The 57,671-nt window shown below is 41.9% G+C and carries 51 protein-coding genes and 1 pseudogene (1 of these 52 running past the window's edge); 46 read left to right on the top strand and 6 right to left on the bottom strand.

Annotated features, from left to right (window positions below; genetic code table 11):
• The 14 genes and pseudogenes from BHC51_RS12865 to lysC form a co-directional block, all read left to right on the top strand.
• A partial coding sequence (locus BHC51_RS12865) for a hypothetical protein (RefSeq protein ID WP_180296497.1) occupies positions 1 to 438 on the top strand: 438 nt, incomplete at its 5' end.
• Positions 439 to 441: 3 nt separating this feature from the next.
• Positions 442 to 1,425, top strand: a complete 984-nt coding sequence (locus BHC51_RS11505; RefSeq protein ID WP_100154086.1) for a hypothetical protein — start codon at positions 442 to 444, stop codon at positions 1,423 to 1,425.
• A 17-nt stretch (positions 1,426 to 1,442) separates the two neighbouring features.
• On the top strand, positions 1,443 to 2,018 hold the full coding sequence (locus BHC51_RS11510) for a hypothetical protein (protein ID WP_143558850.1): 576 nt from the start codon (positions 1,443 to 1,445) through the stop codon (positions 2,016 to 2,018).
• Between the two features lie 374 nt (positions 2,019 to 2,392).
• Positions 2,393 to 3,069: pseudogene (locus BHC51_RS13195) on the top strand (HipA family kinase).
• Positions 3,066 to 3,887: a DUF3037 domain-containing protein gene (locus BHC51_RS11525; protein WP_180296498.1), complete on the top strand. Its 822-nt coding sequence runs from the start codon at positions 3,066 to 3,068 to the stop codon at positions 3,885 to 3,887. The pseudogene BHC51_RS13195 and the gene BHC51_RS11525 overlap by 4 nt, the downstream one beginning before the upstream one ends.
• Positions 3,888 to 4,089: 202 nt before the next feature.
• Positions 4,090 to 4,566: a hypothetical protein gene (locus BHC51_RS11530; RefSeq protein ID WP_100100485.1), complete on the top strand. Its 477-nt coding sequence runs from the start codon at positions 4,090 to 4,092 to the stop codon at positions 4,564 to 4,566.
• Positions 4,563 to 4,898, top strand: coding sequence for a hypothetical protein (locus tag BHC51_RS11535; protein WP_143558849.1), 336 nt, complete (start codon positions 4,563 to 4,565; stop codon positions 4,896 to 4,898). Before BHC51_RS11530 ends, BHC51_RS11535 begins: the two co-directional genes overlap by 4 nt.
• Before the next feature lie 228 nt (positions 4,899 to 5,126).
• On the top strand, positions 5,127 to 5,378 hold the full coding sequence (locus BHC51_RS11540; RefSeq protein WP_100154090.1) for a type II toxin-antitoxin system RelB/DinJ family antitoxin: 252 nt from the start codon (positions 5,127 to 5,129) through the stop codon (positions 5,376 to 5,378).
• A gap of 394 nt (positions 5,379 to 5,772) precedes the next feature.
• Entirely contained in the window at positions 5,773 to 5,982 is a 210-nt protein-coding gene (locus BHC51_RS11545; RefSeq protein ID WP_100154091.1) for a hypothetical protein, read from the top strand.
• Positions 5,972 to 6,472, top strand: a complete 501-nt coding sequence (locus BHC51_RS11550) for a DUF2335 domain-containing protein (RefSeq protein ID WP_100154092.1) — start codon at positions 5,972 to 5,974, stop codon at positions 6,470 to 6,472. Before BHC51_RS11545 ends, BHC51_RS11550 begins: the two co-directional genes overlap by 11 nt.
• Positions 6,473 to 6,632: 160 nt before the next feature.
• Positions 6,633 to 6,758: a hypothetical protein gene (locus BHC51_RS13155; protein ID WP_257384816.1), complete on the top strand. Its 126-nt coding sequence runs from the start codon at positions 6,633 to 6,635 to the stop codon at positions 6,756 to 6,758.
• A 63-nt stretch (positions 6,759 to 6,821) separates the two neighbouring features.
• Entirely contained in the window at positions 6,822 to 7,253 is a 432-nt protein-coding gene (locus BHC51_RS11555; protein WP_100154093.1) for a M15 family metallopeptidase, read from the top strand.
• A 2-nt stretch (positions 7,254 to 7,255) separates the two neighbouring features.
• Positions 7,256 to 7,591 (top strand): hypothetical protein, encoded by a 336-nt coding sequence (locus BHC51_RS11560; protein ID WP_100154094.1) that lies wholly within the window; start codon positions 7,256 to 7,258, stop codon positions 7,589 to 7,591.
• On the top strand, positions 7,533 to 7,742 hold the full coding sequence (lysC, locus tag BHC51_RS13455) for an Rz1-like lysis system protein LysC (protein WP_100154095.1): 210 nt from the start codon (positions 7,533 to 7,535) through the stop codon (positions 7,740 to 7,742). Before BHC51_RS11560 ends, lysC begins: the two co-directional genes overlap by 59 nt.
• A gap of 570 nt (positions 7,743 to 8,312) precedes the next feature.
• On the opposite strand, the gene BHC51_RS11570 is transcribed toward lysC, so the two are convergent.
• The 3 genes from BHC51_RS11570 to BHC51_RS11580 form a co-directional block, all read right to left on the bottom strand.
• The gene (locus BHC51_RS11570; protein ID WP_100154096.1) at positions 8,313 to 9,293 is read right to left on the bottom strand and encodes a bile acid:sodium symporter family protein; all 981 of its coding nucleotides are present in this window, start codon (positions 9,291 to 9,293) and stop codon (positions 8,313 to 8,315) included.
• A gap of 1,527 nt (positions 9,294 to 10,820) precedes the next feature.
• A complete protein-coding gene (locus tag BHC51_RS11575; RefSeq protein ID WP_100100442.1) occupies positions 10,821 to 11,039 on the bottom strand; it encodes a hypothetical protein in 219 nt (72 codons plus the stop codon).
• 388 nt (positions 11,040 to 11,427) lie between these two features.
• Positions 11,428 to 13,023 (bottom strand): inorganic phosphate transporter, encoded by a 1,596-nt coding sequence (locus tag BHC51_RS11580; RefSeq protein ID WP_100154122.1) that lies wholly within the window; start codon positions 13,021 to 13,023, stop codon positions 11,428 to 11,430.
• Positions 13,024 to 13,137: 114 nt separating this feature from the next.
• On the opposite strand from BHC51_RS11580, the gene thiE reads away from it, so the two are divergent.
• Together thiE and hemH are read left to right on the top strand one after the other, a co-directional pair.
• Complete coding sequence (gene thiE, locus BHC51_RS11585; protein WP_100154097.1) at positions 13,138 to 13,764, top strand: thiamine phosphate synthase; 627 nt, start codon at positions 13,138 to 13,140, stop codon at positions 13,762 to 13,764.
• A gap of 189 nt (positions 13,765 to 13,953) precedes the next feature.
• Positions 13,954 to 14,961: a ferrochelatase gene (gene hemH / locus BHC51_RS11590; protein WP_100123958.1), complete on the top strand. Its 1,008-nt coding sequence runs from the start codon at positions 13,954 to 13,956 to the stop codon at positions 14,959 to 14,961.
• A 79-nt stretch (positions 14,962 to 15,040) separates the two neighbouring features.
• Here the strand turns inward: hemH and trhP are convergent, their stop codons facing one another.
• Entirely contained in the window at positions 15,041 to 16,408 is a 1,368-nt protein-coding gene (gene trhP / locus BHC51_RS11595) for a prephenate-dependent tRNA uridine(34) hydroxylase TrhP (RefSeq protein WP_100154098.1), read from the bottom strand.
• A 182-nt stretch (positions 16,409 to 16,590) separates the two neighbouring features.
• Here trhP and recO point away from each other — a divergent pair, with 182 nt between their 5' ends.
• From recO to BHC51_RS11725, 26 genes are all read left to right on the top strand, one after another.
• A complete protein-coding gene (recO, locus tag BHC51_RS11600) occupies positions 16,591 to 17,322 on the top strand; it encodes a DNA repair protein RecO (RefSeq protein ID WP_100135959.1) in 732 nt (243 codons plus the stop codon).
• Between the two features lie 592 nt (positions 17,323 to 17,914).
• A complete protein-coding gene (gene tssB, locus BHC51_RS11605) occupies positions 17,915 to 18,418 on the top strand; it encodes a type VI secretion system contractile sheath small subunit (RefSeq protein ID WP_100135960.1) in 504 nt (167 codons plus the stop codon).
• 21 nt (positions 18,419 to 18,439) lie between these two features.
• A complete protein-coding gene (gene tssC / locus BHC51_RS11610) occupies positions 18,440 to 19,972 on the top strand; it encodes a type VI secretion system contractile sheath large subunit (protein WP_100123961.1) in 1,533 nt (510 codons plus the stop codon).
• Positions 19,973 to 20,036: 64 nt separating this feature from the next.
• Positions 20,037 to 20,300 carry a PAAR domain-containing protein gene (locus tag BHC51_RS11615; protein ID WP_100123962.1) on the top strand — a complete coding sequence of 88 codons (264 nt, stop codon included), beginning with the start codon at positions 20,037 to 20,039 and terminating at the stop codon, positions 20,298 to 20,300.
• A gap of 26 nt (positions 20,301 to 20,326) precedes the next feature.
• Complete coding sequence (tssK, locus tag BHC51_RS11620) at positions 20,327 to 21,670, top strand: type VI secretion system baseplate subunit TssK (protein ID WP_180296499.1); 1,344 nt, start codon at positions 20,327 to 20,329, stop codon at positions 21,668 to 21,670.
• On the top strand, positions 21,660 to 22,301 hold the full coding sequence (locus BHC51_RS11625) for a DotU family type IV/VI secretion system protein (protein ID WP_180296500.1): 642 nt from the start codon (positions 21,660 to 21,662) through the stop codon (positions 22,299 to 22,301). The genes tssK and BHC51_RS11625 overlap by 11 nt, the downstream gene beginning before the upstream one ends.
• 8 nt (positions 22,302 to 22,309) lie before the next feature.
• On the top strand, positions 22,310 to 23,920 hold the full coding sequence (locus BHC51_RS11630) for an OmpA family protein (RefSeq protein WP_100135962.1): 1,611 nt from the start codon (positions 22,310 to 22,312) through the stop codon (positions 23,918 to 23,920).
• 34 nt (positions 23,921 to 23,954) lie between these two features.
• A complete protein-coding gene (locus tag BHC51_RS11635) occupies positions 23,955 to 24,440 on the top strand; it encodes an Hcp family type VI secretion system effector (RefSeq protein WP_100123966.1) in 486 nt (161 codons plus the stop codon).
• A gap of 60 nt (positions 24,441 to 24,500) precedes the next feature.
• On the top strand, positions 24,501 to 27,200 hold the full coding sequence (gene tssH / locus BHC51_RS11640) for a type VI secretion system ATPase TssH (RefSeq protein WP_100154101.1): 2,700 nt from the start codon (positions 24,501 to 24,503) through the stop codon (positions 27,198 to 27,200).
• A 956-nt stretch (positions 27,201 to 28,156) separates the two neighbouring features.
• On the top strand, positions 28,157 to 28,906 hold the full coding sequence (locus BHC51_RS11645; protein ID WP_100154102.1) for a DUF3304 domain-containing protein: 750 nt from the start codon (positions 28,157 to 28,159) through the stop codon (positions 28,904 to 28,906).
• An 18-nt stretch (positions 28,907 to 28,924) separates the two neighbouring features.
• Positions 28,925 to 29,446 carry a hypothetical protein gene (locus tag BHC51_RS11650; RefSeq protein WP_100154103.1) on the top strand — a complete coding sequence of 174 codons (522 nt, stop codon included), beginning with the start codon at positions 28,925 to 28,927 and terminating at the stop codon, positions 29,444 to 29,446.
• Between the two features lie 124 nt (positions 29,447 to 29,570).
• A complete protein-coding gene (locus BHC51_RS11655; protein ID WP_100154104.1) occupies positions 29,571 to 30,320 on the top strand; it encodes a DUF3304 domain-containing protein in 750 nt (249 codons plus the stop codon).
• A gap of 18 nt (positions 30,321 to 30,338) precedes the next feature.
• Complete coding sequence (locus BHC51_RS11660) at positions 30,339 to 30,851, top strand: hypothetical protein (RefSeq protein WP_100154105.1); 513 nt, start codon at positions 30,339 to 30,341, stop codon at positions 30,849 to 30,851.
• Between the two features lie 124 nt (positions 30,852 to 30,975).
• Positions 30,976 to 31,725 (top strand): DUF3304 domain-containing protein, encoded by a 750-nt coding sequence (locus tag BHC51_RS11665; RefSeq protein WP_100154106.1) that lies wholly within the window; start codon positions 30,976 to 30,978, stop codon positions 31,723 to 31,725.
• An 18-nt stretch (positions 31,726 to 31,743) separates the two neighbouring features.
• Positions 31,744 to 36,084, top strand: coding sequence for a T6SS phospholipase effector Tle1-like catalytic domain-containing protein (locus BHC51_RS11670; protein ID WP_218966413.1), 4,341 nt, complete (start codon positions 31,744 to 31,746; stop codon positions 36,082 to 36,084).
• A gap of 556 nt (positions 36,085 to 36,640) precedes the next feature.
• Positions 36,641 to 39,070: a type VI secretion system Vgr family protein gene (locus BHC51_RS11675; protein ID WP_100123973.1), complete on the top strand. Its 2,430-nt coding sequence runs from the start codon at positions 36,641 to 36,643 to the stop codon at positions 39,068 to 39,070.
• The gene (locus tag BHC51_RS11680; RefSeq protein ID WP_100154108.1) at positions 39,071 to 39,859 is read left to right on the top strand and encodes a DUF4123 domain-containing protein; all 789 of its coding nucleotides are present in this window, start codon (positions 39,071 to 39,073) and stop codon (positions 39,857 to 39,859) included.
• A 1-nt stretch (position 39,860) separates the two neighbouring features.
• Entirely contained in the window at positions 39,861 to 40,499 is a 639-nt protein-coding gene (locus tag BHC51_RS11685; RefSeq protein WP_100123975.1) for a tetratricopeptide repeat protein, read from the top strand.
• Entirely contained in the window at positions 40,486 to 41,607 is a 1,122-nt protein-coding gene (locus BHC51_RS11690) for a hypothetical protein (RefSeq protein ID WP_100154109.1), read from the top strand. Before BHC51_RS11685 ends, BHC51_RS11690 begins: the two co-directional genes overlap by 14 nt.
• Before the next feature lie 61 nt (positions 41,608 to 41,668).
• The gene (locus BHC51_RS11695; protein ID WP_180296501.1) at positions 41,669 to 44,869 is read left to right on the top strand and encodes an ImcF-related family protein; all 3,201 of its coding nucleotides are present in this window, start codon (positions 41,669 to 41,671) and stop codon (positions 44,867 to 44,869) included.
• Positions 44,859 to 46,439 carry a type VI secretion system protein TssA gene (tssA, locus tag BHC51_RS11700; protein ID WP_100136062.1) on the top strand — a complete coding sequence of 527 codons (1,581 nt, stop codon included), beginning with the start codon at positions 44,859 to 44,861 and terminating at the stop codon, positions 46,437 to 46,439. The genes BHC51_RS11695 and tssA overlap by 11 nt, the downstream gene beginning before the upstream one ends.
• Positions 46,440 to 46,448: 9 nt before the next feature.
• Complete coding sequence (gene tssF / locus BHC51_RS11705) at positions 46,449 to 48,206, top strand: type VI secretion system baseplate subunit TssF (protein ID WP_100154111.1); 1,758 nt, start codon at positions 46,449 to 46,451, stop codon at positions 48,204 to 48,206.
• Positions 48,206 to 49,168: a type VI secretion system baseplate subunit TssG gene (locus BHC51_RS11710; RefSeq protein ID WP_100136060.1), complete on the top strand. Its 963-nt coding sequence runs from the start codon at positions 48,206 to 48,208 to the stop codon at positions 49,166 to 49,168. Before tssF ends, BHC51_RS11710 begins: the two co-directional genes overlap by 1 nt.
• The gene (gene tssJ / locus BHC51_RS11715; RefSeq protein WP_100154112.1) at positions 49,169 to 49,888 is read left to right on the top strand and encodes a type VI secretion system lipoprotein TssJ; all 720 of its coding nucleotides are present in this window, start codon (positions 49,169 to 49,171) and stop codon (positions 49,886 to 49,888) included. It abuts the gene before it with no gap.
• Positions 49,889 to 50,025: 137 nt separating this feature from the next.
• Positions 50,026 to 50,415 carry a type VI secretion system baseplate subunit TssE gene (tssE, locus tag BHC51_RS11720; protein WP_180296502.1) on the top strand — a complete coding sequence of 130 codons (390 nt, stop codon included), beginning with the start codon at positions 50,026 to 50,028 and terminating at the stop codon, positions 50,413 to 50,415.
• A 542-nt stretch (positions 50,416 to 50,957) separates the two neighbouring features.
• Positions 50,958 to 52,160 carry an aminotransferase-like domain-containing protein gene (locus BHC51_RS11725; RefSeq protein ID WP_100136058.1) on the top strand — a complete coding sequence of 401 codons (1,203 nt, stop codon included), beginning with the start codon at positions 50,958 to 50,960 and terminating at the stop codon, positions 52,158 to 52,160.
• A gap of 298 nt (positions 52,161 to 52,458) precedes the next feature.
• Here BHC51_RS11725 and BHC51_RS11730 read toward each other — a convergent pair whose 3' ends face one another.
• Positions 52,459 to 52,797, bottom strand: a complete 339-nt coding sequence (locus BHC51_RS11730; protein WP_100154113.1) for a hypothetical protein — start codon at positions 52,795 to 52,797, stop codon at positions 52,459 to 52,461.
• An 86-nt stretch (positions 52,798 to 52,883) separates the two neighbouring features.
• Positions 52,884 to 53,249, bottom strand: coding sequence for a hypothetical protein (locus tag BHC51_RS11735; RefSeq protein ID WP_100154123.1), 366 nt, complete (start codon positions 53,247 to 53,249; stop codon positions 52,884 to 52,886).
• Positions 53,250 to 53,466: 217 nt separating this feature from the next.
• Here BHC51_RS11735 and BHC51_RS11740 point away from each other — a divergent pair, with 217 nt between their 5' ends.
• The 4 genes from BHC51_RS11740 to BHC51_RS11755 all read left to right on the top strand — a co-directional run.
• Complete coding sequence (locus BHC51_RS11740; protein ID WP_180296503.1) at positions 53,467 to 55,398, top strand: histidine kinase; 1,932 nt, start codon at positions 53,467 to 53,469, stop codon at positions 55,396 to 55,398.
• A 19-nt stretch (positions 55,399 to 55,417) separates the two neighbouring features.
• Positions 55,418 to 56,071: a response regulator gene (locus BHC51_RS11745; RefSeq protein ID WP_100154124.1), complete on the top strand. Its 654-nt coding sequence runs from the start codon at positions 55,418 to 55,420 to the stop codon at positions 56,069 to 56,071.
• Positions 56,072 to 56,259: 188 nt separating this feature from the next.
• Positions 56,260 to 57,486, top strand: a complete 1,227-nt coding sequence (locus tag BHC51_RS11750; protein WP_100100614.1) for an MFS transporter — start codon at positions 56,260 to 56,262, stop codon at positions 57,484 to 57,486.
• 12 nt (positions 57,487 to 57,498) lie between these two features.
• Positions 57,499 to 57,671, top strand: the start of a protein-coding gene (locus BHC51_RS11755; RefSeq protein ID WP_100100615.1) for a NarK family nitrate/nitrite MFS transporter. The gene runs 1,195 nt beyond the window's last position; the window shows 173 of its 1,368 coding nt (coding positions 1-173); it begins with the start codon at positions 57,499 to 57,501; its stop codon lies off the right edge, out of view.

A 57,671-nucleotide genomic window follows, 5' to 3' on the forward strand; every position in this document is an offset into this window, starting at 1 on the left:
AGCCGTGGCCAGCATTACATGCGGCTGACGCTGCAAAGTGCCGATGCGGCTGAATACGAACTGATAGATGTCTATAACCGGTATGGGGAAGACCTGATAATCTGCCGTGCTGGCATGGAAGAGACGCCGCCAGCCTCATGGCCGGCAGGGACGCGCATTTTATGCGCACCTACAGCGCAGAGCTTTCATAACAGCCAAATAACCTATATCAACGACAGATTCGAGATTGCTAACAGGAATACCCTGATTATAGACGCACGTAACGGTAAGACACAGATATTACTACCAATAGATGATGTGGACGGTGAAACAAAGGAATGGTACCCCGTCGTTTTCACACATATGCATGATGGCGATGAAATGTTACTGGAATTAAGAGGCATTGACAGCGCAGACCAATTGCCCGCTTTTATAAACGCAACGCTATTGAAAGGCTGAAAGATGGGTATGTTATTAAAAGTTTATAAGCATAACGGCTGGTGTTATGTCCGGTCACTGGGCAACATCTCACCCCATCCGGTTGCATCTTTTCCTTTTGGGCGTGCCCAGTACCAGAATAGTACAGCATGGCAAGACAAAATTACCGGCCGCTATGTCATGCCAACAAATACAGAAATGAGAGAGACATTTAACCCAATACATGGCAGCGATGAGGGCTTATTAGTGAATAGCTATAAAACAGCTACAAACAAGCCAGGCAGCCTCGCACGAACCAGTTCTCAAGAATCAATTCTGTATGGGAATGCGCTGACTATCCGCATCAAGCCGGGGCAATTTGCCGGCTTCCCATTGATTTTATGCGTGCTGTACGGTGAGAAAGGAGACAATGGTAACGATGAATTGCTGATTGTGGCCGTACAGGATTTACAGATTGTCACATACTATCGTAAGCGCAACACAGAAGAAAATGCCGTAACAAAAACCCAAACCGGCATCTACCTGAACGATAACGACCGCTGGAGCAGCATAGGGCTAAATTTTAGCAGCAGCAACGGCTTGGGACTGGCTGGTGTCTATCATAGATTTAGCTACCACGAACTAAATATTTTGCCATTGAACGAGCTTAATTATTTCTGGCTGTTTGATTTTAACACCGATACATGGGTTGATTATGAAGATGAAAACGGTAATGAAGACAGTATAAGCCCTTTCAATGGTGGCGTAGCACAGGCTGAAGTCTACAGTAACGCTTTAACATATCCTGAATTTTATGCCTTATTGGATAAGTATAACGATAACGACGATCAGGGGGTAATTTACATAGACAAGCCAAGCGGCGGAGTAATCACCAAAATTTATACCGAAACGAAAAAAGTGGAGGACAACGCTGGTGGAAATGGTTCAGGAGATAACGCTTCAGGGGGTAACGACAACAATGGTACCGATATTGGTGGCAACGGCACCCAAAACCCAACCAAGCCATGAAACAGCGGAGGTTAAAAATGGCATTCATGTTATATACAGATACAAAAATGCAAAATCCGGCCGACACCCGCCTTACATTTAATGGTGTGGGTAATCTGGATGTGGTTTTATATTTTGGTAGCAACCAAAGTGACGAAGTGCTGAGTCCAGAAACAGATGCACAAATCATACTTAAACCGGTTAACCTGATAAAAAAGTGGCAACCTAACAAATATTATGATTATGGCAACATAATTGAGCCAAGCACCCCCAACGGTTATATCTACCAATGTATTGGCTCAGGCAGAACTGATTCCAAAGAACCAAGATGGTGGGTAGACCTCGGAGGCACGGGTAAAATCGGCGGCGCGTGGTTTAAAGTCTTAGGCGAAGCATTCAGGCACACTGATATAAAGATATCACTAACGCAAGCTGGGCTAGACAGTGCCGTGGGTGGAGAGGGTATAGAGCTGGGCGCCCAGTTGCAAGGCGGCAGAGCCATACCTATTTATATGAGGGTGGGTAACAAGTCCTATAGCTTACGCAATGATTTTACAGATGCTTGTCGCGGACTTGCAACTAATAGCACGATTACCACAACAACAAATGTTTAAATTTGTATAAGTTATTGATTTATTTTGTAATATTAACTTTAAGTGACTCTGGAAGCTAAACATAAATTTTTGATTTACTCAGAGGCATAGGTTAGTTACAATACTCTTGTCTTGGATGAGTAGACAATTATATTAATAACACTGTTTTGGTTAATTCCACTTTCGAGTGGATTTTTTTATTATTTGTAAGCTGTTGATTTTATAAATTAGCTTAATTCTGAGCTATTTGAAAAGCGGTTTTTATGCTGAAATATCAGTAGCGTTGATATAAAATAAAAGTAGCAATTAAGAATCTCTTTAAGACAAACAGATATGGGAGATAGGATTTGTCTGCTAAGGTAATAAAGACCATCACAGATATTTCCGAGCAAGGAATGTCTGAACCATATCGGTGTATAGCTGAAGACGACACCGAGTATTACGCAAAAGGCTTACGATCAACTAGAACCAGTCAGATTAATGAATGGCTCTGTGCAAATATGGCTGCTGCGATTGGACTACCAATAGCGCAATTTAGTTTGTTGGATGTGCCAGAATATCTTTTTGAAGAATTATCAGATCAACAGAAAAAATAGGGTTAGGATATTGTTTTGGTTCACAAACTGTACATCATGTAACTCTTTTTGAAGAAGCAAATATTAAACACATTCCTATTAAAATTCAGCAACAGATTGTTGCTTTTGATTGGCTTATAAAAAATGGCGATCGAACACGTGGAAACCCAAATTTGCTCTATCTGCCGACCAGTAAAAAAATAGTGGTTATCGATCATAATTTAGCTTTTGATAAGGAGTTGACTGGTGGTGAATTTTTAGAAAATCATATATTTAGAGATGCTATGCTAAGCATAATTTCAGATTGTGTTTTACAATCTGAGCTAATTGATTGTTTAATCCCTGCATTGCATGCATATCAGAATGCGTGTAATAATCTTCCCCCTGAATGGCACTGGTTGAATAACGAGAGAGATTTGAAAACAGAATATAATTTTCAATTTTCCCTAGATACGTTGAATAGATTAAATGATGGACAATTATGGAGACTGACTTGAATAAGCTAGCAATGCGTTTTGCAGTCGTCCGCTTTATGCCTTATGTTCAGACTCGCGAATTTGCAAATGTCGGAATTATTTTAATTTGCCCTAGAACTGGTTTTTTTAATTATAAATTAGAAAATAAATATCAGCGATTAAGTAGATTTTTTAAATATTTTGATGCCAAAGTCTATAAACAAGCAATTCAATCTTTTTCTGATGAGTTAGAGAGAATAAAGAATACTTTGGAAAGTAGTTCTAATAAAAATCCAGAAATGCTCCGAGCGTTGTTTGATCATTTAGCCAGACCTAGAGATGCAATTATTTGCACAAGCGACATATGTGTTACAACAGGAATAAATGAGCTAAATGAGTTGGATCGTCTCTTTAGTTATTTTGCGGAACATAGTTTTGCTAAAGAGCAGCATGAAGAGCTATTAACAAAGCAAATTCAAAATATGATTAAAGATATACAGACAGCATTCCCTTTTGTTCAGACAAAAATTGGGGGTGCCGAGTACTGTGCGAATTTCCCAATGGTTCAGAAGCAGGAAGATAAGATAAGTAAAATTATCAAGCCCTTATATCTTGGGCAGAATAATTCTAGCGATATTATACAGAAATCTGATAAATGGATTTCTATCATTAATAGACTTAGAGCTTTTTCTTCTATTGAACAGGATACCAAAATAATGTTTCCTTTTGAAAGTGCGCAAAATCAGAGTGCAGCTCAAAAAAAAGCTTTGGATCTGATAATCAATGATACAAGAAATGCAGGAATTGAGTTGGTAAACAAGGATGATACTGCTGAAATAAAAAGGTTTGCCCTGAGCTAAAATTAAATATGTTTTTAACAAAAATTTTTAAGCAATTCTATTATTGAGTTGCTTTTTTGTTGATAAATCATGGGTGTCCTGTTCAAAAGCTAAATACTAAATATTAGATAAGTTATATGTTTCCAAAAGCCAGCCTAGTGCTGGCTTTTTTTATTAAACGACCAACCGCCTAGTGGCGGTATTTTTATGGAGTAAATTCACCATGCTTAAAGCATTTAAATGGTTGCACTGGGTAATTGACTTGCGCTTTTTACCAGACAAATTACAGATTTGGTTATTTGGCACTGGTACCAGAATAATTGAGGTACTAAGTGGCCTTGCTATGCTGGGGTTTGCCACAGTATTTGCACTACACGGCGAAGAAATGATTAAAGAGGATTTATATGAAAAATTCTTACATCTTCACCCTAAAATATTCGTGGCGATTTTGATATTTGTCGCGATTGGGCAGCTATTTGCTGCCTTTTTTCATTCCAGCCGTAGCAATATCATATCTGGGTGTTTCCTGCTCTGGTCGGCTTTAATCTGGGTTGTTGTATCCGGTACTTTTATTGCCGCATACCCGCCTTTATCCACAGGCATGACAACATACCCAATCATTGCCATTATCTGCGCCCTTGCCGGCAGGAATCTAATCAAACACACCAAGCGGGTAGAAGACAAAAAAGGCGGTGAATGATGAACGAGGCTTTCACATTAGCCAACTGCTTTGCCCTCGCTGGTGGCTTTCTGGGCGCGCTGGTGGTGTCTGATTACAAACGCTATGGGACAGTACTAACAATTACATTCATCGTTATAGGCATGGTTTTTGCGGCAGCATTAACGGAATATTTCTTCACACAAGAACACCCATGGCTATTTGCAGGTGCTGGTGTATTTGCCGGCATGGCTTCCACGTCTTTACTAGACGCATTCAAGGCCACCGCACCGAAGATGGCACAAAAGCTGATTAATGCCGTTTGTAACAGGGCAGAGAAGATGATTGGAGATACAGACGACCGGCAGAAATAGGGCGCCGGTTGCGTTCCATTTATCATTATGTAACCGTTTTAAGCCAGCCAATGCTGGCTTAATCTGAAACACAGAGCAAATTTTAAGATTAGATTTCTAGAATGGGATTGGAAACTACAACTGCAAAGCTTAGTTTCGCATTCATTACTATTGCAAAATTTATAAAATATCATTACAGTAGTAATTATATATAAATGAACAAACAATGATTTTTAAAAGGTATTGTATATGGCAAATTTACAAATTCGCATAGATGATAAGTTGAGAGACGAGGCGCAACAGATTGCTAATGATTTGGGTATGGATTTAACAACTGCTGTTAGAGTTTTTTTAAAACAAATGGTTAATGATAGAGGTTTTCCATTCCGACCTGACTTAGACCCGTTTTATAGCCCTAAAAATCAGGAAGCATTAAAAGTTTCTATTGCGCAACTCAATGCGGGCGAGGTGATTAGCAAAACACTGGATGAATTACAGTGATAAATAGACGCCCGCAGTAGCCTTCAGCCTAGCTCTAGGAGATTTCTCTCCTAGTCCGATTAAAAGCTGCAAATTTATTATTTGAATCTGTTACAGATTCAAGCCAACTAATAACTTATTTGTAGTAAGGTACTATTTTATTAGGTCTTTTAAATAAAAAACTTGATTTCTTAATATTATATGCCATAATTAAAAGTAACTATTAGTAAACATTTTAAACAAACCAACTTAAAAGGCACTCATGAAACGTATTTATCATGATGGGTGGGATGGTAATGATTAACATACCTGAATGGAAGTAACTGAATAATATTGCCGAGATAAGTAAACTTGGTGCTCATTATTTAAATTGAAAAAAATAATAAAATCCATGTAACTAAGTATGGAGACGGATATGAAGGTAATAAGTAAACCTTTTATTGTCGGAATGAGTTCCGCTTTTGATTTATTTCCTCAGAACACAATAAGTAAATTGCCTTTTCAAGCATCTATTGAAAATGGTCAGATTCTGGATGTTTTGGCTCTCCGAGGGGATATGAAAAGAATTGGTGGTGATTTTCAGCAGGCTATAAGAAAAATTAAAGACAAAGATAATGAACGATAATCAACCCCGTGATAGCGAAGAAACAAAGGCACCATGTCCTCAATCTCAAAATACTGAGAAAGAGATATATCAACCAGATGAGTTGGATATACTTGATAAACTGGAAGAAAATCCTCAACTTATAAGTAAGATAATTGCTAAATTTCATTCAGGACCACTTCCCAGTCCTGAAGATTTGACTATATATAATCAGCTTATACCTAATGGCGCGGATCGGATAATGCAGAGTGTCGAAAGGGAGCAGTCGGCAAGAATTGAATTAGACCGGCATAAGACAGAATGCGATATCAATTACATAAATAAATCTCTTCAACTGCAACAAAGAGGACAGTGGATTGCTTTCGTTACGGTTTTATTGTTTTTTATATTATCTTTCCTGCTTATATGGACTGGTTCGCCAGTACTAGGTGCATCAATAATGGGAGCCTCTCTAGTTGCTATTGTAACTATATTCATAACAGGGAAAGCCATTAAATCCAAATCTAAATAATTTGAATCTGTAACAGATTCAAGCCAGCCTCGTGCTGGCTTTTTAACACAAAAATTGCCCTCAAGGATTCGCACTCCTTGGGGGCATTCGTTATTCAAACGAGGCTTTAAACAACATAGCCAATGATAAACGATTTACGTTTAAGTATCTAGGAGTTTTTATGGAAGTAATTAATTTTACACCTAAAGAGTTGCGTAAAACAATGTGGACAGTAGCAATGATTCTACTGGTGCTTATTTTCGCATGGCGACTGCCTGAAATAATCAGCGCGATTAAATGGTGGTGATTTTTTAAAACAACGACGATGCAGCCATTACGGCTGCTTTTTTATGCATGAAAGGTTTTTAATATGTACAAACTAAGCCAGCGTTCTTTAAACAACCTGCAAGGGGTGGATACTAATCTTGTAAAGGTGGTTAAGCGAGCCATTGAAATTACTAAGCAGGATTTTATGGTAACTGAGGGCTTGCGCAGCCGTGAGCAGTGCTGCATTAATTATGGCAAGGGACGAACAGCGCAACAATGTTCTATAAAGGGGGTGCCGGCTAAATACGCCCAGCCAAGTTTAAGCAAAGTTACATGGCTAAATAACCCATTCGCCAGCAAACACACCACAGGCAAAGCCATAGATTTAGTGCCGTATCCGGTAGATTGGAATGATTTAAAGAAATTCCGAGTAATTGCCGAGGCTATGAAACATGCTGCCAATGAGCTTGGTGTAAAAATAAACTGGGGTGGAGATTGGGTAAAGACTAAAGATTACCCGCATTTTGAGGTGTAGCCATGAAAAACATCAATTATCTAGCCTTAGGCGCTTGGGCTTTGCTTGCCTTGATGGTGCTATTTGCTGTACTTAGCTATGGCAGCAAGCAGTACCAGAAAGGTTATAGCAAGGGCACGGAAGAAGTCCAACGGCAGTATCAAGAGGCTTTAGCCAAGCAGCAGGCGGCTATCAATAAAGCCAGCCAAGACTATGAGAAACAGAAAGCAGAAAATGAGGTAAAGCAAGATGAACGACAAGCACAAGTTACAAAGATTGTTAAAGTTCCTGTTTATACTAATGTGTGTCTGGACGCTTCAGGGGTGCGCATCATCAACGAAGCCATCAGCAGTCGCTAGCATTCCAGCCAACCTTACAGAGCCATGCCCTGCATTAAGCCCTTTAAACGGCGCTACAGGCGCAGATATTCTGCCGTGGGCAGTTGGGGTAGTAGGGAAGTATAACGACTGTGCAAGGCGGCATAACGCGCTGGTAAAAGCTATTCACTAACATTACAATCTAGCTTATTCAGTTGTGGGGGGAAATCACCACAACTGAAATGTATTTGCGTGCGCCAATTTTTGGACTTACGTGAAAAGAATGTGAATTCAGTTGTTGTGGAGATCGAAACAACTGCTGATAAAGAAAATCAAACATCTAAAATGCATTAAATGTGTGACAATTCCGTGACACGAAATTGATATAATATGCGACGCTATGAAGCGTTATGTGTTTTGTGAAATCCAAGGGTGAGCTAGAAAATACGGCAATTGTAGTAGTATGTCGCTATATGATGCGATATGTATAAGCAGCCAGAACTTCCTATTACTGGCACCAGTTTAAAAAATTGATTATCAAGATTTTTTTTGAAAATATATCTACTTCTTATAAAAATATTATTGTATTCCGTTGTCAGATCGCGTTAATAGCTTTCTGGATATATTCAATCAATTGATTGTTATACCGGCTGAAGAAGAAAATTTTAGCCGGTCATCATCATTGTTCCTATAACTTATCAAAAAAGAACCGGTTTCAGAGTTAACAAACAATTTTACAAGCCTGTATTAACTGCTCATTCAGTTACAATGCATTTTTATGTAAACGTGCATAGCGTTGTGCTAGTACAGCACATATCATAAGCTGCAATTGATGAAAAATCATCAGAGGTAACAGCATAATCCCTACAATGCTGGCAGGAAACAGAACATTGGCCATAGGGACACCATTGGCCAAACTTTTCTTCGAACCGCAAAAAACAATAGTGATTTCATCAGCGCGATTAAAACCTAGCAAGCGCGCAACCAGCATATTGATACTGATAACCAAAAAAAGGATCAGCAGGCTCAGGATAACAATCATAGCAATTGAACTCAGATTAACTTTATGCCATAAACCTTCAACTACAGCATCACTGAATGCAACATAAACCACCAGCAGAATTGAACTGCGATCAGTACGGTTTATCCATACTTTATGTTTATGAATCCAGTTTGCAATCAGTGGTCGTGCCAGATGGCCTGCCACAAAAGGCAGCATCAGTTGTAACAGAATAGATTCAATTGCGGCTGTCGTATCAACACTATTGCCACTGGTAGGCATCATCAGACCAACCAGTACTGGTGACAGAAAAACGCCAAGAATGCTTGAGGCTGAAGCACTGCATACAGCCGCAGCCACATTCCCGCCGGCTACAGAAGTAAAAGCAATTGCAGATTGTACCGTAGCTGGCAGTGCGCACAAATATAGAAAACCCAGATAAAGTTCAGGAGAAAGCCAGTGCGGTACCAGAATACGCAGGCCTAAGCCAATTAGCGGGAACAATATAAACGTACTGCAAAATACCACCAGATGTAGCCGCCAATGTTTAATGCCCTCAGTAATAGCCTGACGGGACAGTTTGGCGCCATGCATAAAGAACAACAACGCAATGGCAATGGTAGTCAGATAGCTGAAAATTGTTTTTGCACTACCCTGACAGGGCAGAATAGTAGCAGTGCCTACAACAGTTAGCATCGCCAGTAAAAATGGATCAATATAAAATTTTTTGAGCAGATTATTCATGGCAATAACCGTTTTGTACACATGTTGTCACAAAAGCGTTATTTTAGCGTAAAAAACCCTTTGAAAAACAGCAGACCAAAGAGTTAAAAAGGATTAATTTGGTCAAACAGAATGTCTATACTAAGCCATATAGCTGTCTTTAGAGAATAAATAAAATAAACCTGACTTTCAAAGGAAAGGAAAATGAATTAAGAAAAAGGAGTAAGACGTACCTTAAATATTGGCTTCAGATAGCAAATGTTTAAACTATATCAATAAGAAAAATCCCCAAATTAATGGGTAAAGGTATTGGATAGTGACACTATCAACTGTAAGTTGCTGGATAAATCAATCAAGCAAAAGTGGTATGTGGTATAAAAATAATTGTATTCCAGAAGAAAATAAACTAATTGCATTATGCAAATAACTTGATAAGCTACCGATGAAAAACGATAGCTTAAAACAAGCTGCACTACTAACATTAACAAAACCAGAAATCTGAAAACATTTCGGCATTTTTATGCTATAGAGATGTTATATTAGTGCTAAATGAGATCGGGGTATTATGTCTAATATCGTGGCAAAACAACCAGGCAGTAATCGATTGTAGATTGTGCCGATAAATAAGATGGTGGCTGTTTTTTAAATGTAACTATCAATTTTTGGGGTATGGGATTAAGCAAATTCATTTTCCATCACACAAACAGGCGTCAGATTACGCATTGTGAGATTACCCGGGTAATGAAATCACCATCGTTGACATATAAAGTATAGAGTAAAACATTATCTGATATCTAAGACAGCAAGCAAATAGCGTAGCAGCTAATCATTTACAACGTTAGTTTGATGTGGATACTAAATGGCAGATTATAGCAGCAGGCCTAACCGACATGTATGCTAACCATTGCTGGAATGCTTTATAATTGCTACTTAATTTATCTGATCAGAAAATTATCTGTAATCGTGTTGACCAGTATCAAATAGCCAGTGTAGTAATTCAGCATTAAATTTATTTAATTCTGATAGAGTCGGGGAATTTCATAATCAGTTATCAGATAAATGTTTCAGCACATTTAACATCTAATGCTCTTGAAATAAAAAATGCTTTTATAATAATAAGAAAGCAAAAGCAACATTCAAAACTGAATTTATCAAAGAGAGAAATTTATGTTAACTCAGGCATGGTAGCATGCGTTTGTTGTTTATGCTTATTGATACCATAAAGATGGTTACGTTCATCTTTAAGCCATTTGCCTCCAGTAGAATATAATAAATAACTGCCTTTCGATTTTGTTATTTGAAATAGTGATGCCATTCATATATGCTAAAGGATTAAAATTGCATATATTATGCAGCTTATAGATTTTATTTCATAAAATATACCAAAGTTATAATATTAATTATTTTTAATCAATAGAAATTTTTTCAAATTTATATCTGTTTTACCTTTTACTCGTTGTAGAAAGGGCAAAATTTTAAAGAAAACCAGCTAAAGCTGGCTGAAATACAATTGAATAAAGTACATAGGAGATAGTCGGATGCCTGTTATTAATCCCATTCTTTTGGTTTGAGTTCCGGATGTTCATGGAATAATGGAGCTAAAAAGTCAAACATTTCCGACATTATATGTCCAACAACTCTTCTATATGCATTAAATTCATCCTGAGGGCAGCAATCCCGTACCTTAAACAAAGATTCATTTAATTCATTGGTGATTTTAAACATCAAATCTTTAACTTCCTCAGCAATTTTTGGATCTTTTATCATATTGTGTTCCTTATGAATTAGTATTAATAAATAAGAAATTTATATTAAAATAAATTAATATAAAATAAAATATATTATAGAAATTTATTATATCTTTTTGAAGCGGTTAGCGTAACTTAAATTTATAGTTTATCTGCGTATGAGTCAAGTTTAATTTTGGATCGTTTTGTAAAAATAAAACGATTGCAAAATATTATCATCAGTGTATTTCACTCAACCAAACTAAATTTCTTCAGACTTATTTACTATAGAGCCAAAGCTATAATCAGGCCACAGGCATGAAGTATGAGAGATTTATTATCAGGAGAAGTGTATTCAATTACCACAGTAAAGCTTAAAAAAACCGGGCAAGGAAATGCTTGTCCGGTGTGTCGTATCAAATATGGATTCAGAACAAAGAATTGAGTCCGAGAAAAATCAGTACAGATAGTACAGCAGCAGATGGTAATGTGATTACCCAAGCTAGCCCTATCGGTTTCATCAGCTTCCAATTGGCATTATGATTAACTAAACCAATACCTAATACTGCACCAACCAGAATATGTGTACTCGATACCGGTAATCCCACCAGCGTAGCCAGCATTACAATTGCCGCTGAAGACAGCTCTGCCGTAAAACCGGAGGCAGGATGCATTTTGGCCAGATTAGTGCCTACTGTCTGAATAACTTCTTTGCCGATAAACCACAAGCCGACAATCAGAGCAACACCAAAAGTTATCATCACCGGCGCCGGAATAGGGGCATTGGCATCCATGCCAGTATCACCGGTACGGATAATATCCATAATGGCAGCGAAAGGTCCTACTGCATTGGAAATATCATTAGCACCATGGCTGAACGCGAAACCGGCAGCGGTAAACACCTGCATCCAGCTGAACATCAGAAAAGTAGACTTACTTAAATCCTTACGTTTAAGCGTTTTTGCGTAAATGAAAGTGGCCATCCAGATAAGCGCGCCTATCATAATGATTAGGAGAAAATTGGTAACCACAGATAAGCCGAGATGCAGATTGGTTAATCCTTTAAATAACAGCATAGCAGTAATCATCATACCGCCACAGGCTGAAATTAAAGGAACCCAGTTATGCAATGCTTTGAATGCATCGATACTGTTTTTACGGCTTTCAATATCGGCCAGTCCTCTATAATATTCCGATTCCAGCTCTTCAACACTGTAATCAGGATCGCTGTAGTTTTCGGCATCACGGGCGATTGCAGAAGAAATAGTGATTTTTTCTGTTTCGCTTAACTGTTCAAACCAGACTTTGTGTTTTTCCTTATAAGCCTTTTTTTCTTGCTTGATTTCTTTAAGGGCAATACTCATGCGGTCGTTGTAATCAAGTACGTGCTTTTTTATCTGGCTGAAGATGATAAAAGACAGTGCACCCCCTAAAACCGGAGAAATCACCCATGACAGGCCAATTTCACCCATTTTGTTCCATTGGATTAAATCTAAAGCACTACTGTTACCAGTTACCAGATAGCCCAGACACAGGCCACCACCAACTAGACCACCAATCAGAGAATGAGTAGTAGAGACTGGCAGGCCTTTTTTCGAGGCAATCAACAGCCAGATGGCCGCAGCCAGTAATGCAGCCAGCATGACATTGATACACTGTGATGGTGTCAAATGCATGGCACCAAGGTCTATAATACCGTGACGAATAGTTTTAGTAACTTCACCGCCGGCAATTACTGCACCGGATACCTCAAAAACTGCGGCTATACCCAGTGCTTGTGGTATCGTAAGCGTTCCTGCTCCCACACTGGTGCCAAAGGAATTGGCAACGTCATTGCCACCAATATTGAATGCCATAAAGGCACCAAATAGCGTGGCGATGATAAACAACAGCGGAGAGTGATGATTGGTATAACCCAGTCCCCAATAGATAAAATAGGCAATAGTGCCAGTTAACAGCGCTGCAAAGGTGTAATTAACCCGCATAATCAGGGGTGAGCGTACAGAGGATGTGTCTGAGGCCATAATGTATTTAAAAGTGGAAAATTCAGAACATACACATGCAAACGCTATAAAACGGATGCTGTGCCGCATGAAAAATTGTCATTATAAAGATTTTTATTTCAAAAGGAATAATATATGTTTTCAAATTCGTTTTTACCTGTAGCTGCTCCTCTGAAGTTTTATGCAGTAGTACCTTCTGCGGAATGGGTAGCGCGAATGGTAGATGCAGGAGCGAATACTGTACAGCTACGCAATAAAACCGCGATAGGTTCAGCATTGTACCGTGAAATTGAGCGGAGTGTAGCCTATGCAAAAGATTCACCTACACAATTATTTATTAATGATTTCTGGTGGGAAGCTGTAGACTGCGGTGCCTATGGAGTACATCTAGGGCAGGAAGATCTGGAAAGTGCTGATTTAGTAATGATTCAGAGTTCAGGTTTACGATTGGGGGTGAGCACACACTCTCCCGGGGAGTTAACAAAAGCGTTGGCCGTAAAACCAAGTTATGTCGCTTGCGGAGCAATTTTTCCCACTACAACTAAAACCATGCCTACACAACCGCAGGGATTGGACAAGCTCAGACAATACGTTGTTCAGGCTGGTAGTACGCCAACGGTTGCCATTGGCGGTATTGACTTAAGTAATGCTCGCGAAGTATTGGCTACTGGCGTAAGTTCGCTGGCAGTTGTACGAGCAATTACTGAAGCAGCCGAACCGGAAAAAATAGTCAAGGCTTTTCAAGCGCTTTGGCAGGAATAATGGCAGACTGCCTGCCAGTTATGACTATTAGGGTAGCAGAATTTACGGGGTAGACTATCTTGGCTGTGAGTACAGCACCCAGAGCAAGATAGATATAAAACAGTAATAAGCACTATAAAACAAAATATATCGGCTATACTCATAGCTGAATTTCCCTGTATTTTAGAAAATCTGCTGTTGCCAAATACTATGTCAAAATTATTTCTGTCCGAACCGGAGACATCAAAAACAGCTATAGGTGTTTTACTCCTGAATCTGGGTACGCCCGTAGCACCCACACCTCAGGCAGTACGTACCTATTTGCGTGAATTTTTATCCGACCAGCGCGTAGTTGAATTACCGCGTTTCCTATGGCAACTGATTCTGCGCGGGATTGTCTTGCCTGTTCGCGGGCGTAAAAGTGCTCATGCTTACAGCACTATCTGGCGGGATAGCGGCTCGCCGCTACTGACCGGCACCCAATCACTCACCACAGCGTTAGCAACAGCCATGCCTGAAGGTGTAATGACCTATTTTGCTATGACTTATGGCCAGCCTAGTGTGGTTAAAGTTTTGCAGGAAATGAAACAACAGGGCGTGCAGTATTTACTGGTAGTGCCGTTATACCCGCAATATGCAGGATCCAGTACTGGCGCTGCACTCGATCAGGTATGGCGGGTGTTGCTCAGGCAGCGTACCCAAATGGCTGTACGCAGCATTAACAGCTTTTATGCTGACAGCAATTATATAAAAACACTGGCCAATCATATTAGGACATACTGGCAGCAGCATGGGCGAGGGCAGTGTTTATTACTGAGTTTTCATGGGATACCACAGGCACAGCATCAGGCCGGCGATGATTATGTTGAGCATTGCACCACCACCACCCGTCTACTAGTGGCTGAGCTTGGACTGAAAGAAAGTGAATATCGACTGGCATTTCAAAGTCGTTTTGGTTATGCGCCATGGGTAGGGCCGAGTACTCAGGATTTACTTGTTCAGTTGCCTCAAGCCGGAATAAACAGCCTTGATGTAGTTTGCCCGGGTTTTGTTACCGATTGTCTGGAAACACTGGAAGAAATTAACATTCGGGGCAAAGCAGATTTTCTGGTACATGGCGGAAAACACTTTCAGTATATTCCATGCATGAATAGTGAATATGAATGGGTAGAAATATTAGCACCGCTAATCAAACAGCATTTACAGGGCTGGCTGTAATCTCATACTGATATCAATCTGCATCAAACAATAAAAACGCCATAGTGCAGTTAGACTATGGCGTTTTTAAATTTGCAGCTTAGGCAATTTCAGTCTGAGTTATAATTCGTGCAATCAAGGCATTGTCTTTACCCAGCATCTGTGGAATCTGCACTTCAATCCCGTTACCAGCAGCCACATTCACCGGATAGCCCTTACGCGTCATTTGTTCCAATCGGATAATCTGATTTCCACCAGGGTGAATGATTTCCAGTTGGTCACCAACACTAAACTTATTTTTTACCTCAATTGTTGCCCAGCCATCAGTATCGACAGCCGTTACCTTTCCAACGTACTGGCTTTGCTTCGATAAAGAATGACCAGACAGATAATTCTGGTATTCCTGAGTCTGATGACGTTCCAGAAAGCCAGTGGTATAGCCGCGATTGGCCAGACCTTCAAGCTCAGCTAGCAGCGCATAATCAAAAGGTTTACCAGCAACTGCATCATCAATGGCGCGCCGGTATACCTGCGCTGCGCGAGCAACATAGTATATGGATTTGGTTCGACCTTCCACTTTCAGAGAGTCAACGCCGATTTCCGCCAGTTTTGCCACCTGTTCCACCGCACGTAAATCTTTGGAATTCATGATATAAGTACCATGCTCATCTTCCATAATGGGCATCATGTCCCCCGGGCGGTTTGCTTCCTCAATCAAATACACCTTATTTGCTAACGGGTGTCGTTGCTGCTCATTCAGACCAAACAATGAGTCCTCGGCCAGACTTTGTGCCTGTTTAAAGTCAAAATCGCGCAGTAGCTGTGCATCACCGCTGTCGCTGTCCGTTGTATTATGTACCTTATAATCCCAGCGACAGGCGTTGGTGCATGTACCCTGATTAGGATCGCGATGGTTAAAATAACCGGAAAGCAGGCAGCGGCCGGAATAGGCAATGCATAAAGCACCGTGAACAAATACTTCCAGCTCAATATCTGGGCATTGCTGACGAATTTCAGCAATTTCATTAATACTCAGTTCACGCGAAAGAATAATGCGCTCAATACCTATACTTTGCCAGAACTGCACTCCCCATGCATTAGTAGTATTGGCCTGAACAGACAAGTGTACTGGTACCTCCGGCCATTTTTCGCGTACTTTCATAATCAGCCCGGGATCGGCCATAATCAGTGCATCTGGCTGCATGGCAATGATTGGTTCCATATCTGCCAGATAGGTTTTCAATTTTGCATTATGGGGCAGAATATTACTGGCCAGAAAGAATTTTTTGCCACGCGCATGTGCTTCAGTAATTCCCTGCTCCAGTATCGGCAGATGTGCAAATTCATTATTGCGTGCCCGCAGCGAATAACGTGGCGTACCAGCATAAACAGCGTCAGCGCCGTAGTCAAATGCGGCACGCATTCGTTCCAGTCCGCCAGCGGGCAATAATAATTCCGGTGCTTTCATGAGTGAGCAAACTTTCCTGATGGTTTTGAATACTTTCAGGCAGCCGGCTATATTAAAGCCGGCTGCCTGAAAATAAAGTGTCTTATTATTAACTAAATTATCCGCTTTTTCCCAAACAGGGTCAATTATTATGCCGTATCGGGCTATAATTGTATTAACGTACAGTTGCTGTAAAACTAGCCATGTCTAATAACCGCATAAATCATCAACCTGCTTTTTTGCTTGCATCACGCCCGTGGAGTGAAAGCAGCCTGCAAATAGAAATATTTTCCCGGGATTATGGCAGAGTGGTAATGCTGGCACGCAGTGCCCGGCGCAGGCAAAGTGAGCTACGCGGTGTACTCGTTCCGTTTGTGCCCTTACAGCTATCCTGGTATGGCAATAACGAACTAAAAACTTTACATCGTGCCGAATGGATAGGCGGGTGGCAGCAACCACAGAACCAAGCTTTATTCAGCGCATTGTATGTGAATGAATTGGTACTGAAACTTACAGCACGCGAAGACCCGTTACCCCGGATTCATGCAGCAATGCATACTGTCTTGCAAAGCATTGCCAGTGGTGAGCATTTATCAGCACTGCGTTATTTTGAATGGTCACTACTGCGGACTTTGGGCATCGCACCCGATATCAGCCGGGATAATCAGGGGCAGGCAATCATCAATCATGAACGTTACTGGTTACGTGCTGAACATGCGCCAGTGTTATTAATGCAGGCACAGCTATCTGCACAGGAAGACGGCATTATTGTCCATGGATACACACTTAATGCCTTAACCACACAGTCTTTGACAGAACAGCCTGAATGGCACACAGAAGCCATACGCCTTACGCGCTTACTGCTGGATTTCCGCTTGCCCGAAGACATACTCAGCCGACGAATATTGAAACAGTTGCAGCAATATACAGGATAAAAATATTTTAATCAGAAAGAAAAGAAAAATAGTGCACTAAAGATATTAAATGATAATACTTAATTGTTGTATTTTTGTTGTTGTCAGTAAGACCATAAAATAATATCTTTGATAATTGTCAAAGAAACCACCAGAATGACTTCACTATACAGAGCAAGTCATTTTATAAAATTGAATTTTAAATATCGTGTAAAATTATGAGAACAAACAGATATTAAATTCAGAGATAATAATTTTTAGAAGCTTTATTAACATTAACTATCAAAACGTAAACATAAAAAATTTCTTTGTTAATAAAACCCAATAAGAATAGTTCTCACTATATTTAATAATCAATCCTGTAACATTCTGAATAAACTTATTTACTCTTAACACAAAATAAGTGAAAATAGGTCAAAACAAGTAGACAGAGTCAAGTATCAATATTGATACTTAACATCAATTAAAATTTTGCATCTAAAATTAAATTATCATGAAAATTATAATACAAATTTTGTTGAAAATTTTCATATTATTATATATAACGCATCAAAAGGCTTAGAGGTAATGACTTTCGTCTGTTACCAACATTTAAATATGAAAAGGAGTAATCATGTCAGAAAGCTTCCAAAACGAAGTACCACCGGCTCGCGTCAATATTAAACTGGATTTACATACAGGGGGAGCGAAAAAGCAGGTTGAATTGCCATTGCGTTTACTGGTGGCTGGCGATTTCAGCTTCAACGAGAGTGATACCCCTTTGGCTGAACGCGAAAAAGTTTCAATCAACAAAAATAACTTTGATGCTGTTCTTGCTGAAATGAATCCAACCCTAAAATTGTCTGTACCTAATACTCTGGCAGATGATGGTTCCGAAATTCCAGTCAATTTGGATTTCAAATCAATGAAAGACTTCCATCCTGAACAGGTTGTGCAGCAAGTACCAGAGCTCAAATCATTACTGGCTATGCGTAACCTATTAAGAGATCTGAAATCCAATATTCTTGATAACGCAGTTTTACGCAAAGAACTGGAAAAAATTCTGCAAGACAAAAACCTTTCTGATGAGTTGCGCAAGGAGCTGGAAGCAATCTCACCTATCATATCCAAAGAATAAATACCGCAGAGGAATTTAAGAATGCAAAAAAATATGCAAGATAGTGGTTCCACTCAGGCTGCAAAAGCTGTTCAGCAATCAGTTTATGAATCATTATTTGACAAAATAAATCTGAATACTGTTTCTACAGCACCAACTTTTGATCATTACATCAACAATACAGCCTTATCTGAATCTGCAACAAACGAGCGCATTTCAGTAGCGATAAACGTATTTCTGAAAATGATTCAGGACAGCTCACAAACAATAGACAGGCTGGATAAATCATTATTAGATTTTCATATAGCAAAACTGGACAGATTAATCAGTAACCAGCTCGACAATATTCTGCATCATCCGGAGTTTCAGGCAATTGAAAGTACCTGGCGCGGTTTAAAATTTTTGGTAGACCGCACCGATTTTCGCCAGAACGTCAAAATTGATGTACTTGATGTTTCCAAAGAGGCGCTGATCCGCGATTTTGAAGATTCACCAGAAGTAATCCAAAGCGGTCTCTACAGCCATACTTACATCAATGAATACGATACTCCGGGCGGACAGCCATTTGCCTCAATCATTTCTGCTTATGAGTTTAACCGTTCACCTCAGGACATTGAGTTACTCAGAAATATTTCAAAAGTTTCTGCTGCTGCACACATGCCATTCATTGGTTCAGTTGGGCCAGAATTTTTTGGCAAGGAAACAATGGAAGAAGTTGCCTCAATTAAAGATATAGGTAACTACTTTGACCGTGCTGAATACATTAAATGGAATAGCTTCCGTAATACCGATGATGCCCGTTATATAGGTCTTACATTGCCTCGTTTTCTGGCACGCTTGCCTTATGGTAGTGATACCGTACCAGTGCGTAGCTTCAATTATAGCGAAGAGGTTAAAGGTCCGGATCACAACCGTTATTTATGGTCTAATGCCACCTTCGCATTTGCAGCCAACATGGTAAGAAGCTTTATTAAAAATGGCTGGTGTGTACAGATTCGTGGTCCACAGGCCGGTGGCTTGATTGAAAATCTGCCAATCCACCTGTATGACTTGGGTTCTGGTGCGCAAATGAAAATTCCAACAGAGGTATTAATACCAGAAACACGAGAATTTGAATTTGCCAATCTGGGCTTTGTACCACTTTCTTTCTATAAGAATCATGATTTTGCCTGCTTCTTCTCAGCAAATTCAACCCAGAAGCCAGCGTTATACGACACCAAAGAAGCAACAGCCAATAGTCGTATCAACTCACGTCTGCCTTATATTTTCCTGCTGTCTCGTTTGGCGCATTATCTAAAACTGATTCAGCGCGAAAACATTGGTATGACGAAAGATCGGCGTGTTCTGGAAGTAGAAATGAATAACTGGGTTCAGAATCTGGTTACAGAAATGACTGATCCAAGTGATGAGTTACAGGCTTCCCACCCGTTGCGTCAGGCAAAAGTCGTAGTGGAAGATATTGAGGATAATCCCGGTTTCTTCAAAATTAAACTGTTTGTCATTCCACATTTCCAAATTGAAGGTATGGACATTAACCTTTCACTGGTATCACAAATGCCAAAAGCAAAAAAGTAAACAGATAACTACAGAAAATCTACCGATAGATTTCTATCGGTAGATAGCAAATAAGGAGAACTGAATGTCACGTGCGATTATTTGTAAGGGAGATACCACCACACACGGTGGCGTAGTGCTTGAAGGTGATCCAGTAGTCAATATAGAAGGACGAGCAGTAGCCCGTAAAGGCGACAGAGTTAGCTGTCCGAAATGTACAGGTACTCATTTCATCATAGAAGGCGACCAGCAATTAACAGTACAGGGGCGTCCAATGGCTCTGGAAAATATGAAAACCAGTTGTGGTGCCCGATTGTTGTCCAAACAATCAATAGCTAAATGTGAATAATCTCAATAATTAAAACAGGTTGTAAATTGAAAATCATCAATCCGATCTGGTACGAAGGTACCTTACTGTTACCACAAATTTTCCAGCAACAGGAATTGTTACAACAGGCCAATGCATTTAGTATAATGCAATGTGCACGCATTATGCCTTGGGGCGTAATGCGTATAGATGTAGACAGCAATAGCCTGGCCTTAAAAAAACTGAAATTATCGGATTGTGCTGTTTCGTTTCAGGATGGTACATGGTTTGACTCCCGGCAGATGCAATTTTTGCCGCCCGCCCGTGACTTATCACAGATACCGGAGAATATACTCGAAACTACCGTATACCTGTCTTTGCCAGAACTCAATACAGTAGGCACTAATCTGCTTGAAAACAACAGTAATGCACCATTACGCTTTTCAAAACAGTTTACCGCCGTTACAGACCTGTATGGAAGTCAACAAACCGAAATAGCAGAAAAACGATTAAATTTTAGCCTTAAATTCTCACATGAAAACCGTCAGAATTTTTTAGCAATACCCATCCTGCGTCTGATAAAAAATCAGAATAATAACTGGCAGCTGGATACAGAATATGTACCGCCGGTATTCTTCATTGGCAGCAATATATTTCTAATGGAAATGCTGTCCAGACAGATTTCAATTTTACTTAATAAAAGCCAGCGTCTTAGCTCATTGCGCAAAGAGAGAAACCAGCAGTCGGCTGATTTTCTGGTGTCTGATATATCTTTATTCTGGCTGTTGAACATACTTAACCAGTCTGTGCCAGAAATGGCATTGTTGCAAACACACAGCAGCATTGCACCTGAACACTATTACATACTGCTGGCACGGCTGGTAGGCAGCTTACTGTCGTTTTCAGTTGAATCAAGTATTAAAGACATACCCCAGTATGACCCACTCAATCTAAGTGCAACATTCATTCAGCTAAATGAAATGCTGTTAGAGCTTCTGGATACCGTTATACCTACAGTTCTTGTACTGATTGATCTGGAAAAAGTAGGTAATACCCGCTGGATTGGACATCTTCAGGATACACGTCTGAATGAAGAGACTGATTATTACATTTCTGTGCGTGCCAGCGTCCCATTATATGAACTGCAAGAACGCTTTCCGAAGCTATGCAAAATCGGCTCACCTGATGATGTAGAGCGTATTTTACCATCGGCTTCCAATGGCATTCCATTGCGAATGATGCAGCGTCTGCCCAGTGCATTGCCCATGCGTTCCGAAGCAACCTATTTTGCATTGGATAAATCACATCCGGGCTTTAAAGCCATGATAGCAGCAAGATCGTGCTGTATTTATTCACCTAATTCATTTGATGGATTAAATATCGAATTATATGCGGTGCCTAATGAAGAATAACCAGATTCCAGATTACGTACGGGAAAATCTGCGTAATTACATTTTATTTGTAACACGGTTAAACATGGGACATGCCATACAGAATATGGATGAAGTGCAGCTTATCGCAATTCATTTGGTCTCAGAATTTGAACAGAAACTGAGCGAAAATCACGTGCCGGAACATGAGCGTAAACAAATATGTTATGGCTTGTATGCCTTAGTCGATGAGCTGGCATTGCGATTTTTAGATAGCAAAAACAAATTAATCTGGGAAAATAGCCCATTGCAGGTGTCACAGTTTGGAGAATACGATGCCGGTATACAATTATTTGAAGATATTCAGAACGAATTGCATAAAAATGACCCATCCTACTGGCTGTTAAGTGTATGGCAACTGATATTTGCACTTGGATTCAATGGCAAATACCTTTTTGAAGATACACATATACGCAATGAACTAATCACCAAAATCGATTCGCATCTGCCCGAAATAACCATACCCTCCATTCCGTCCAGCCGTAAGTTGCGTCCCATAACCTTTCGGTCTTTTTCCGCAGTTAGCTGGAGCATAGCACTACTGATATTCACCATAGTAGTATATCTGGTATTAAACAAATATCTCAGCAATCTGGTTACCAGTATTGGATAAGGGGCCAAATGAGTAAACGTATTTATTACACATTATTGCTAGTCTGGATTGTTTGCCTTTCACTTTATTTTATCTGGCAGATCTGGGATATATACTGGGTAATCAAAACTTGCCTGAGTATACTGATAGTACTGTCCTGTGGTTTTTTGTGGTACCAGAATCAATTTTGGTTGCGAAAGCAAAATGCAACAAATCTGCACAGCATTCCAAAATCACAGCGCATAGTACTGGTAGCAGGAGACGATTTATCAGACTGGATTGAATCTTCTGAGCGCTGGCGACTACTGCGTGACTCCATGTGGGTTCGAGTAGAGGATTGCGCCCAATTAATAGACATTTACCGGGCACTGGATGAACAGAATAAAATAGCAAACGGCATATTACTGATCATTAACCCAGACAGATATCCGCATGTAGCAGCACTGGAGCAGCGAATATCACAATGGCGGCAGGAAATAGAAACCGTTCAGGCTTTATACAAACGCCAGTTACCACTGACTCTCGGTATTCACACTAATCTGCTTGATAAAAATCTGGATTACTGGCCGCAAAATATCAATAACCAATTATGCAGACAGCGTAGTAGTGTACAAGAATACTTTGAGTGCCTGCAAAAACAACTGGATAGCTATGCAGCTTTAAATCCTCAGCAGCCTGAGCATATAAGCTATACAGTAGCCTCCACACTTTATCTAAATCAGCAATGGCTCATTCAGTATGTAATCAAAAACCTGTTGCCGGAAAAACCATACCGTAATTCCCTCTATCTGGTTGCATGCGTCTGGCTAAACAGTTTTAACAGTAATCAGAACGCAGATTGGCGCAAATTTGAAATCGAAGCAACAGGACTGGTTACCCCTAATCAAACCTTTACCGTAACCGGCCTGAAAAACTTTCCGATTATCGAAAACAATTTTGTCCATCAGCGCTATCTGAGCAAAGGCGCAAAATACCTGTGTTACGGAATTAACTGGTTTTTAATTTTCTGCCTGATCGGTACAGGATACTCATTTGTAGAAAACAAAAAATGGTTGCAGAAAGTTATTGCAGGACACCAGCAATACATAGCAATACCTCAACACATGGAAAAAGAACGACTGGATAGCATAAACAACCTCAAGCTTATCCAGCAAACATTACACGACTACATGACATACGGCGAACCCAGAAAAATGGGATTTGGCTTATATCATGCTACCCGGTTATTACCCATTATCAATAAAGACATAAATACATTCCAATTGGAAAAACAGAAAAAACAGATTATTCGACTTGATACCACAGCACTGTTTGATGTAGGTCAAAGCAAACTGAAAACAGATGCCAAACTGGTATTACAAGGAGTGCTGACCTGGGTACAGGCAAACCCGAATAAAAGAGTACTGATAGATGGTCATACCGATAACACCGGAAATGCCGCCAGCAATAAGACTTTATCATTCAGCAGAGCTGAAGCGGTGAGGGATTGGCTCGTTAACGCCTCAACCTTCCCAGAAGATCATTTTACCGTACAGGGATATGGGGATAGTAAACCCATAGCAAGCAACGACAACCCGCAAGGGCGTAGTAAAAATCGTCGTGTCGAAATTACCTTGGTCGATATGAACCATACCGACTGAAGTAATGTTTATTAACTCATACAAGGATATTCCTATGGCAATTCCAGCATATTTATGGATCAAGGATGACGGTGGTTCTGATATCAAAGGTTCTGTAACCGTACAGAGTCGTGAAGGTTCAGTGGAAGTATTGGCATTTGACCACGAAGTTTACATTCCTACTGATGGCAACACCGGCAAACTCACAGGTACACGAGTTCACAAGCCCATTTCTTTTGTCAAAGAATATGATGCTTCTTCACCATATCTGTACAAAGCAGTAACCAATGGCCAGAACCTCAAGACTCTGGAATTTAAATGGTATCGCATTGATGATGCAGGTCAGGAGAAAGAATATTTCAACACCCTGCTCGAAAATGTGAAAGTAGTAGCCGTGCGTCCGAAAATGCACAACATTAAAGAAATTAGCAAAGAACGCTATAACCACCTTGAGGAAGTGGAATTGCGTTATGAAAAAATCACCTGGTCTTACAAGGATGGCAATATTGTTCATTCAGATAGCTGGGTGGAAAACCGTTAATTTTAACTAACCCGGGGCGCACGGATACGTGCGCCTTTTTAAGTATCTGCTGGAGCCGCAATGAAAGATTCAATGCAATTATTAAGAAAACTTAATGAAAATTGTGCCAGAGCACTAAACGAAGCCGCTAACTTCTGCCTGAGCCGCGGCCATCAGGAAATATTGCCTGAACATTTTCTTGTCAAACTGCTTGAAACCGATAATAACGACCTGAATCTCCTATTGCGCCAGAATGAAATCAACATTAACCGACTGTGGGATGACCTCCTTCTTGGACTGGACAAATTACCATGGCAACGTATACCACAGAAACCAGAATTATCGCGTGCATTACTCAAATGGATTGAACAGGCATGGATGCTGGCCTCAATCGAACACGGACAGGAAGAAGTCCGTTCATTACATCTGCTTGAAGCTATCCAGAAAATTCCCAGCATCTTTACCCTTACCGACCTGTGGCAATTATTAATCTTCAGAGCCGGACAGCTAGCTGAGGCAGCACGCTGGCTCAACAAATATTCAACAGAAGCAAACACCCGGAACAACAACATCCCAACCTCAGAAGCAAATACTTCCGGTACAGCAGCAGAATCCGCAGACACAGATATTGCACAGACAGCACTTAAGAACAACACACAACAAGACAAACAATCCCCGGCCGAGCTGGAAGCACTATCACGTTTCACCATCGATCTTACCCAGAGAGCCAGAGACGGCCATATAGATGCCATTTTCGGCCGCGATGAAGAAATCAGCCAGATAGAAGATATTCTTAGCCGCCGGCGTAAAAATAATCCAATACTGGTGGGCGAGCCCGGAGTGGGCAAAACCGCACTGGTTGAGGGGCTGGCACTTAAAATTGCTCAGGATGAAGTAGGCAGCCATCTGAAAAATACCCACATACTGGCTTTAGATATGGGATTATTACAGGCTGGTTCCGGCCTCAAAGGCGAATTTGAACAGCGCCTGAAAACCGTCATCGAAGCCATTCAGCATGCACCAGAACCAACTATACTGTTTATTGACGAAGCGCATACCATTATCGGCGCCGGTAATCAGGCGGGTGGTTCCGACGCCGCCAACCTGCTTAAACCAGCACTTGCCCGCGGCCAGTTGCGTACCATAGCAGCAACCACCTGGTCAGAATACAAACAGTATTTCGAAACCGATGCCGCCCTGGAGCGCCGTTTTCAGCCAGTTAAAGTAGACGAACCAGACGATGAAAAAGCCTGCCAGATGCTACGGGGCATAGCCAGATTATATGCACAGCATCATCAGGTACACATCAAAGACAATGCCATCAAAGCCGCCGTTACCTTATCGCGCCGCTACCTGCCAGATCGTCAGCTTCCAGATAAAGCCATTGATTTACTTGATACAGCCGCAGCCAAAGTCAGACTTGGCCTGCAAACCCTGCCATTAAGCCTGATCAAACAAATCTCCCTGCACAGTGCACTTAAAGAAGAAATCGAATGCCTGCAACAGGATGGCCGGCTCGGCCACAGCATAGATAATGAACGGATGGCACAGTGCCAGCAACAGCTACAACAGCTAGACCAGAAAATAGAAGAAGAAAAACAAAAATTTGCTCAGGAGCAGCAGGCTGCACAGGCCGTACTGGATGCGCGTACCCAAAGCGAAGACCACAGCAGCTTACATCAGCATAACCAGTCTTTTCAGAAAGTACAGCAAAGCATCAGCCTGGACGTAGATCAGCAAGTAATTGCCAGCATTATCAGCGAATGGACAGGTATCCCTGCCGGCCGCATGCTGGATGATGAAATCGCACGCCTCATGACCTTGTCTGAACAGCTTAACAGCGAAATCATCGGACAGGAAGACAGCGTTAACAGCATAGTTAACCATATCCGCACCCAAAAGGCCGGGCTGGGCGAAGCCAGCAAACCACTTGGTGTATTCCTGCTAACCGGCACCTCCGGCGTAGGAAAAACCAAAACAGCCAAAGCATTAGCCAAATCACTGTTTGGTAGCGAAGACACCATGATTACCATCAACATGTCTGAATATCAGGAAGCACACACCGTAGCTCAGCTCAAAGGCGCACCGCCGGGATATGTAGGCTATGGCAAAGGCGGCGTCCTCACCGAAGCAGTGCGCAAACGCCCTTATTCAGTAGTTTTACTGGATGAAATTGAAAAAGCCCACCCAGATGTCCTCAACATCTTCTATCAAGTATTTGACCAAGGCATCATGCGTGATGGAGAAGGGCGCATCATCAACTTCAAAAATACCATCCTGCTTATGACATCCAATCTGGGCAGCGAAGCCCTGCAAAATGCACCTGATGCAGATTTACCAACTCGGCTGGAACTGGTTGATCAGCCAATCCGTGAAGTTCTTGCACCGGCTTTACTCGGACGCATGAACGTACTGGCTTTCCGCCCACTGGCCGCCACCGACATGCAAATTATTATCCGCCAGCAGCTCGACCGCATTGCTGCCAAAATTGCAGTCCAGTTTGCTGTTACCTGCCAATACAGCAAAGCTCTGGTTGCAGCACTGGCGCAGACAACAGCTTGCCATGATCTGGGCGTGCGCTATTTTGAACAAATGCTGCAACAACAGATTGTGCCCGAACTGGCCAAACAATTACTTATGGAAAAACAGCAGGGACAAAATAGCGCCTATATACACCTTGATTTAGGCGAACAGGGCGTAGTCATCACCCTGAGCGATAATCCACTAAACGAAGAAACAGCAGAAACAGCAGAAATAAGCAGCGAAAATCAATTAGCATAAACAGCCATTACCGGCAGTAACAATGGGCAGACAACAATCAACAACAGTCTGCCCATACCTATTTAACTATCAACATGCCAGAATAACCGCAAAAATAACTAAAATCTTTACAATAAAAAACAACAAGATTACATTTATATATCATTTCCTGACACACAGACATATCGTCTCAATAGTTCATAACCAACGGAATAAGTATAAGACATAAATAATAAAATAAAAAAACAGGTACCAGATATGCAACAGTTACACAATTATAAATATCTATATAAATCAAATATTTAATATATTACGCAATTAAAAGAGTTTTCAAATTTCTTAAAGTAAATTATTGTTACATTACGGTAATTATCTGTATAACCCAATCTCCGCAATACAGGTAAGTGCCTAGTATAATAATAAAAAATTATACCTTGACTTAACGTCAAATTTCTGGCCAGTGCACCTCTTCACGTGCTGCACTGGCTGTTTTTATGCCTGCATACGCGCGGATAAAACACAATCACCAACATGTGGCTTACCTAATTACATTTTATAGCTGATTTTATAAATTTTTGCCTATTTAATTGTATAACAATCAGTTAATTAAAAATATTATTGCTAATAAATATAAACACCCATTCCATTACATATTATCGTCACTAAAATTATGAAATAATAGAATAGCTTATCTAAAGTAAAGATATGTCAAATAAAGCCAGAATTCAGCGCAGATACTCACATTGGCTTAACCATTACATAATCGAAGAGGCAATTAATGCATCAACACAAACTGATTTTATGCCGCTTTGTGGCTGCCATAACAGCCACCTTATCTGTATTAACAAAACAGCATTCATACATAGCTTCAGCTCAATTAGCAGTAGCCGTAATTCAGGCTTACAGAGTAAATAAACATTGAATACATAAATTATTCAAATAAAAGATTACTAATTCTCAAAAGAAAGGCAGAAAAGATGCAGAAAAAATGGCTAGGGCTGGCGCTGCTGGCGGCTTTGCAGCTTACAAGCTGTGCAAACCGTTTTGAGCCTTTTGTAGGCATTACCTCAGGTAAAAACCGCATGTATGCCACGCCGGTAGAAGCAATTGAATATAACTATGAAAATATGGCTGGCGGCAGTATTGGCGGCGGCTGTATTCCAGATACGCCGGGCATAGATGATTATGATGTTGGCAAAATGCGCTATGGTGGTGGTTCTACCTGCGGTGCGGCTGCGTTGCAGGCAAAATGGACGCCGGGGATGACTATGCATATTTCCTGGAAAGTATTACCGTATCCGGGCTGGCGACCCAGAGTATTAAATTTACCAGGATTTGTTTTGGATCGTAAAGAATTAGCTATTATTGATCAATATGATGAGTATTACTCTACCGATATTCCGCTGCCACCACCGCCACCATCGGCGGGTGATGATTTTGGTAAGGTAGATAATATTACAGTACATTTTTTGCCATGTAACCAGATATTTATTACTTATGGCACCATCGAGGAAGGGCGTAATCCGGTGCACTGGAAACTGTTTGCTGAAAGCCAGAAACTCTGCACGCCACGCCCGAGTATAAAATCGATGGCAGATTATCGTAAAAACAAGGCGAAGCTGGATGCGATTAAGGCAGAGCGGGCGAAGATTCCGCAGGTAATCTTGCCGCGCTATATCAAGCAGTTAGAAGCCGAAGGTAAGCTGCCAGTGAGCAGCCAGAAATAATTATTAAAGGAGAGTACGATGGCAGGTAATAACCCCAATAACAATAAAATTTCGCTTCCTGATGTGTTAAATGGGCTGGGATTAGGTAAGGATGAAGCCAGCAATACGCCTAATCCGCCGCCGCTCGGTACCAGCAGCAAGCCCGCCAGCAGTGGCAGCAGTACGAATAGTGCCAGTGCCAGCGGCAATAAGAATGGCACCGGCAGCAATGCACTGGGTGGGGTGGTGAATAAAGCCGGTAAACAGATTAAAAAAATCGGCGATGGGATTAAGCAGCTGGGTAAAGAGCTTAAGCATGCTGGCGAGGGCATCAAAGAAACAGCGCAGGATACGCTCGGGGATATTTTGTCTGGTAAAAGTATCGAATTCAAATGGCCGGTAACGCATAAGCCGAAAATATTTCCCACTGAGGCGGGCGGGCGCCTGCCGGCCTCGATTGAGGCAATCCAGAAAAATCGTGGCGACTGCTTTTATAAGGCACGTAATGCTCCCAAGCCATGCCAGAAAATTCTGAAAATCAGCTTTTTCAGCCAGAAATAATTATTAATATTTATATAAATATTGTTGTATCACAATGTAAATTGATGACTATGGTAATAAGATAGCAGAATAGAATGCATTGAAAGTATTATTAAATTTGAAGCTAATAAGAAAGGCAGAAAAGATGCAGAAAAAATGGCTAGGGCTGGCGCTGCTGGCGGCTTTGCAGCTTACAAGCTGTGCAAACCGCTTTGAGCCTTTTGTAGGCATTACCTCAGGTAAAAACCGCATGTATGCCGCGCCGGTAGAAGCAATTGAATATAACTATGAAAATCTGAGTGGTGGCAGCATTGGCGGCGGCTGTATTCCGAAAACACCGGGCATAGATGATTATGATGTTGGCAAAATGCGCTATGGTGGTGGCTCTACCTGTGGTGCGGCCGCATTGCGGGCAAAATGGACGCCGGGGATGACTATGCATATTTCATGGAAGCTATTACCTTATCCTGGTTGGAGACCTAGAGCATTGAATATACCGGGCGTAAATGTAGATCAAAAAGAAGAGCGGATTATTGATAGTTATAATGAATATTATTCTGCCGATATTCCGCTGCCACCGCCGCCGCCATCGGCGGGTGATGATTTTGGTAAGGTAGCCAATATTACGGTGCATTTTTTGCCATGCAACCAGATATTTATTACTTATGGCACCATCGAGGAAGGACGTAATCCGGTGCACTGGAAACTGTTTGCTGAAAGCCAGAAACTGTGCACGCCGCGCCCGAGTATAAAATCGATGGCGGATTACCGTAAAAACAAAGCGAAGCTGGATGCGGTTAAGGCAGAACGGGCGAAGATTCCGCAGGTAATTCTGCCGCGCTATATCAAGCAACTGGAGGCAGAAGGTAAATTGCCGCTAAGCAGCCAGAAATAATTATTAAAGGAGAATATGATGGCAAGTAATAACCCCAATAACAATAAAATTTCGCTTCCTGATGTGCTAAATGGGCTGGGATTAGGTAAGGATGAAGCCAGCAATACGCCCGATCCGTCGCAGCCCGGTGCCAGCAGCAAGCCCGCCAGCAGTGGCAGCAGCACCAATAGCACCAGCAGCAAGAGTGGCGCCGGCAGCAATGCACTGGGTGGGGTGGTGAGTAAAGCCGGTAAACAGATTAAAAAAATCGGCGATGGGATTAAGCAGCTGGGTAAAGACCTTAAGCATGCTGGCGAGGGCATCAAAGAAACGGCGCAGGATACGCTCGGGGATATCTTGCCCGGTAAAAGTATCGAATTCAAATGGCCGGTAACCCATAAGCCGAAAATATTTCCCACTGAGGCGGGCGGGCGCCTGCCGGCCTCAATTGAGGCAATCCAGAAAAATCGTGGCGACTGCTTTTATAAGGTGCGCAATGCCCCCAAGCCGTGCCAGAAAATTCTGAAAATCAGCTTTTTCAGCCAGAAATAATAATTAATATTTATATAAATATTGTTGTATCACAATGTAAATTGATGACTGTGGTAATAAGATAGCAGAATAGAATGCATTGAAAATATTATTAAATTTGAAACCAATAAGAAAGGCAGAAAAGATGCAGAAAAAATGGATATGGCTGGCGCTGCTGGCGGCTTTGCAGCTTACAAGCTGTGCAAACCGCTTTGAGCCTTTTGTAGGCATTACCTCAGGTAAAAACCGCATGTATGCCGCGCCGGTAAAAGCGTACGAATATAACTATGAAAATATGGCTGGTGGCAGTATTGGCGGCGGCTGTATTCCGAATACGCCGGGAGTGGATGACTATGATGTAGGTAAATTAAGCTATGGTGGTGGTTCTACCTGTGGTGCGGCTGCATTGCGGGCAAAATGGACGCCGGGAATGACTATGCATATTTCCTGGAAACTGTTACCGTATCCGGGCTGGCGCCCCAGAGGATTAGATTTACCAGGCATGAATCTTGATCATAAGGAATTGGCTATTATTGATCAATATGATGAATATTATTCTGCCGATATTCCGCTGCCGCCACCACCACCATCGGTGGGTGATGATTTTGGTAAGGTAGCCAATATTACGGTGCATTTTTTGCCATGTAACCAGATATTTATTACTTATGGCACGATAGAGGAAGGGCAGCAGCGCGAGTACTGGAAACAGTTTGCCGAAAGTAAGAAACTCTGCACGCCGCGCCCGAGTATAAAATCGATGGCGGATTACCGTAAAAACAAGGCGAAGCTGGATGCGGTTAAGGCAGAGCGGGCGAAGATTCCGCAGGTAATTCTGCCGCGCTATATCAAGCAGTTAGAAGCCGAAGGTAAGCTGCCAGTAAGCAGCCAGAAATAATTATTACAGGAGAATATGATGGCAAGTAATAACCCCAATAACAATAAAATTTCGATTCCTGATGTGCTAAATGGGCTGGGATTAGGTAAGGATGAAGCCAGCAATACGCCCGATCCGTCGCAGCCCGGTGCCAGCAGCAAGCCCGCTAGTAGTGGCAGCAGCACCAATAGCACCAGCAGCAAGAGTGGCACCGGCAGCAATGCACTGGGTGGGGTGATGAATAAAGCCGGTAAACAGATTAAAAAAATCGGTGATGGGATTAAGCAGCTGGGTAAAGACCTTAAGCATGCTGGCGAGGGCATCAAAGAAACGGCGCAGGATACGCTCGGGGATATTTTGCCCGGTAAAAGTATTGAATTCAAATGGCCGGTAACGCATAAGCCGAAAATATTTCCCACTGAGGCGGGCGGGCGCCTGCCGGCCTCAATTGAGGCAATCCAGAAAAATCGTGGCGACTGCTTTTATAAGGCACGTAATGCCCCCAAGCCATGCCAGAAAATTCTGAAAATCAGCTTTTTCTTTGATGGCACCAATAATCATGAAAAAGCGGATAAAGTGGTTACCGGCGCGGAACCACCAAGCGAGCAGGAGCTGAAAGCGCATACTGCGGCGGCGCCGCAGGCCAAGCTGATTGGCGCCTATACCTATCCGCGCACCAGCAATGTGGCGCGCCTGTATCATGCCTGTATGGGCGCAGAGGGTAAGCCGGGAGAAAATAACTTTGACTCGGTTATGATCGAAAATGGCTGGTTCAGGCATTATATTCAGGGCGTGGGCACACGCTTCGAAGAAATCGGCGATCTGGATCCCGGCTTTGCCGGCGAAGCCTTTGCCCGCTATGGCCAAGCCAGAATCAACTGGGCGCTGACACGCCTGTGTGACACGCTGGGACAATGCAAAGTTTACAATGACAAGCCGCTGGAGCTTACCACAGCGCAGAAAATGATTAAAAGCATGGATTCGGCTATCGGGCGCAAAGCTCAGCTCGACCAGTTTATCGATGCACTGGTGCCGGCGCCGGGCAATAAGCCGCTGCCGCAGGCGATTAAGCTGTATGTAATCGGCTTTTCCCGCGGCGCGGCGGAAGGGCGCACCTTTATCAACTGGCTGCTGGATTATCTGCTGGAGCGGCCGGAAAATGCCAAGGCCAAGGAGCAGCTGGAACAATTGCTCAAACAGCGGCAGGAGCAGCGCGCCAGACTGCGCAAATACTATCGTAAATATCCGGATAAAGAAAAAGAAGCCATTAAAGCAGCGCAAGAACAAGAGGAGGAGGCCAATGGCGGCACAACCAAACCACCTCAGACCAATAATAATCCGCAGTCACAACTTAAACAGCCACAGGCTAACCCGCAGCCACAGGGCGGTGCGAATAACAGCGCGCAGAGCAATGCCGGCAAGCCGGAGTTTATTTATCTGAAGCTGCGTGGCATTCCCATCAGCATTGAAATGGCCGGCCTGTTTGATACGGTGGCCAATGTGGGTATGTCGCCACTGGTGTCGATGATTAGCGGCCATTTTGGCTGGGCGCATGGCACCATGTCGCTGGAGCGCGCCGCTGCCGCACGCTTTGTTAAAAGCTGCTACCACTTTGTGGCCGGACATGAGCAGCGCAAAAGCTTTTCTGTAGAAAGCATCTGTATTGATGGCGGCTATCCGCATGGCGGTGGCGGTGAATTTCGCGAATACACCTATCCCGGGGTACATGCCGATATCGGCGGCGGCTATCCGCCGGGAGAGCAGTTTAAAAGCAATCTGGGGATGGGGCATGTGGTGGCGCAGATTGCCTTGCATGATATGTATGCACGCTGCTGGGAGCATGGTATGCCGATGCAGATTTGGGCCGATCATCCGGCATTAGCCAAACAGATGCAGCAAAAGCGCAAATTCAAATTAAAAAATTATGAAATTATGGATAAAGATGTATCAAAAGAATTTGAAACGCGGCCGGAGATGGTGGCGCGCTTTAATGCATGGCGCGATGTGTCGATTACCGATAATTTGGATAAAAATTTGCGCCAGCAGGTACATCATATTACCGCTTGGCGCATTTTGCGCTGGGTAAAGGACGGGGTGGATGGCTATGCCACGTTTCTGGGGCTGCAAATCACCCCAAATAAGGGGACGGCGGGCGAGAAGGAAAATCCGGCTCAGGTGAGTGCGCGCGAGCGCATCATCCGTCAGGGGCGCAGTAATGCCAATGAGATGGCGCAGGCTCAAGCCGGCGGAGGCTTGCCGGCACCGGCGCCGGCAGACATTACTAAGGATGATGAGGTGTGGCAGCAGGCGGGGCTGGGGGATATTCCGGCAGATAAACGCGGCGACTTTATGAATGGCATGATCAATAAAAATTATGATCCGCGCAATGATGGCTGGGATATGCTGGAGAGTGCCAAGGATTTCAAGGCTGATTATTTGCATCAGTTTAAGTTTGAGTCTTTTTTGTCGCTGGGGTTTTTAATGAAAACTTTTGCCGGCAGTATCTATATGCTCAATAATGTAGATGAGGCAGAAGAGTTTAAGGATATTCACGAAAACGGCGATATACTTTATTTTGGTGATGCGGATAAGAAGGCACCACCCACGCCGCTACCACCCAATCAGGATGATGGTTTTAATGATGATCCGGTGAACACGGGTACCCAGCCTGCGAATAAACCCAAGGCAGGTGCTACGCCACCGATAGCACCGAATAATAAGAATAGTTCAATCTTCAGTGATTTATTTGGTGACCTGAATTTAAGTGAGGTGGTTACGGGTATTGCGGTTGATGTGCTCAAACACAAGGCGCAGCACGCCAAGGCTTTGCAGGATGCGGCCAGTGCACTGGGGGGTAAGCAGGCCAAAGGGGCGCAATTAAAGGATATGCTGGCGCTGGGCTCAGATATCTGGAAGCGGCTCAGGGCTAAAAATACCAGTGATATGAAGGTGCTGATGGACAGAATCAGGAATAATCCGGAAGCCTATACGCCGAAATATCCTGAGGTGACGCAGTTGTTTGATGAGCAGATACACGATTCGCGCGCTAAATATATGCATACGCTGCTCGGCGACCGTGAGCCGTTTACCAGTTATTTTGCCCACCGGTTGATATTTAGTGGTTCTTTCTCGAATAAGCCGCTTACGCCGATGATGTTGCAGGATAATCTGGTGGGTCTTACCGGGATTGCGCGCAGTGCCTATATGTCGGTGCGGTATGGTAATCCAGCCTATATTCTGCTGGGGCTGAATAATCCGGAGCTGTTTGTTACTGATACTGATCGTAAGGCTATGGAAGGGCTTAAAGGCGGTTTTGATGCTATTGTGATTGATCCGGATACGGGCAAGGTGTTGATGGATGGTAAAAATCTCAAAAATCTTGCTGAGCTGTTAAAAAATTCGCAGAAAGCCATGCAGCAGCTACAGGATTCGCTGAATAAGGTGCAGCCGTGGGAAGGCAGTGAGTTTACAGACAAGATATTGCAGGAAATTGCCAAAAATGGGGATGAAACGATTAAGAATCTGGAGCAGATCCGGGAAATGTTGCTTCAGCAGAAGCAGCAGCTGGCTAAATTAGCGCAGGCGGCTACTGCCGGTGCCAGCACCAGCTCTCAGGCAGCCAGTATGGCTGCTGCTGATGAAGCCAGTGCGTCTGTGGCTGAAGCTGGCGGCGCTGAAACGGCAATGGCAATGGAGCGGCAGTTGGATGCCATATTGAAAAATGTTGAGGTGAGGATTCAGCAGCTACAGGCTGCGCTGGATCCGGCCACGCAGATTGGTGATGGTAGTGTGGCGGCACGGGCGCAAAATCTGCTGGCACAGCTGGATATTAAGCCGGCTGGTGGTCAGAATTGGCTTAATGCTGCTGATGGTGCAGCTGGGCAGCCAAGCCTGCCTGTGAATGCGCTGGCTTCTGGTGGCAATGGGGCTGTGGCGGAGATATCGGGCATTCAGGCGCATATACTGCCTGTTCGGCAGCAGCTGGCGGATATTAATCCTCAGTCAATGGCTGATTATTTGCGTGCGCAGATCAGTGATTATCAGCAGAATCTGCAACAGCAAACGGCATCTGCAATGTCTATGCTGCAAGAAGGTGTTGATGATCCGCAGACGCTGGCGCAGGTATTTTATCGCAATGCGCAGGGTGATATTGCGGATCAGGCGGTAAGTAACATCAGCAGAACTACGCTTGATAGGCTGGGTATGCAGGAGCTGGAGCTGAATGAATTCTTGCCGGAAAATATTGCCAACCGCAGCCAGCCTGAGATTGCGCAGTTGCTGCAGCAGCTGCGCAGTGGGCAGATTCCGGCTGAATTCCAGTCTTTGCCGCAACACCGCCTGCAATTGATGGTTCGTGTGCTGGAAAGCTGGCTGGTTTAAGTTCTGAGGCTGGCAGGGGGATGCTTTTGCCGGCCGGATGAATTAATTCAGCTATAACTACGCTGTATTTTGTTTTCCGCTTGCTTGGAGCAATTGGAGAGGCTGTGATGTGTTGCAGAATTGGTTTAAAAATTTATAAAAATGTAAAAATAATGATTTAATGTTAAGATTAATCATGTTTTAATTAAATTAATTAATCTGATGTATACTGAATTTTGATATTATTTACAAGATGACATATTTTGGAAAAATAATTTCAAAATCTGATTTTCACTTGCAAAGATGCTGCTGGTGCAGGCATGGGTAATGCTACAGGGTTGATGCAAGGCTTTAATAAAGCTGTTTGATGGTTGTACTGGCATACAAATTTGGCTGGCTGTGATGTACAAAGCCTGCCGGCTTTTGTTGCAGGCATAGGGATAAATTTGCTGTGATGTTTTCCGGATATGCTTTCGCTATCTTCTGTGCTGAAATGTTTTCTCTGTGCCGGCAGGGGATATTTTGGATTGTGTAGTAGTACCGAGTATGTAGATGATTTGGTAAAAAGGGCAATTATATGCAACAGCGTTATTATCTGAAACTGAATGCCAATCTGGCTGTTTTTGACCAGTTTTCAGTGCGCAGATTCAATCTGGAAGAGAAGCTGGATAATTATTATGTGTTGCAGCTTGAGGCAACGCATATTGCTTCAGATTTACCCTTGGAAGATTTTATTCACCAGCGTGTTACTTTTGAGATGGCGCCGGATATCAATTGGGCTGAGTCGATGGCGGTATCACGGCATGAGCTGGATGATTCTGAAAACCGGCGCTGGCATGGTGTGATTCAATGTGTGGAGCAGGTGGCGTCCAGTGCTGATGAAACCTGCTACCGCTTTACTATTGTACCGCGGCTGGCTTTGCTTAACCGTATTACGACAACGCGGTTATTCCAGAATGAAACGGCTCTGAGTATAGTTGAGAAGATTCTGCGTCATCATGGCTTTGCCAGTGAAGATTTTCGGTTGAAATCTACCCGCAGTCTGCCCCGGTATGAACACCGTATGCAATATCGTGAAACTGATTATGCATTTATCAAACGGGTATTGGCACGTGAGGGATTGTGGTTTACTTTCACTCAGACGGCGGCTAATGAAGTGTTTACGGTGGCTGATGATGTTAGCCAGTATATGCAGCTCAGGCAGCAGGCTTTACCTTTCAAGCCTGATGCGGGGCTGGAAAGTGGGCAGGAAGGGCTGGAAAGCAAGCTGGAGGCTCAGCTTGCTTTCGATATTGCGGTCACTGCTCAGGGTATTAAAGACAATCTGAAGCAGCATTTAATGCAGGGGCTTACAGCTAAATACTCTGTAGCTGAGTTTCATGTGCGCTATAAGGCTCAGTATGAAAGTGTGCAGGTTAAGGATTACAACTATCGGGATGCCAATAATAGCCTGGTAGGTAAGGCGGGCTTTAGCGAACAGCAGCCGGCAGCATTCGGCCAGCCTTATATTTATGGCTTTTTTCATCATAAGGATGCAGAACAGGCGCAGGAATATGCACGGATTCTGCATGAGCATTCTATATCACGTCATATTCTGGCAACTGGTAAAAGTAATGTCCATAGTTTTGCGCCGGGTCTGACGATGGGCTTTGCTACCGATGCCAGGGTTGGTGCTGTTCGTCAGTGGTTGCTGGTGAGTGTGTGTCATGCTGGCGCACGTGACGGGGATTATTTCAATACGTTTACTGCTATACCCGCAGACAGTCAGTGGCGCCCGGAACCTATTAAGCACCCGATTATAGATGGCACGATACCGGGAACCATCTGTGATGCCGGGCAAGGGCCTTATGCTTGGGTAGATGAGATGGGGCGCTATATTGTTAAGTTTAATCTGGATATGGACAGCTGGCAGCCCGGTGGTGAAAGCCGGCCGATCCGTCTGGCTAAACCTTATGCCGGTGGGCAATATGGGCAGCATTTTCCGCTTCATGTAGGTACTGAAGTACAACTGGCTTTTCAGAATGGTGATCCGGATCGGCCGTATATTGTCGGTGTTCTGCATAGCAGTACTGCGCCAGACCATATTCCGAATACATGGCGTACGCGTAATGTTATCCGTACTTGGGCAAACAATAAAATCCGCATGGAAGACCTGAGCGGTCAGGAACACATCAAGATGGCTACTGAATACCATAAAACCCAGCTTAATCTGGGGCATCTGGTAGACAGTGGCCGTGATAAACGCGGTGAGGGATTCGAGCTGCGCACTGATGGCTGGGGGGCATTACGTTCTGCCCGGGCGCTTTATCTGACAACTGAAGACCAGACGGCTGCCAATGGCATGCAGCTGGATCGTAAGGTAGCAGTTGATGAAATTGAAGGTGCATTAAATCAGGCTAATCATCTGGCTGATGTGACGGCTAAACACACTAATCTCAAGCCGAATCTGGATACGTTGTCTGAGCTGGGAGAGCATTGTTCTGATTTGCAAAGACCGGTTATTTTAACCAGTGCTGTGGCTGGCTTGGCTCAGGTATCACCTAAATCGCTTCTTAATAGTGTTGGTCAGGATATTCATCAGCAGGCTGGTAAGGATATATTTACCGGTGCTGGCGAAAGTATCACTCAGACTGCTGTAAAGTCGGTACAGGTATTGGCGCAGACTGAGGATTTGAATCTGATCGCCGGCAAAAAAACGGCACGTCTGGCTTCGCATGGGGATGCTGTTGAAATTACCGCTGCGAAAAAAATATCTGTGCAGTCGGTGGGGGATGAGATTCTGATTAATGCGAAAAGCGGAATCAAGCTGGCCAGCGGAGGCGCTTATATTGAAATCAAGGGTGGAAAAATCAGCCTGTATAGTCCCGGGCCGATTGAATATAAAGGTAATCACCAGTTTCAGGGGCCGCAGGGCGGTAATTTCCCTTTACCGGAATTGCCTGCTTCTGTTTGTCTGGAATGTATGCGTAAGGCACGCGCACAGGGTGTTGGCATTGTAGAGAGATAAATGATGATGACTTTTCGTGATGTGTACGCGCAATTTATCAGCTTTGCTCATGAAACAGATGAGAAAATACTTTATCTGATTATCGATTTATGTAGCTGTGATTATCCGTTGCTTGCGGCTATTGAAAACTGGCAGCCCGAATTGCAGTATTGTCTGCTGTTTGAGCAGACTCCGGAGGAGCACATTAAGGAGGAAGGGCCTCTGTTGCTGGCGCTTGATATCAGGAATGAAAATCATCTGGAAATTTTAGAAAAAATATGTGAAATCACTCATATGGATAACCGCTTGCTGGCGTTTAACAGTAAATATCCGTTTGGAACGCTGGAAGTGCATTTACGCTGTGCCATGCAGGTTAAATGGGATAAAAAGGAGGGATTACTGCGGTTTTATGCTCCTGATATGTTTGATCCGGTGAATATGGTGTTGAGCGATGCGCAGAAAAACTGGCTGCATCAGTATATGCAGTGTTGGTTTTATGTGGATGATACGGGTGAATGGGTGTTTTATCAGGCTGACTACCCGCAATGTGAGCAAAATGAATTTGATGTAAATGGTTTTGTTTTTACTGAAAAACAATATGATACTTTATTGTTATGGGCTGATGTCTATAACTATCGGCGTAATTATGGTATCGCTCTGGATGCAAATGAATATGGCGGTGAACGGATGCTGATTAATCAGCTATATGTTCTGGCCGTTGAAGCTGACGCGAAGCTGATTTTAAATCAGGAGCAACGCATGCAGTTTTTTGGCAATAATTTGCAGAAAATTAGACAGGAAGGGCTGTAAGATGTTACGACGTATATTGGTAACGTTCTGTTTGTGTCTGGGTTTGGTGCAGCTGGCATGGTCTGGTACATATGATGATGCTGCGGCAGCCGCCCAGAATAAACAGTATGATAAAGCCTTGGTTTTGTTTCAGAAAGCCATTGATGAAAATGATGATGCGCGTGCTTATAACAGTTTGGGCACGTTGTATGAAATGGGTTTGGGCGTTAAGCAGAATTATGCCGCTGCGGTTAAATATTATACGCTGGCAGCTCAAAAGGGTAATGTAAAGGCAAATGGCAATCTGGCTGTTCTGTATGAGCGCGGTTTAGGTGTAAAGCAGGATTGGGGCAAGGCTCTGGGCTATTATTTTACCGGCCTGAACAACGGGGATGGCAAATCTATGAATAATTTGGGTGTGATGGCACTTAATGGTGAGATTTTGCCTCAGAATATATCGGTGGCATGGGCATTGTTTGCCAGTGCTGTAAACCGGCATGACAGGGAAGCTCCGCACAATCTGGCAGTTGTAGAAACCAGAATGACTAAGGCAGAAATTGAGCAAGGGAAAGTGGTATATAAGGCTTTGCATCAGGTAAATGCTAAAAAACCACCTATGGATATTATGTTGGATTATTTAGGCTGGCATGATAACGAATAGCACTCAACGCCAAACTGCTTGGCCTGCGCCGCAGCCGGTTCGCTGGCTTGCGTGGCTTGCTTTATATGCGTTGGCAATTTCTATTAATAAAAGATATGCTGATTCTATTATTGCCCAGCTAGGGCTGGAAATTACGGTACATTGGCAAAAGTGGCTGGTATCGATACTGCCTGCTGTTGCGGTGGTAACTTTGCTGTTACTTTTGCGCTGTATCTGGTATCAGATATGGTTTATTTATCAGCGTAATAATCAGTTTGTCTATAATGAAAAGGTACTGAATAATCAAAAGTACTGGTCGGAATTTATGGTGCTGGAGGAGGTTATACTGCGCTGCGGGCAGTTAAATCAGGCTGCTGATTTTTACCATTATCTCAGCCTGAATCCTGAAGAGAGGAAGAAATCTGTTTTTGAGTCTATGAGTATGGAACTACCCATTCAAAACAGTTCTTTTGTTTATTCTGATCGTTTACATGTTGTTTTATCTCAGTTGGTTCAGACTTTATCTTCTAGAGATTTTTTTTCGGATCAGTATACCCGGTATCTGTGGTTATGGACGGCAGATAGGGAAAGCTGGCTGGTATTCAGGGAGCTGGTTATCGCTGAGGGCGGTTATTGCCCGGTAATCCCGGACTATTATGTGAAATTTGACGATTTAAACTGGGTTATTGATCGGTTTCAGGAAAAGTTGTATCAGAAAATTCTCGTACTGGGATTTGAGTGTCAGCCAGAATTTGAGTTGTATCTGGTTATGCTTTTTGCCGGTAAGGGCAAGCTGGCAAAGGTTCAGCGGGCTTTTGATGTTCGTACATGGCACTTAGATCAGGATTATTTTTTTTCGGCTATCACTGATAAGGTGTCTGGTTTTCAGATTAAAAGCCGTGCTCAGGAAATCAAGCAGCCTGAAATTACGCAATTAACTGAGACTCTGATAAAAAGGGATTATGAAATCGAAACTTATACGCAGGATATCCCGGAATTCTTTCAAAAGCTACAGTACACAGGCGAATGGATGAAATTATTGCTTGCTGTTTATCAGACACATAAACATTCCTATGTAGTACTGGATCAGCATAATGCAAAAATAATACCTGTTTCTCAGATTAAGTAAATTCAATTATAGGCCGGTTTTTATGTTAAGGTGGAACCAGTTACGACAATTCAGTTCTCGTGTGAACAGTCAATTGTCCAGGCTAGCGCAGGCGAATCAGAAAATCACTCAGCGACCCAGAATTCTGAAATTATGGCTATTGTGCAGTTGTCTTTGGCTGATACTGGTATGCGGTTTAACTGCTTTTTTATACTGGTATTTTGATAAAAACTGGCTGTTAAATCATAAATTCCATTTGATATTGCTGGCATTGGCTGGTTTGTTTCTGTGCATTATATTGCCATTATTCTGGCGTATTTTTGTGGTTATCGATGGGCAGGAAAGAACGATACGTTTTGTTGAACGTTCAACATATACGCGCGAAAGCCCTGCTCAGCAGAATTTAATTGCTTTTCAGAATTACTTAAAGCAGAAATATCATCTGCCTGTTTTCAATCGTTGTTATATTCTGGCGGTGCATGGTGTGCCAGATGCGTTGAGTGATGTGGGTGAGCAGTTGCAGCGCACTGGTTGGGTACAGGTAGACAATGTTTATTTGGTTTTGATGAATGCTATTGATGAAATTGAGTCTGTACCTGCATTCCGCGGTAAATACAATTGTCCGTTTGATGGCTTGATCATATTACGCGATCTGAAAAGTAATAAAACTTCGGTTACTCATGATAGTACCGATGTGTGGCTGGAAAAATTTTATCGGCTTTTAAATTGGAAAATTCCATTTCTTCATGTTCTTCAAAGTGATATTGAGTTAAATAAATTTCCACTCAATCAGGTTTTCGCTTGGTCATCTCCATCGGAAGATACTATCTCTGATTTAAAAGTTAAAGCTGTGAATTTATTTCTTCATGCTTTTCTGAAAAGCAGGGACAGGCAATTCTTGCCTCTGATTGATACTATTGCTTCGACTAAAATAAATCTTGCTGAGGTTTATTCTGAACAGCAGTTGCTATGGTTTAAGGGTATTGCTGTACAAGCTAAACAAAGTAATTGGTGGGAAACATGGTCGATGGCTGCTGAACATTTATATCAGCGTCCTGCCAAATTATTTGTTCAGTCTGGCGCCTTGAAGCTGGCTAAAGCTGGTTTGGTATTCAGTATGGTTGCATTTGTTGCGATTGTGTATGCCTTTGCCAGTAATTATCGCGAGGCGCAGACTTTCCGCAGTCAGATTACTAATCTGCATAAGTTTTCTGGTGCCGGGAGTCCGGTTAATTCTATTTTGGCTCTACAGAATCATATTGCACTGGTGAATAATGTTCCTAAACCATTTTATCGCCGCCTGGGCTTCAATCATGATGATTTACTACTGGATAAGGCATTTGCTGCTTATGGTACGGCTGCGAAAAAATGGCTGATCAGGCCTGCTGATCAGCAGATTATTTTGGTATTGGAGTCTTTAGAACACTTGCAGACTTCATCTCATGCAATGATTACGCATGAAGTTATAGATGAGGGCGGGGCACAATCAAGTAATGCTGTTGCTCTTGATGAGGGTTTTGATGCGCTTAAGGCATATTTAATGCTTCGGCGTCCCAAACGGATGGATAATATTTTTCTCAGTGATTATTTATCCCGTTTGTATCGGACGCAAGGCTTACAGAATGCAGATGCGGCGCAAAATATATTCAGGTTTTATACCCGTAATATGGGTAAACATAATAGCTGGTTTCTGAATGAGGATTCTGTACTGGTGGCTCAGAGTCGTGCGGTATTGAATAATATTGTCAGCCAGCAGCAGGAAGATGTGGTTATTTATCAGCATTTACTTGATAGGGCGTTAAAGAATTATGCTGATATTGATTTGGTACAATTGGCCGGTAAGGAAAGCACTCAATTTTGGACAAACAAACAAAAATTACATGGTGCTTTTACTGCTCGTGCCTGGAAGGAATGGTTTAAACCGGAAATTGATAAGTTTAATCCTGAACACTTTAAAAATGGTTCTTGGGTGCTTAATGAATCAGAGGAAAGTAACGAAAATACGGATATCCGTAAACAAATAATGACTTTGTACAAGCGGGATTATTTCAATGCCTGGACAGGCTTTCTATCTGGTATTCAATGGGTTCCTGTTACTGGTCTTAACAGGCAGATGGATCGTCTGAAGAAATATTCAGACAAAAAAAATTCGGTACTGGTGAAGTTATTAACTGCAATTCAGTTTAATGCCAGTATTGGCTATCCTGAAGACCGCACCGACGATGGTAAGGGGGTATTACAGGATTTTGAGCCAATCGTTGGTTTAATTAAAACAGTAGAGGATAAGAATAAGCAAACCAGCCGTAAACTGGATCAGTATCAGGAAAATCTGCTGGCTATGTATCTGGAGGTGCAGAAAGTTCAGGGCGCGAATAATCAGGCTTCTGCTTCGCAGCTTTCTTTTAATACTATATTAAATGGGGATAATAGTTCCAGTCTGGCTAAGGCTGAAGAATCAATTAATTTACAGGTAGCTAATCTGGGGGAAGAGTGGCAGGATATCGGACATACTCTGCTTGACTATCCTTTTGCTGATGCTAAAAAAGCTATTCTGGTGCCTGCTTTAAACAATATCAATGCTCTATGGCAGCAGATGGTTGTATCGCAATGGAATTATCGTTTTGCTAATCGCTATCCTTTGAATCCATCTGGCAATCTGGATGTGTCTTTGTCTGAGTTACAGAAGTTTATTGACCCACAAAAGGGTGTGGTTGCTCAGTTTAATCAGCAATATTTAAATAAAGTTCTTAATCTTGTGGGCAATCAGTGGATTGTTAATCCTGCTGTTGTGGATCAGGTGCAGATTGATGATCAGTTTGTAAGTGGCTTAAATGAATTAAACCAGTTGTTAGAATTTGTGGCTGACGGTACAAATACTGCTTCTTTTGAGGTAATGCTTTTACCAACTCCCGAGGTTAAGCAGATTACGCTTTCGCTCAATAAGCAGAATGTTCAGTTTTATAATGAAAAATCTTTCTGGCACAAGGTGAACTGGTCTGTTAGTGATAATATTGATAAGAAAGCTTCAGTACAGTGGGTTGATACTGAAAACAAAACAGGACAGCTTGAAGTTGTAGGTGATTTGAGTATCTTACGTTTACTTGAAAAAGCTCAGGCGCGTAAAAATGATGATGGCACTTATCAGCTTAAATGGACAATTAAAAACAGGGCAGTAGAAATGAATCTGAAAAATTTGCAGACTAATGATCTGATTACGTTGCTGAAATTAAAAGGTGCTCATTTGCCGCAACAGGTATTTAAGGAAGATCAGAATGCAGATTAGTGCAGCATTAAAAGTTCTTCAGAAGCGGAAAATCTATGAAGATGTAAAGCCTTTATGGGACGATATTGAATATCTTTTGGCTCCGGTGGATGGCCAGCCTGAAGATGTGACTCATCATGATTCTTTTCTGGATATTCGTCAGGAGCTGGAAAAGGTCAGTGATATTCAGTTAGGCAAAATTGAGGATGCAGCCAGTTATCTGTGCCAGAATGTGGGTAAAGATATTCGTGTGGTGGTGTATTTAACCTATGTATTGTTTCGTCGTGAGGCATTTCAGGGGTTAATCAAGGGGTTGTTATTACTATACGGTGTGCAGGCTGTATATCCATCTGCTTTTCAGCCTCAGCGTATTTCGGTGATTAAAACTATGCTCCGCTGGCTGGGTAGCGCCAAAATGGAAGATGCATTTTTATTGTGCGAAAACAAGCTGCTACCTAATGAATATCAAGCCATTACGATATTGTGCGAATTAATTCAGGAAAATTTAGGCGCACAGTTTAAGGAATCAATTGATGAGCTAAGTGGTTTGCTGGGTTTGTTACCGGTTCCTGCTGGAGAAAGTAAAACTCCGGCGGCAAATCAAGCCACTGCAACCATTACTGATAATAATTCTGGTCAGGGTGTCAATGTTGATAATGATGAGGTAATTTTACGTTCTTCTCAGGATTTGATGCAAACAATGAAATCGGTAGGGCAGTTTATTGCTGATAAGGAGCAGAAGGCATATGCCTCGTATCGGCTATTGCGTCAGTTTCGCTGGGATTTGCTGGAGCAGTTACCTTTACATCAGGATGGTGTAACTAAAATTGCTCCCCCTCGGCAGGAGTTAGTTAACCGTTTGCAGACGTTATATCAGCGTAAAAACTGGGTTGAGTTACTGGAACAATGTCATGCTGGTTTTATGGAGGCATCCAATCATTTCTATCTTGATTTGCAATTTCTGAGCTGGACTGCAATGCAACATTTGGCTCCTGAAGCAAATGTTTGGGCTGATATGCTGTGTAGTGATCTGGCGTTTCTGCTGACCCGGGTAGCTGGGTTGGAATCATTGGCATTTAATGATAATCGTCCCTTTGCTTCAGGCGAGGTATTAGACTGGATTGCTGTTCATGCCCGTTTTCAGCAACAGAGTGTGGAGGAAATACAGCTATCTTCCGATAATGAGCTTATTTCAACGAATGATATTGAAGCACAGGCTTTTGTTATTCTGGCAGAACAGGGCTTTGATAAAACTATGGAATGGCTGGCTACGGTACAGTTTGAGGATGGTTTTGAACAGCTGTATTACAAGCAGTTTCTACTTGCCCGCTTGGCGATGAAAGGAGGCAAAACTGATTTTGCTTTATCTTTGCTGGAAAAACTTAATCTTCCATTTTCGCAACAACCATTGTTTGAATGGAATAAAAAGCTCACTTTTCAGATTAAACACGAGCTGTTAAAGCTTTTACAGCAAAAACACATAACTATTAAAGGCAGTAATAAAGAATTGATAGCAGGGCAAATCGAAGAATTGAAAAAAGAGCTGGTGTTGCTCAATCCGTTTTTGGCGCATCAATTATTGTATAAATAGGTAGTAGATATGGATAAAAAAGACAATATTCTGCGTTATTATGAAGCGGAAATGCGCTATCTGAAAGAAGCCGGGCAGGATTTTGCAGAGGCTCATCCTGATGCTGCGCAGTATTTGAAAATGCAGGATTCTCTTGAACGGGATCCGATGGTAGAACGCTTATTTGAGGGGTTTGCTTTTTTAACAGCAAAGCTGTATCAGAAAATCGATGACGATATGCCGGAATTGACAGAAAGTGCTCTGGCGTTGTTATGGCCGCATCATCTTCAACCTGTTGCTTCGATGTCGATAGTACAATTGATGCTGAATAAACAGATTTATACCAATGATCAGCATATTCCGGCCGGATTGAAATTGCAGACTGCGGTTGATTCAAACACTGGCATTTCTTGTGAATACCGGACAACACAGGCAGTTGATATTTATCCTGTTGATGTAGGTGATTTTCGTCTGGTTTATAATGATTTAGGGCAATCTATTATTCAATTGCGTTTGCAATTACGTCAAAGTGATGCCGGTCAGAATATTTGTCTGCCAGATCAGTTTTCGCTTAAGTTTCATCTTGTTGGTGAAATAGAAACCAGATTGAGTATTTATCATTATTTAATAAATCATCTGGCGCAGATCACTACGGATGAAAATTATATCTCTGTAAACGATAAGTTAACATTGCAGCGTGCACATTTTGATTCTGATTCAATAACTTGGTTGCAGCAGAGACAAGCTGGTGAACACGATTTATTGATGGAATATTTTCTGTTTAAAGAAAAGTTTCTGTTTTTTGAATTAAAGGGACTGAGCGGGAAAGATTTTGATAATGATAAACATGAGCTATTGGTAAATTGTCATTTGCAACGTCATTTTCCATTAGAATTGGTTTTTAACCGCGAATATTTAAAGTTATTTTGTGTGCCTGTTATCAATCTGTTTGATTTGGAGGCTGAGCCGGTAGTGCGTTCTCATTTGCATACTGAATATAGATTGTCTCCTATGTTTTCGGCTTCAGAGCAGGTTAATGTATGCGCTGTAACTGAAGTAGAATCATTTAGTAAGATTAATGGCAATAGAAAGCGTTATTTGCCTTTTAATGAATTCAGGCATGGCAAACGTGAGTTAAGTATTCTTGAGCAGGATAATCCTTATTATTATATCCGTACGCGGCAAGGTATCGGAAATAAATACGATAGTTTTATTAGCTTTAGTGGTGAAATGCAGGTAGATGAAGAGGAAATCTTTTCTATCAGTATTTTAGGAGCTAATGGTAATTTACCTCGCCAGATCACTAAATATAATAAAAAGTTAAGCCTGCATTCTCCTGTTTTGGGAGTAAAAGACGCTCAAATGGTAATGGTACCGACAGCTTTGCATTACCCACCTGATTATAAGAATCAGCAATGGCAGTTGTTATTTGAGATGAGTAATAATTATCTGGCTACGCTTGATACTGGGACGCTGAAAAATAGTTTGCGCTTACTTAACTGGTCTACAGCCGCTGCAAATGAAAAAAATATAGCTGCCATCACTTCGGTTCAGAGTGAAATTAAACATATTATGCATCAGGGTATGATGATTAGGTGTCTGGTAATTAATATTGAACTGGATAGTACAGGATTTATTAATGAAGCAGATGCAGCCTTATTTGGCTATGTATTAAATCGTTACTTGATTGCATATGCTCAGCTCAATTTAGCCATTAAAGTAAATGTAATATTACAGCCGGAGGCTATTACTTTAAGTTGGCCAATAAATGTGGATGAAAAAATTTAATGAATGCCGGTTTGTTTAATCGCTTGCTGCTGGCTCCAGAAGCATATAATTTTTTTCAGTTTTGCTATTTGCTGGAATCGCATCAGGTTAATTTACGTGTACCTGATTTGCAGAGTACCAGTGATTTGACTTTGCAGTTTTGCGCTTGGCCATATCTTGGTTTTCCAGCCAGTGAGCTTAAGCAGGCTCTACCTGAATCAGTTTATGACTATAAGTTACCAGTAGTATTTACTACTTTTATGGGATTAATTGGTACAGATGGGGTAATGCCTAATTGGCTTATTGCTGAATGTGCTGAAAAAAAAGATGGCATGGAAAATTTGACGGCTTTTCTTGATATGTTCCATCATCGTCTGATAGCTATGTTCTATCAGGTATGGAAACGTTTTCATTATGAATTCCAGTATCGCCCGAATGCTTCTGATCGTCTTTCACAGGCATTGCTGACTTTGATTCATGGTCGCCGTTCTCTTGATATTGATCCGCGCTATTATCTGGGCGTCCTTAAAAATTTAAATAAGAAAAATAAAAATACTTTTGGTTTAAAAGAAATTGTACATTATGTTATTCCTGCTGCCAGTGAAGTAGTTATAGAAGAGTTTGTTCCTGTTAAATATCCGGTTCCTCAGCTATCAATGGGTACAGGTATTGCATTTGAAAATGCAGTTCTGGGCAGATTTCTGTATGATGCCAATAGCCGTATAAGAATATTTGTAAAGTTAAATAATTATTCAATATTGAATTTATTGTATGAAAATCAACCAGTGCGGATGATTTTACAAACTCTGGTCAAGAAATATGTTGGTTGTAGTCTGGATGTTGAACTGGTAGTCAGAATCAGTGCAGAATTGTTACCGTTGGCAAAATTAAATGGTACTACACCGCAGCAGCTAAGTGCTGGCGTCACTGTAGGTCAGCCGGAAGCTGGTATGCAGTTTTCGATTTTTCTGGGGGTGTTGTAGATGAATTTTCGTTTGTTGTTTGTGCTAATTTTGTTAACGGGATTATCCGGTTGTGGGTTATTACAACAAGGATATGAGGATGTGCGTAAAGCAGGTAAAGAAGCGGTTGAGTTGAAACATTATCATTATAATTTTCGGGTGGTTTCAGCGTCTCTTTTAAATCAGACTGATAAATCGCAGCAAAATACTTTTAGAATGTTTATATATCAATTACGCAGTGATGATCTGTTTAATCAGGCCAGCTATTATGATTTACTTACCAATGCAGATGATGTTCTGGCTGAGGAGTTGATTAAAAAGGATATACGTGTGATCTATCCTTTTGATACGCAGAATATAAGAGGAGATATTGATAATAAAACACAATATGTGGGTTTAGTATTTTTCTTCAATAAACCTGAAGCTGATGATCAAACATGGAAGATATCGATTCCTGTAAATAAGTTGAAGTTGTTTAGCGACAATTACATTTTGGTAGATGCCTCTCAAGCTCAGTTGAAACCTAAAAAGCAGGTTAAAGGTCTACTCAAGCAGCAAAAACAGGTGGAAAAGGCACAGAAAAAGGCATCAAAAGAGCAGAAAAAACAGGCAAAGCTTGCGAAAAAGGCTCAGCAAGCTATGCAGGAACCGATGGATAAATTACAACAGCAAGGCCAACAGAAAGCTCAGGATAAAATAGGAAAAAAGGTAAAAAATATATTGCCTGAGGCTAAAAAGTAATGCTTTACCTGAGTGCTATCGAACATGTTGTTTTGCTATCTACTAAAATACGCTCAGTTTAGTTAAATAACTAGGCTGAAATAATGGTTTTTATTCTGGGAAGTGTAAATAATTTTATTATGATTAATGCGTCTATATTGGAAAAAATTACTTTAAATTTTTCTGGAGATGTTCTGTTTGATAGCCTCGACCCTAAAGAGCGCTATATCTATAGTGTGATGAATAATATTGAACGCATTCTGAATACACGTCGCGGTAGTGTTAAACATATCCCTGATTATGGGCTACCGGATTTGAGCATCATTTATCGTCATTTACCCTCCAGCCTGTCTTTGTTGCAAAAGTATATAACTTTTACTCTTTTAAAATACGAACCACGTGTACAAGCCTTGCAAATTCAGATAGTTGAAAATAAGTCTACAGATTTTATTATTGCTTATGAGTTGTTATGTAAGCTGAAAGAAGTGGGCTATATTCGCTTTTCAACCACTTTTGATGGTGATGAGTCAGTGAGAGTATTCAGATAATTAATTTTAGCAGTTTGCAATTTGTCGATTCAGAATAATGTTATTGTTTGCCTGATTGTGTAAGGCTACTCTATGTGGCTATTATCTTTAAATTTCTTTTCTTCTTTGTGATCGTTGATCATAAAATATATGATGCTTGCTCCAAGCCTAATACCCAAAAAGCATTAGCTTGTGGGTCTCAAAATCAGCTAATTTAATCTTTTAAAGGTTTTATACTGATAACTATTTTTCTCTTTATAAGATTCTTTATCTGCAAGGGAAATCACGCAATAATTTGGTCAAAGATATGATCTGACACTATCTGTTTCAGACCGCTGGATAAATCAATCTAGTAAAAGTGGTTTATTTAAGTCTAAAGATGATTAACCTTCAGAAAAAAATGAATTATTTGCGTTACGCAAAGAGCTTAAACCGTTGTGTAATGTGGGTACTGGATGTGGCTTTATTCAATATTTAATAAAAATCAATTCAAAAGTATATTACCTGCTATGATGTTATTAGAAGCTATTTCATTTCTATATATTTTCTTTTGAGGTTATACGATGACAGAAGAAAAAAACTACAAATTCTCTGAAGCCTTAAGCAACTCAAATCCATCTTTTATCAGGGAGATTTTAAAACTTACTGCGGTTAAAGACATGATTTCCTTTGCAGGTGGGTTGCCTGATGCAAATTTATTTCCTAAAAATCATATAAAGTCGGCCACTCTAGATATTTTTGAGGAGTATGGTAATACTCTTTTCCAATATACGACAACGGAAGGTTTATATAGTTTACGGCAATGGATTGCTGATACATTCTCTCTCAAACATGGTTGTAGTGTTACTCCAGAACAAGTGCTGATTGTATCGGGATCACAACAGGCATTAGATTTAGTGGGGAAAATATTTATAAATAAAAATGATAATATTTTAATTGAAAGTCCAAGCTATTTAGGTGCTATTCAAGCATTTAATTTATATAGTCCTTGCTTCAATGAGATTAGTATGTCCTTTGATGGAATTAATCTTGATGAATTAAATTATTCAATTGAAAGTAAAGATCCTAAGTTCTTTTATGGGATTCCCAACTTCCAAAATCCTACAGGCATTAGTTATTCTATAGAAAAAAGAAAAAAACTAGCAGAATTATTAATAAAACACGATCAAATAATGGTTGAAGATGATCCGTATGGTGAATTGAATTATAACGAACAACCGACAAGGTCTGTATTCTCATTAGCTCCTGATAATGTTATATATTTAGGATCATTTTCCAAAGTTTTTGCACCCAGTTTTAGGCTAGGTTGGATTATCTCACCTGAAAAAATAATGGAAAAACTAATTGTAGCAAAACAAGCTTCTGATCTTCATACCAATTATTTTTCTCAAGTAATACTCAACAAGTATTTAAACAAGTTCGATATAACAGATCATATTATCAATATTCGGAATTCTTATGCAGAAAAAAGAAAAATAATGATTGATTCTATAAATGAATATATGGATAAAGACGTAATTGTATACCCAAGTAATGGTGGGATGTTTATATGGATAAAGATACCAAATACTTCTTCAATGGATTTATTGCCCTATGCAATAAAAAATAAAGTTGCTTTTATTCCGGGTGAAACGTTCTCTACTAAAGGAGAGTATAAAGACCAAATTAGATTAAATTATACTAGTTTGACTAATGAGAATATTATTCTAGGAATAAAATTATTACAAAAATCACTGCTTGAATACAGATTACATATAAACAAATAGGCAGTCTAATAATGATATCTAAAGTCAAAACAATGCATAACTTTATAACTAGAAAAGACTAATTGTGTAAGTACCTCATAGTTAGGATACAACTCATATATAAAGTTCTTTCTATTGACCCACTGAGGAGTTAAATATGAAAAATGTGACTAAAAATCAAATGTCATATTTGTGAGCTAAGAATGGCAATCAGGACTTTTTGCAAAGGATAGGATGGGGCATATGTTTAATAATATTATTAATGAAAGTTTTTTCATTTTGTTATCTCCTCAATTTGATAAGTATTAGTATTAATATTTTAATATAAAATACGACTTTTTGATATTAAATAGCTATTTACCTGACTCATTGAACATTCTTCATGTGAAGCTTTATTTTGGGTAATTACTTCGTAAGTATTCCCTTGTTTATCGAAAAATACAAAATGGTAAATTTGTATATATAAATCTTTTTTCGTTTTTTCTGAAGCTAGGAGGGTTATTTTTGTTTTTGATTCATCTAAATTATAGATATCAGTTATATTAGCATTTTTCAACCAACCTTTAGTTATATTCATTGGCCAGTTGTGGCAATCAGGTGCTTTGGCAAAAGACATGATTGGAAGTAATCCTAATAAAATTAAATTTAATTTTTTCATTCTATTACCTTAATTTTTCTATCATTACTGTCTCATATTTTTAGACGCTAATGTACATCTTTCCTGAATGATTTATGTATTATATATTAATGGATATGGCTTTTAGATATTAAATAGCTATCTACATCACTCATTGAGCATTCATCATCAGAAGCTTCATTCTTTGTAATTACTTCGTATGAGTTTCCTTTTCTATCATAAAAAACAAAATGATAAATTTGTGTATATAATCCCTTTTTCTTTTTTCCTAAGGCTAATAATTTTATTTTAGTTTTTGATTCATCTAAACTCGGGATATCAACAATTTCAGTATTTTGCATCCAGACTTCGGCCATATTCATAGGCCAAGAATGACAACCAGTTGCTTTTGCATAAGAAAGAGTAGGGAGTAGCCCTAAAAATATTAGTGTTAATATTTTTCCAATACCTTTACCTGTATATCCTTTAACCATAAACTTTCCATTATGTTTTAATATACCCATTCTTTGACTGTATGTATGAGGCATAATACTGCTTCTTATGCTTTATAGATATAAATCTTGCAATTGAGCTTATAAAGCTAAACTATTTTTGTGTTTTAAACAAAATTTATCAGATAATTTAAAAAATTATCAATACTGCATTCTAAATTTTCAGTTATATTGCTGTCAATCAATGAAATCAGGTGTTATGAAAAATCTATGGCAAAAATTTGATCGCTCGTTCTTACGTGGGCAAAAGCTTTCACGGGTATTGGTGGTCATGATTACGATTTGGCTGTTTCTGGCTACCAGTCTTGTGGGGTTGTCGCTGAATACGTCATGGCGGCTGGAGGAGCTGGGAATGGCGATCAATGAAGCTGGCAGTTTGCGCAAGCGGGTGTTTTATATGGTGCTGGTGACGAAAACACCGGGAGCAGAACAGCAGTTTGTGCATGAGCAGCGCCAGTTTGAGGCAATTCTTGGTCATTTGCGCCAGCTGCATGAGGCCGGATTTGTTAATGGCTGGCGTCATCGGCAGTTACGGGCACAAGTGGTTAGGGTTGAGGCTCAGTTGCAGGATTTTTTGAATGATCGTGAGGCATATTTGCAGGGCAGGTTAGGCGATGCGGCATTTCTGGCGCAGGCGCAGAAGTTTACTGCGGTAATTGATCAGTTAGTGCTGCTGATTGAGCAGGATAATACGCATAATATTCAGTTGCTGCGCTGGTTGCAGGCATTATTGCTTGTGATGGCGGTGGTATCGGCAATTGTTTCGCTGGTGCTGCTACATCATTTGGTGATTGTGCCGTTGCTGCGTTTGAATCAGGGGATTAGTCAGATTGGGAAAGGCTATTTTGATACGCGCTTGCAGCTTGGTACGGCTAATGAGTTCGGGCAGGTTGCTGATGGTTTTAATCTGATGGCAGCAAAGTTGTATGAGGTATATGACACGCTGGAAAACCGGGTGGCTGAACAGACTCAGGCGGTAGTGAAACGTAATCGTGAGCTGGCGGTGTTGTATGCTATGACGTCGCTGTTTCAGGAGCAACATGATCTTTCGGTGCTGGTGCAGGTGTTTATGCATAAGATGAAGGCATTCAGTGGGGCTGATGCATGTGTGGTGCAGTTAAGGAACCGTCATTCGCATATGCTGGAGGTAGCCGGTTCAGACGGGTTGACGGAAGAACAGGTAGACAGGTTCCGTGATTATCGTTGTGATGGTGGACACTGTGCGCAGTTACTGCAATCCGGGCAAGCGGTGATGCATCAGCAATTGGTGATTCATGCTGCAAATGATGGTTGTTGCCAGATGCGGCAGGCTTTACCATTTTGTTTAACTTTTGCGGTGAAGTCTGTAGAAGATGAGATTGGTATGCTACATCTGTTTGCGCAGGTGCCGTTTACGCTGAGTGAGGAAAATCAGCGTCTGATTTCGACGGTATGCAGCCAGTTCGGGATTGCGATTGAGAGTATGCGCCTGAATGAGCTGGATAAGCAGATGGCGATTCTGGAGGAACGTAATCTGATGGCGCAGGGTTTGCATGACAGTATTGCGCAGTCGCTGTCATTTATGAATATGCAGGTACAGGTGCTTGAAAAGGCGCTTTCGGAGCAGAAGGAGCAGCAGGCGGCGCAAACGCTGGATTTTATTCATGAAGGTATTCAGCAGTGTTATGATGATGTGCGTGAGTTGTTGTCGAATTTCCGGGTACGACTGGTGTCAGAGGGGCTGATCAGTTCGTTGCAGGGGGTGATGAAGCGTTTTGAGCAGCAGACAGATATTGCGGTGGACTGGTTGGTGGAAGGGGATGTATATGAGGTGGAGTCGGATGTGCAGTTGCAGGTGGTGTTTATTGTGCAGGAGGCTTTGTCGAATGTGCGCAAACACGCGCAGGCCGATACCGTACGGGTACGACTGGTATATATGGCTGACCGGCTGAATCTGTGGATTGAGGATAATGGTGTAGGTTTTGCTGAGAATACGCTGGTGCTGAAGGAGCAGCAGGGGCATGTGGGTATTCATATTATGAAAGAGCGTGCCGGCAAGATTAATGGGCAATTGAGGATTTTTGCACGGGCGGAGTGTGGGGCGTGTGTGGAGTTGATGGTGCCACGCCAGTATATTCATACGCAGGAGTAATTGTTTTAGGAAGTTGATGATGCTTGAAGGGAAAAAATACCGGATTCTGATTGTAGATGACCATACGTTGTTCCGGCGTGGTTTGTGTGCGTTGATTGATAGCTGTGCGCGTTTTGAGGTGGTGGGTGAGGCAACAGACGGGCTGGAGGGTGTGAAGATGCAGCAGCAGTTAAAACCGGATGCGGTACTGCTGGATCTGGATATGCCGGTGATGCGCGGGCTGGAAGCGCTACCGCAGATGATAAGTCATAATCCGCAACAGGTGGTACTGATGCTGACGGTATCGGAGGATGGTAGTGATCTGGTGGAATGTATGCGACTGGGTGCGCGTGGTTATCTGCTGAAAAATATAGATACTGAGTTTCTGCTGGATAGTATTGAGAAGGCGATTAATGGGGATAGTGTGCTGTCGCCAGAGATGACCAGCAAATTAGTTACGCAGTTACGCCAGCAGGAACAAGTTGCTGATGAGGTAAAGGAACCGTTAACGCCGCGGGAACGGGAAATTCTGCGCTGGCTGGCGCGTGGCAACAGTAATAAGCTGATTGCCCGTAATCTGGAGGTTACGGAAAGTACGGTGAAGGTGCATGTGCAGAATATTCTGCGCAAGCTGAATGTGGTAAGCAGGGTGCAGGCTGCGGTGTATGCGGTTGAGCACGGTATGGATAAGTAGTTATGGGGTAGTTGTTGTGTGGTAGTTGTAGAATTTTTGAGTGTGCATATGGCCTGTTGATTTTGTCAATAGGCCATTTTGCTTATGTGGGCTTGTTCTTTTGGGTTACTGCTTCTGCCTCTGATGGCTAATGGGATATGCAGGGATGATTCCGTACACTAGGCTAAGTTATTTTTGGGAGTGGCGGGATGGATTCTGAAGTCAGGAAGTCGGTAACTGTGCTTACATCCAGCACGATTTCGTTTGTGACTTGTTTCATGATCTGGATGGTGTTTGCGGTACTGGGTTTACCTATCAAGCAGCAATTGCACCTGAATGAAACGGAGTTTGGTTTGCTGACGGCGATGCCGGTATTGTCGGGCTCGCTGATTCGGGTGCCGCTGGGTATCTGGGCTGACCGCTTTGGTAGCCGTATTGTGTTTTTTCTGGTGATGCTGGTGTGTGTGCCGGCGGTATGGTTACTGGAATATGCGCATACGTATAGCCAGTTTTTGTGGATTGCATTGTGGCTGGGCTTGGTAGGCGGTTCGTTTTCAGTGGGCACGCCGTATGTGGCCAAATGGTTTCGCAAGGAGCGGCAGGGGCTGGCAATGGGGATTTTTGGTGCCGGTAATGCTGGTGCGGCACTGAACAAGTTCCTGGCACCGGTGCTGATTACAGCTTATGGCTGCTGGCAGGTTGTACCGCGGGTATATGCGGTGATTCTGCTGGTAATTACGGTGCTGTTCTGGTTTTTCAGCTATCCGGAGCCTAAGGCTGCTAATGCTAAACAGCCAAGTCTGAAGGCACAGCTTCTCCTGATGAAAAATCCGCAGGTATTGAAATACAGCCAGCTATATTCGGTGGTGTTTGGCGGCTATGTGGGTATTTCGCTGTGGATGGTGAGCTATTACGTTAATGAATATCGGTTTGATCTGACGCAGGCGGCGTTGCTGGCGGCGTGTTTTTCGTTGCCCGGTGGTGTGCTGCGCGCTTTTGGTGGCTGGCTATCGGATAAGTATGGTGCCTATAAGGTGACTTGGGCGGTGATGTGGGTATGTTGGGTGGCATTCTTTCTGCTGTCCTATCCGCAGACACAGATGTCTATTCGTACGGTAAGTGGCCATCTGGATATGCATATTGGTTTAAATGCGACTGTGTTTACGGTGTTGTTGTTTGTTGTAGGGGTGGCACTGGCGATTGGTAAGGCTTCGGTATTCAAGTTTATTTCCGATGAGTTTCCAGAGGATATGGGCACAGTATCTGGTGTAGTGGGTCTGGCCGGTGGTCTGGGTGGTTTTCTGCTGCCGATTATGTTCGGGGTGTTGGTTGACTGGACAGGGATACGTTCCAGTTCGTTTATGCTGATGTTTGGTACGGTATGTATCAGTTTAATCTGGATGCATTTTTCATTAAAAAAACAGAAGCATCAATAATGTGAGGTTAGTATGGGTAAGGTTTTGAAAGACTGGCGGCCGGAAGACAAGCAGTTCTGGCAGGCTGGCGGTCGTGCGGTGGCACGCAGGAATTTATGGATTTCGGTTCCTGCACTGTTACTGGCATTTGCTATCTGGCAGGTGTGGAGTGTAACGGTGGTGAAGTTGCCTCAGGTGGGCTTTAA

The sequence above is a fragment of the Snodgrassella alvi genome, assembly GCF_002777745.1.
Lineage (GTDB): Bacteria > Pseudomonadota > Gammaproteobacteria > Burkholderiales > Neisseriaceae > Snodgrassella > Snodgrassella alvi_D.

What these genes read in the sequence shown, in the direction of transcription:
- BHC51_RS11505 (WP_100154086.1), top strand. Translation starts at nt 442, where the DNA reads ATGGGTATGTTATTAAAAGTTTATAAGCATAACGGCTGGTGTTATGTC.
- BHC51_RS11510 (WP_143558850.1), top strand. Translation starts at nt 1,443, where the DNA reads ATGGCATTCATGTTATATACAGATACAAAAATGCAAAATCCGGCCGAC.
- BHC51_RS11530 (WP_100100485.1), top strand. Translation starts at nt 4,090, where the DNA reads ATGCTTAAAGCATTTAAATGGTTGCACTGGGTAATTGACTTGCGCTTT.
- BHC51_RS11535 (WP_143558849.1), top strand. Translation starts at nt 4,563, where the DNA reads ATGATGAACGAGGCTTTCACATTAGCCAACTGCTTTGCCCTCGCTGGT.
- BHC51_RS11540 (WP_100154090.1), top strand. Translation starts at nt 5,127, where the DNA reads ATGGCAAATTTACAAATTCGCATAGATGATAAGTTGAGAGACGAGGCG.
- BHC51_RS11545 (WP_100154091.1), top strand. Translation starts at nt 5,773, where the DNA reads ATGAAGGTAATAAGTAAACCTTTTATTGTCGGAATGAGTTCCGCTTTT.
- BHC51_RS11550 (WP_100154092.1), top strand. Translation starts at nt 5,972, where the DNA reads ATGAACGATAATCAACCCCGTGATAGCGAAGAAACAAAGGCACCATGT.
- BHC51_RS13155 (WP_257384816.1), top strand. Translation starts at nt 6,633, where the DNA reads ATGGAAGTAATTAATTTTACACCTAAAGAGTTGCGTAAAACAATGTGG.
- BHC51_RS11555 (WP_100154093.1), top strand. Translation starts at nt 6,822, where the DNA reads ATGTACAAACTAAGCCAGCGTTCTTTAAACAACCTGCAAGGGGTGGAT.
- BHC51_RS11560 (WP_100154094.1), top strand. Translation starts at nt 7,256, where the DNA reads ATGAAAAACATCAATTATCTAGCCTTAGGCGCTTGGGCTTTGCTTGCC.
- lysC (WP_100154095.1), top strand. Translation starts at nt 7,533, where the DNA reads ATGTGTGTCTGGACGCTTCAGGGGTGCGCATCATCAACGAAGCCATCA.
- BHC51_RS11570 (WP_100154096.1), bottom strand. Translation starts at nt 9,293, where the DNA reads ATGAATAATCTGCTCAAAAAATTTTATATTGATCCATTTTTACTGGCG.
- BHC51_RS11575 (WP_100100442.1), bottom strand. Translation starts at nt 11,039, where the DNA reads ATGATAAAAGATCCAAAAATTGCTGAGGAAGTTAAAGATTTGATGTTT.
- BHC51_RS11580 (WP_100154122.1), bottom strand. Translation starts at nt 13,023, where the DNA reads ATGGCCTCAGACACATCCTCTGTACGCTCACCCCTGATTATGCGGGTT.
- thiE (WP_100154097.1), top strand. Translation starts at nt 13,138, where the DNA reads ATGTTTTCAAATTCGTTTTTACCTGTAGCTGCTCCTCTGAAGTTTTAT.
- hemH (WP_100123958.1), top strand. Translation starts at nt 13,954, where the DNA reads ATGTCAAAATTATTTCTGTCCGAACCGGAGACATCAAAAACAGCTATA.
- trhP (WP_100154098.1), bottom strand. Translation starts at nt 16,408, where the DNA reads ATGAAAGCACCGGAATTATTATTGCCCGCTGGCGGACTGGAACGAATG.
- recO (WP_100135959.1), top strand. Translation starts at nt 16,591, where the DNA reads ATGTCTAATAACCGCATAAATCATCAACCTGCTTTTTTGCTTGCATCA.
- tssB (WP_100135960.1), top strand. Translation starts at nt 17,915, where the DNA reads ATGTCAGAAAGCTTCCAAAACGAAGTACCACCGGCTCGCGTCAATATT.
- tssC (WP_100123961.1), top strand. Translation starts at nt 18,440, where the DNA reads ATGCAAAAAAATATGCAAGATAGTGGTTCCACTCAGGCTGCAAAAGCT.
- BHC51_RS11615 (WP_100123962.1), top strand. Translation starts at nt 20,037, where the DNA reads ATGTCACGTGCGATTATTTGTAAGGGAGATACCACCACACACGGTGGC.
- BHC51_RS11625 (WP_180296500.1), top strand. Translation starts at nt 21,660, where the DNA reads ATGAAGAATAACCAGATTCCAGATTACGTACGGGAAAATCTGCGTAAT.
- BHC51_RS11630 (WP_100135962.1), top strand. Translation starts at nt 22,310, where the DNA reads ATGAGTAAACGTATTTATTACACATTATTGCTAGTCTGGATTGTTTGC.
- BHC51_RS11635 (WP_100123966.1), top strand. Translation starts at nt 23,955, where the DNA reads ATGGCAATTCCAGCATATTTATGGATCAAGGATGACGGTGGTTCTGAT.
- tssH (WP_100154101.1), top strand. Translation starts at nt 24,501, where the DNA reads ATGAAAGATTCAATGCAATTATTAAGAAAACTTAATGAAAATTGTGCC.
- BHC51_RS11645 (WP_100154102.1), top strand. Translation starts at nt 28,157, where the DNA reads ATGCAGAAAAAATGGCTAGGGCTGGCGCTGCTGGCGGCTTTGCAGCTT.
- BHC51_RS11650 (WP_100154103.1), top strand. Translation starts at nt 28,925, where the DNA reads ATGGCAGGTAATAACCCCAATAACAATAAAATTTCGCTTCCTGATGTG.
- BHC51_RS11655 (WP_100154104.1), top strand. Translation starts at nt 29,571, where the DNA reads ATGCAGAAAAAATGGCTAGGGCTGGCGCTGCTGGCGGCTTTGCAGCTT.
- BHC51_RS11660 (WP_100154105.1), top strand. Translation starts at nt 30,339, where the DNA reads ATGGCAAGTAATAACCCCAATAACAATAAAATTTCGCTTCCTGATGTG.
- BHC51_RS11665 (WP_100154106.1), top strand. Translation starts at nt 30,976, where the DNA reads ATGCAGAAAAAATGGATATGGCTGGCGCTGCTGGCGGCTTTGCAGCTT.
- BHC51_RS11670 (WP_218966413.1), top strand. Translation starts at nt 31,744, where the DNA reads ATGGCAAGTAATAACCCCAATAACAATAAAATTTCGATTCCTGATGTG.
- BHC51_RS11675 (WP_100123973.1), top strand. Translation starts at nt 36,641, where the DNA reads ATGCAACAGCGTTATTATCTGAAACTGAATGCCAATCTGGCTGTTTTT.
- BHC51_RS11680 (WP_100154108.1), top strand. Translation starts at nt 39,071, where the DNA reads ATGATGATGACTTTTCGTGATGTGTACGCGCAATTTATCAGCTTTGCT.
- BHC51_RS11685 (WP_100123975.1), top strand. Translation starts at nt 39,861, where the DNA reads ATGTTACGACGTATATTGGTAACGTTCTGTTTGTGTCTGGGTTTGGTG.
- BHC51_RS11690 (WP_100154109.1), top strand. Translation starts at nt 40,486, where the DNA reads ATGATAACGAATAGCACTCAACGCCAAACTGCTTGGCCTGCGCCGCAG.
- tssA (WP_100136062.1), top strand. Translation starts at nt 44,859, where the DNA reads ATGCAGATTAGTGCAGCATTAAAAGTTCTTCAGAAGCGGAAAATCTAT.
- tssF (WP_100154111.1), top strand. Translation starts at nt 46,449, where the DNA reads ATGGATAAAAAAGACAATATTCTGCGTTATTATGAAGCGGAAATGCGC.
- BHC51_RS11710 (WP_100136060.1), top strand. Translation starts at nt 48,206, where the DNA reads ATGAATGCCGGTTTGTTTAATCGCTTGCTGCTGGCTCCAGAAGCATAT.
- tssJ (WP_100154112.1), top strand. Translation starts at nt 49,169, where the DNA reads ATGAATTTTCGTTTGTTGTTTGTGCTAATTTTGTTAACGGGATTATCC.
- BHC51_RS11725 (WP_100136058.1), top strand. Translation starts at nt 50,958, where the DNA reads ATGACAGAAGAAAAAAACTACAAATTCTCTGAAGCCTTAAGCAACTCA.
- BHC51_RS11730 (WP_100154113.1), bottom strand. Translation starts at nt 52,797, where the DNA reads ATGAAAAAATTAAATTTAATTTTATTAGGATTACTTCCAATCATGTCT.
- BHC51_RS11735 (WP_100154123.1), bottom strand. Translation starts at nt 53,249, where the DNA reads ATGGTTAAAGGATATACAGGTAAAGGTATTGGAAAAATATTAACACTA.
- BHC51_RS11740 (WP_180296503.1), top strand. Translation starts at nt 53,467, where the DNA reads ATGAAAAATCTATGGCAAAAATTTGATCGCTCGTTCTTACGTGGGCAA.
- BHC51_RS11745 (WP_100154124.1), top strand. Translation starts at nt 55,418, where the DNA reads ATGCTTGAAGGGAAAAAATACCGGATTCTGATTGTAGATGACCATACG.
- BHC51_RS11750 (WP_100100614.1), top strand. Translation starts at nt 56,260, where the DNA reads ATGGATTCTGAAGTCAGGAAGTCGGTAACTGTGCTTACATCCAGCACG.